The organism is Pseudoalteromonas sp. PA2MD11 (genome assembly GCF_017808125.1).
In the GTDB taxonomy this organism is placed as follows: domain Bacteria; phylum Pseudomonadota; class Gammaproteobacteria; order Enterobacterales; family Alteromonadaceae; genus Pseudoalteromonas; species Pseudoalteromonas simplex.
This window is the reverse complement of sequence record NZ_JADKNF010000003.1, coordinates 184,833-242,503: the sequence shown is the minus strand read 5'-3', so window position 1 is coordinate 242,503 and position 57,671 is coordinate 184,833. Positions and strand designations below refer to the sequence as shown.

General features: G+C 42.1%; 49 protein-coding genes (1 of these 49 only partly in view). 16 read left to right on the top strand and 33 right to left on the bottom strand.

Annotation, left to right across the window (positions count from 1 at the left end):
* The 5 genes in view from ISP07_RS05855 to cydC are tightly spaced (at most 12 nt apart) and all read left to right on the top strand, a layout consistent with a single transcriptional unit that may run on beyond the window.
* A protein-coding gene (locus tag ISP07_RS05855) for a cytochrome ubiquinol oxidase subunit I (RefSeq protein WP_054553106.1) crosses the window boundary here: on the top strand, positions 1 to 513 show its final stretch. Its footprint begins 1,074 nt before the window's first position; only the last 513 of its 1,587 coding nucleotides appear in the window; the start codon falls outside the window, past its left edge; its stop codon occupies positions 511 to 513.
* Entirely contained in the window at positions 510 to 1,649 is a 1,140-nt protein-coding gene (gene cydB, locus ISP07_RS05850; RefSeq protein ID WP_138599323.1) for a cytochrome d ubiquinol oxidase subunit II, read from the top strand. The genes ISP07_RS05855 and cydB overlap by 4 nt, the downstream gene beginning before the upstream one ends.
* A gap of 12 nt (positions 1,650 to 1,661) precedes the next feature.
* Positions 1,662 to 1,814, top strand: a complete 153-nt coding sequence (cydX, locus tag ISP07_RS05845) for a cytochrome bd-I oxidase subunit CydX (protein WP_054553108.1) — start codon at positions 1,662 to 1,664, stop codon at positions 1,812 to 1,814.
* Positions 1,804 to 3,564, top strand: a complete 1,761-nt coding sequence (gene cydD / locus ISP07_RS05840) for a thiol reductant ABC exporter subunit CydD (RefSeq protein WP_209327076.1) — start codon at positions 1,804 to 1,806, stop codon at positions 3,562 to 3,564. The genes cydX and cydD overlap by 11 nt, the downstream gene beginning before the upstream one ends.
* Complete coding sequence (cydC, locus tag ISP07_RS05835) at positions 3,557 to 5,317, top strand: thiol reductant ABC exporter subunit CydC (RefSeq protein WP_209327075.1); 1,761 nt, start codon at positions 3,557 to 3,559, stop codon at positions 5,315 to 5,317. The genes cydD and cydC overlap by 8 nt, the downstream gene beginning before the upstream one ends.
* On the opposite strand, the gene ISP07_RS05830 is transcribed toward cydC, so the two are convergent.
* The 14 genes from ISP07_RS05830 to rpsB all read right to left on the bottom strand — a co-directional run bounded on the left by ISP07_RS05830 (position 5,314) and on the right by rpsB (position 18,665).
* A complete protein-coding gene (locus ISP07_RS05830) occupies positions 5,314 to 5,682 on the bottom strand; it encodes a septal ring lytic transglycosylase RlpA family protein (protein ID WP_054553111.1) in 369 nt (122 codons plus the stop codon). The two genes, cydC and ISP07_RS05830, sit on opposite strands and share 4 nt — an antisense overlap.
* A 109-nt stretch (positions 5,683 to 5,791) precedes the next feature.
* Entirely contained in the window at positions 5,792 to 6,562 is a 771-nt protein-coding gene (lpxA, locus tag ISP07_RS05825) for an acyl-ACP--UDP-N-acetylglucosamine O-acyltransferase (RefSeq protein WP_054553112.1), read from the bottom strand.
* Between the two features lie 2 nt (positions 6,563 to 6,564).
* Positions 6,565 to 7,017: a 3-hydroxyacyl-ACP dehydratase FabZ gene (gene fabZ / locus ISP07_RS05820; protein ID WP_209327074.1), complete on the bottom strand. Its 453-nt coding sequence runs from the start codon at positions 7,015 to 7,017 to the stop codon at positions 6,565 to 6,567.
* Positions 7,018 to 7,027: 10 nt separating this feature from the next.
* Entirely contained in the window at positions 7,028 to 8,068 is a 1,041-nt protein-coding gene (gene lpxD, locus ISP07_RS05815) for a UDP-3-O-(3-hydroxymyristoyl)glucosamine N-acyltransferase (protein ID WP_209327073.1), read from the bottom strand.
* A gap of 9 nt (positions 8,069 to 8,077) precedes the next feature.
* On the bottom strand, positions 8,078 to 8,596 hold the full coding sequence (locus ISP07_RS05810; RefSeq protein ID WP_054553115.1) for an OmpH family outer membrane protein: 519 nt from the start codon (positions 8,594 to 8,596) through the stop codon (positions 8,078 to 8,080).
* Between the two features lie 12 nt (positions 8,597 to 8,608).
* The gene (gene bamA / locus ISP07_RS05805) at positions 8,609 to 11,080 is read right to left on the bottom strand and encodes an outer membrane protein assembly factor BamA (RefSeq protein ID WP_209327072.1); all 2,472 of its coding nucleotides are present in this window, start codon (positions 11,078 to 11,080) and stop codon (positions 8,609 to 8,611) included.
* Between the two features lie 105 nt (positions 11,081 to 11,185).
* Positions 11,186 to 12,538 carry a sigma E protease regulator RseP gene (gene rseP, locus ISP07_RS05800; RefSeq protein WP_054553117.1) on the bottom strand — a complete coding sequence of 451 codons (1,353 nt, stop codon included), beginning with the start codon at positions 12,536 to 12,538 and terminating at the stop codon, positions 11,186 to 11,188.
* Between the two features lies 1 nt (position 12,539).
* Positions 12,540 to 13,739, bottom strand: a complete 1,200-nt coding sequence (gene ispC / locus ISP07_RS05795; RefSeq protein WP_209327071.1) for a 1-deoxy-D-xylulose-5-phosphate reductoisomerase — start codon at positions 13,737 to 13,739, stop codon at positions 12,540 to 12,542.
* Positions 13,736 to 14,602, bottom strand: a complete 867-nt coding sequence (locus tag ISP07_RS05790) for a phosphatidate cytidylyltransferase (protein WP_054553119.1) — start codon at positions 14,600 to 14,602, stop codon at positions 13,736 to 13,738. Before ISP07_RS05790 ends, ispC begins: the two co-directional genes overlap by 4 nt.
* 22 nt (positions 14,603 to 14,624) lie before the next feature.
* Positions 14,625 to 15,404 (bottom strand): isoprenyl transferase, encoded by a 780-nt coding sequence (locus ISP07_RS05785; protein WP_054553120.1) that lies wholly within the window; start codon positions 15,402 to 15,404, stop codon positions 14,625 to 14,627.
* Between the two features lie 104 nt (positions 15,405 to 15,508).
* Positions 15,509 to 16,066: a ribosome recycling factor gene (frr, locus tag ISP07_RS05780; protein ID WP_054553121.1), complete on the bottom strand. Its 558-nt coding sequence runs from the start codon at positions 16,064 to 16,066 to the stop codon at positions 15,509 to 15,511.
* A 14-nt stretch (positions 16,067 to 16,080) separates the two neighbouring features.
* Positions 16,081 to 16,830 (bottom strand): UMP kinase, encoded by a 750-nt coding sequence (gene pyrH / locus ISP07_RS05775; protein ID WP_138599317.1) that lies wholly within the window; start codon positions 16,828 to 16,830, stop codon positions 16,081 to 16,083.
* 151 nt (positions 16,831 to 16,981) lie between these two features.
* The gene (gene tsf, locus ISP07_RS05770; RefSeq protein ID WP_138599316.1) at positions 16,982 to 17,833 is read right to left on the bottom strand and encodes a translation elongation factor Ts; all 852 of its coding nucleotides are present in this window, start codon (positions 17,831 to 17,833) and stop codon (positions 16,982 to 16,984) included.
* Positions 17,834 to 17,936: 103 nt separating this feature from the next.
* Positions 17,937 to 18,665 (bottom strand): 30S ribosomal protein S2, encoded by a 729-nt coding sequence (rpsB, locus tag ISP07_RS05765; protein ID WP_054553123.1) that lies wholly within the window; start codon positions 18,663 to 18,665, stop codon positions 17,937 to 17,939.
* 245 nt (positions 18,666 to 18,910) lie between these two features.
* Here rpsB and map point away from each other — a divergent pair, with 245 nt between their 5' ends.
* From map to ISP07_RS05740, 5 genes are all read left to right on the top strand, one after another.
* The gene (gene map / locus ISP07_RS05760; RefSeq protein ID WP_228290538.1) at positions 18,911 to 19,720 is read left to right on the top strand and encodes a type I methionyl aminopeptidase; all 810 of its coding nucleotides are present in this window, start codon (positions 18,911 to 18,913) and stop codon (positions 19,718 to 19,720) included.
* Between the two features lie 12 nt (positions 19,721 to 19,732).
* Complete coding sequence (glnD, locus tag ISP07_RS05755) at positions 19,733 to 22,351, top strand: [protein-PII] uridylyltransferase (RefSeq protein WP_054553125.1); 2,619 nt, start codon at positions 19,733 to 19,735, stop codon at positions 22,349 to 22,351.
* Between the two features lie 9 nt (positions 22,352 to 22,360).
* Positions 22,361 to 23,188 (top strand): 2,3,4,5-tetrahydropyridine-2,6-dicarboxylate N-succinyltransferase, encoded by an 828-nt coding sequence (gene dapD, locus ISP07_RS05750; RefSeq protein WP_054553126.1) that lies wholly within the window; start codon positions 22,361 to 22,363, stop codon positions 23,186 to 23,188.
* 298 nt (positions 23,189 to 23,486) lie between these two features.
* Positions 23,487 to 26,597 (top strand): efflux RND transporter permease subunit, encoded by a 3,111-nt coding sequence (locus tag ISP07_RS05745; protein WP_209327070.1) that lies wholly within the window; start codon positions 23,487 to 23,489, stop codon positions 26,595 to 26,597.
* A complete protein-coding gene (locus tag ISP07_RS05740; protein ID WP_420706826.1) occupies positions 26,594 to 27,685 on the top strand; it encodes an efflux RND transporter periplasmic adaptor subunit in 1,092 nt (363 codons plus the stop codon). The genes ISP07_RS05745 and ISP07_RS05740 overlap by 4 nt, the downstream gene beginning before the upstream one ends.
* 543 nt (positions 27,686 to 28,228) lie before the next feature.
* On the opposite strand, the gene ISP07_RS05735 is transcribed toward ISP07_RS05740, so the two are convergent.
* From ISP07_RS05735 to pspA, 12 genes are all read right to left on the bottom strand, one after another.
* A complete protein-coding gene (locus tag ISP07_RS05735; protein ID WP_063706835.1) occupies positions 28,229 to 28,837 on the bottom strand; it encodes a hypothetical protein in 609 nt (202 codons plus the stop codon).
* A gap of 11 nt (positions 28,838 to 28,848) precedes the next feature.
* Positions 28,849 to 33,312 carry a polymorphic toxin-type HINT domain-containing protein gene (locus tag ISP07_RS05730; protein WP_209327069.1) on the bottom strand — a complete coding sequence of 1,488 codons (4,464 nt, stop codon included), beginning with the start codon at positions 33,310 to 33,312 and terminating at the stop codon, positions 28,849 to 28,851.
* 16 nt (positions 33,313 to 33,328) lie between these two features.
* Positions 33,329 to 33,823, bottom strand: a complete 495-nt coding sequence (locus tag ISP07_RS05725; protein WP_209327068.1) for an RHS repeat domain-containing protein — start codon at positions 33,821 to 33,823, stop codon at positions 33,329 to 33,331.
* A 372-nt stretch (positions 33,824 to 34,195) separates the two neighbouring features.
* A complete protein-coding gene (locus ISP07_RS05720; protein ID WP_209327067.1) occupies positions 34,196 to 34,765 on the bottom strand; it encodes a hypothetical protein in 570 nt (189 codons plus the stop codon).
* A 120-nt stretch (positions 34,766 to 34,885) separates the two neighbouring features.
* The gene (locus ISP07_RS05715) at positions 34,886 to 35,230 is read right to left on the bottom strand and encodes a 4a-hydroxytetrahydrobiopterin dehydratase (RefSeq protein ID WP_036969771.1); all 345 of its coding nucleotides are present in this window, start codon (positions 35,228 to 35,230) and stop codon (positions 34,886 to 34,888) included.
* 9 nt (positions 35,231 to 35,239) lie between these two features.
* Complete coding sequence (gene phhA, locus ISP07_RS05710) at positions 35,240 to 36,037, bottom strand: phenylalanine 4-monooxygenase (protein WP_054553132.1); 798 nt, start codon at positions 36,035 to 36,037, stop codon at positions 35,240 to 35,242.
* A gap of 226 nt (positions 36,038 to 36,263) precedes the next feature.
* Positions 36,264 to 37,445 carry a methionine gamma-lyase gene (megL, locus tag ISP07_RS05705; RefSeq protein WP_063529998.1) on the bottom strand — a complete coding sequence of 394 codons (1,182 nt, stop codon included), beginning with the start codon at positions 37,443 to 37,445 and terminating at the stop codon, positions 36,264 to 36,266.
* Between the two features lie 134 nt (positions 37,446 to 37,579).
* Entirely contained in the window at positions 37,580 to 38,614 is a 1,035-nt protein-coding gene (locus ISP07_RS05700) for a TIGR01620 family protein (protein ID WP_209327066.1), read from the bottom strand.
* The gene (locus ISP07_RS05695; protein ID WP_209327065.1) at positions 38,611 to 40,023 is read right to left on the bottom strand and encodes a YcjX family protein; all 1,413 of its coding nucleotides are present in this window, start codon (positions 40,021 to 40,023) and stop codon (positions 38,611 to 38,613) included. Before ISP07_RS05695 ends, ISP07_RS05700 begins: the two co-directional genes overlap by 4 nt.
* Positions 40,024 to 40,085: 62 nt before the next feature.
* The gene (gene pspC, locus ISP07_RS05690) at positions 40,086 to 40,487 is read right to left on the bottom strand and encodes an envelope stress response membrane protein PspC (RefSeq protein WP_138599304.1); all 402 of its coding nucleotides are present in this window, start codon (positions 40,485 to 40,487) and stop codon (positions 40,086 to 40,088) included.
* Positions 40,484 to 40,717 carry an envelope stress response membrane protein PspB gene (gene pspB / locus ISP07_RS05685; RefSeq protein WP_036969793.1) on the bottom strand — a complete coding sequence of 78 codons (234 nt, stop codon included), beginning with the start codon at positions 40,715 to 40,717 and terminating at the stop codon, positions 40,484 to 40,486. The genes pspC and pspB overlap by 4 nt, the downstream gene beginning before the upstream one ends.
* A gap of 57 nt (positions 40,718 to 40,774) precedes the next feature.
* A complete protein-coding gene (gene pspA / locus ISP07_RS05680) occupies positions 40,775 to 41,437 on the bottom strand; it encodes a phage shock protein PspA (protein ID WP_054553137.1) in 663 nt (220 codons plus the stop codon).
* A gap of 188 nt (positions 41,438 to 41,625) precedes the next feature.
* Between pspA and pspF the strand changes: the two genes are divergently transcribed.
* Genes pspF through ISP07_RS05650 form a run of 6 tightly spaced genes read left to right on the top strand, consistent with a single transcriptional unit; the run spans position 41,626 to position 47,992 of the window.
* Positions 41,626 to 42,699 carry a phage shock protein operon transcriptional activator gene (pspF, locus tag ISP07_RS05675; RefSeq protein ID WP_054562065.1) on the top strand — a complete coding sequence of 358 codons (1,074 nt, stop codon included), beginning with the start codon at positions 41,626 to 41,628 and terminating at the stop codon, positions 42,697 to 42,699.
* A gap of 15 nt (positions 42,700 to 42,714) precedes the next feature.
* Positions 42,715 to 44,322 carry an ABC transporter substrate-binding protein gene (locus ISP07_RS05670; RefSeq protein ID WP_209327064.1) on the top strand — a complete coding sequence of 536 codons (1,608 nt, stop codon included), beginning with the start codon at positions 42,715 to 42,717 and terminating at the stop codon, positions 44,320 to 44,322.
* A complete protein-coding gene (locus ISP07_RS05665) occupies positions 44,322 to 45,356 on the top strand; it encodes an ABC transporter permease (protein ID WP_209327063.1) in 1,035 nt (344 codons plus the stop codon). The genes ISP07_RS05670 and ISP07_RS05665 overlap by 1 nt, the downstream gene beginning before the upstream one ends.
* On the top strand, positions 45,343 to 46,236 hold the full coding sequence (locus ISP07_RS05660; RefSeq protein WP_054553141.1) for an ABC transporter permease subunit: 894 nt from the start codon (positions 45,343 to 45,345) through the stop codon (positions 46,234 to 46,236). Before ISP07_RS05665 ends, ISP07_RS05660 begins: the two co-directional genes overlap by 14 nt.
* Before the next feature lie 2 nt (positions 46,237 to 46,238).
* A complete protein-coding gene (locus tag ISP07_RS05655) occupies positions 46,239 to 47,231 on the top strand; it encodes an oligopeptide/dipeptide ABC transporter ATP-binding protein (protein WP_209327062.1) in 993 nt (330 codons plus the stop codon).
* A complete protein-coding gene (locus ISP07_RS05650; RefSeq protein ID WP_054553143.1) occupies positions 47,231 to 47,992 on the top strand; it encodes an ATP-binding cassette domain-containing protein in 762 nt (253 codons plus the stop codon). The genes ISP07_RS05655 and ISP07_RS05650 overlap by 1 nt, the downstream gene beginning before the upstream one ends.
* A gap of 101 nt (positions 47,993 to 48,093) precedes the next feature.
* Here the strand turns inward: ISP07_RS05650 and ISP07_RS05645 are convergent, their stop codons facing one another.
* The 7 genes from ISP07_RS05645 to tig all read right to left on the bottom strand — a co-directional run bounded on the left by ISP07_RS05645 (position 48,094) and on the right by tig (position 57,242).
* Positions 48,094 to 48,492 (bottom strand): GNAT family N-acetyltransferase, encoded by a 399-nt coding sequence (locus ISP07_RS05645; protein ID WP_209327061.1) that lies wholly within the window; start codon positions 48,490 to 48,492, stop codon positions 48,094 to 48,096.
* Positions 48,493 to 48,575: 83 nt separating this feature from the next.
* On the bottom strand, positions 48,576 to 50,477 hold the full coding sequence (ppiD, locus tag ISP07_RS05640) for a peptidylprolyl isomerase (RefSeq protein WP_209327060.1): 1,902 nt from the start codon (positions 50,475 to 50,477) through the stop codon (positions 48,576 to 48,578).
* Positions 50,478 to 50,635: 158 nt separating this feature from the next.
* Positions 50,636 to 50,926 (bottom strand): HU family DNA-binding protein, encoded by a 291-nt coding sequence (locus tag ISP07_RS05635; RefSeq protein ID WP_175580427.1) that lies wholly within the window; start codon positions 50,924 to 50,926, stop codon positions 50,636 to 50,638.
* A gap of 197 nt (positions 50,927 to 51,123) precedes the next feature.
* Positions 51,124 to 53,484, bottom strand: coding sequence for an endopeptidase La (lon, locus tag ISP07_RS05630; protein ID WP_209327059.1), 2,361 nt, complete (start codon positions 53,482 to 53,484; stop codon positions 51,124 to 51,126).
* A gap of 143 nt (positions 53,485 to 53,627) precedes the next feature.
* Positions 53,628 to 54,911, bottom strand: a complete 1,284-nt coding sequence (clpX, locus tag ISP07_RS05625; RefSeq protein WP_054553147.1) for an ATP-dependent protease ATP-binding subunit ClpX — start codon at positions 54,909 to 54,911, stop codon at positions 53,628 to 53,630.
* Positions 54,912 to 55,046: 135 nt separating this feature from the next.
* Entirely contained in the window at positions 55,047 to 55,664 is a 618-nt protein-coding gene (clpP, locus tag ISP07_RS05620) for an ATP-dependent Clp endopeptidase proteolytic subunit ClpP (RefSeq protein WP_054553148.1), read from the bottom strand.
* Between the two features lie 273 nt (positions 55,665 to 55,937).
* Entirely contained in the window at positions 55,938 to 57,242 is a 1,305-nt protein-coding gene (tig, locus tag ISP07_RS05615; RefSeq protein ID WP_054553149.1) for a trigger factor, read from the bottom strand.
* Positions 57,243 to 57,671: the final 429 nt, after the last annotated feature.

Sequence of the window (57,671 nt, the reverse complement as noted above, 5' to 3'; positions counted from 1 at the left end):
CTAAAACGCTATACGCCTAACGTGGTAGATGCCACAGAAGAGCACATTCAAAAAGCAGTGAAAGATTCGTTCCCTAAAGTTGGTCCTATGTTTTGGTCCTTCAGAATTATGGTCGGTTGCGGTGTGATCATGCTTGGCGTATTCGTGCTTGCATTTTATTACAACGCGCACCGCATTATTGAGCAAAAACGCTGGTTATTATGGGCTGCGGTATGGAGTATTCCACTGCCGTGGATTGCCATTGAATTTGGTTGGATTGTTGCTGAATATGGCCGCCAACCATGGGCTATTTCAGAGATTCTACCAACCTTCTTGGCAACCTCATCTCTGACGGTAAACGATTTACTTATCAGCATTACTGGCTTCATTATCTTTTACACAGGACTTGCTGCTGTAGAAGGCTGGTTAATGCTGCGCTTTATTAAACAAGGTCCAAGCTCGCTTCATACTGGTAAATATCACCATGAACTTGCTAAAGCAGATTCACTTGCAAGCCAAGGAGCTCAGTCATGATTTTTGATTACGAAACATTAAAACTAATCTGGTGGCTGTTAATTGGTGTATTACTGATTGGCTTTGCAGTGACCGATGGCATGGACATGGGTGTGGCAATTTTGCTTCGCCTAGTTGGTAAAACCGATGTGGAGCGCCGTACTGTAATTAACACCATAGGTGCTCACTGGGATGGTAACCAAGTTTGGTTCATCACCGCTGGGGGTGCACTATTTGCTGCTTGGCCTATGGTATACGCGGCCGCGTTCTCTGGCTTTTACTTTGCTATGATGCTGGTGTTATTTGCGTTATTTTTCAGACCGCTTGGTTTTGATTACCGCTCAAAAATAGACTCACCACGTTGGCGAAACAACTGGGATTGGGGCTTATTTGCAGGCAGTTTTATTCCTGCTTTAGTATTTGGTGTGGCATTTGGTAACTTATTACTGGGCGTGCCTTATCATATCGACGACCTACTGCGTGTCAGTTATCAAGGTTCATTCTTTGCGTTATTAAACCCATTTGCCATTGTTGTTGGCTTAGTAAGCGTACTGATGTTGGTTGGTCATGCAGGCATGTGGCTACAACTTCGTACGGATGCAGAGGTTGCAAAACGCTCAGCACAATACGGTCAATATGCGCTGATGGCGTTTATTGTGTTGTTTGCCTTGGCAGGTGTGTGGGTATCGCAAATTGACGGTTATAAAATCGTTAGCATGGGTGATACTCAAGGTTTTGCAAACCCGCTTGGTAAAACAGTCACGCAGGCACCGGGTGCATGGCTTGATAACTATACAAAAATGCCATTAACCATGCTGTTCCCTGCCCTTGCATTCGTGATGGCGGCACTGGCGATTGTGTTATCTAAATTACAAAAACCTGCAATGGCCCTGATTGCATCAAGCTTAATGCTTGCAGGCGTAATTTTAACTGCGGGTATGTCAATGTTCCCGTTCGTCATGCCTTCGAGTAACAACCCAAATATTAGTTTAACTATGTGGGATGCGGTTTCGAGCCATATGACTCTCAACGTGATGTTTATTGCAGCGGTTATTTTTGTACCACTTATTCTTATTTACACAACGTGGTGCTATGTGAAAATGTGGCGCAAAGTAACCATCAGTGAAATCGAAAACAACACGCACGGTAGCTACTAAGGAGATTTAATTATGTGGTATTTTGCCTGGATTTTAGGTGTTCTATTAGCCTGTACCCTTGGGGTGATCAACGTAATGTGGTACGAATTTCACCAACATAAAGATTCGATTGCTGATGATGAGCTAGAGCTTTACGCGAGACTCAAAAACACCGATGACAACTAAACCCCGACCAAATCGCGCGCAGCAACAAACGCTGCGCGCTTTTTTAAAGCAATATAGTCAGTCCGCTTCAGGGCTTCTTAAATTAAGCATTAGTTTGGGCACACTCAACGCCCTATTAATGATTGCCTCTTGTTATCTTCTTGCAAACGCGGCTCATCAAGTCATGTTTGAACAAGCAAACTTGCAAGCCGTAAGCCCATTATTATGGCCGCTGGCTGGGCTAATTTTAGTTCGTGCTTTGTTGGTTGCCCTAAGTGAACGCGTAAGTAACCGCGCCGCGTTAAAAATAAAAAACGTGATGCGAAATACATTGCTAGAAAAGCTCAGCAAACTTGGGCCAGCCTACAGTGAACAAAAAGGTCATGGCGCAACACTTAACACCTTACATAATGGGGTTGAAGCACTGCATCAATATTACGCTAATTACATTCCAAGTGTGGCTTACAGTGCGCTTATTCCACTAGCGATATTAGTGATGATTTTTCCAACCGATTACAAAGCAGGCCTCATATTCCTTTTAACAGCCCCGCTTATCCCCTTTTTTATGATTTTAGTGGGCCATAAAGCGGAGCAGTTAAACCAAGAGCGCTGGCAACAACTTGCGGTACTTGGTAATTACTTTTTTGACCGATTACAAGGCCTGACTCAACTCAAGCTCTTTAATGCAACCAAACGTGAGCTAAATAGCATCAGTCAGATTTCTGATGATTACCGTGGAGCAACCATGGGTGTATTGAAAGTCGCCTTTTTATCGTCTTTCGCTCTTGAGTTTTTAGCCACCATTAGTGTGGCACTTGTTGCCGTGATCATTGGCTTTAGATTATTTTTTGGTACCCTCGATTTTGCCACTGGATTTGTGGTGTTACTACTGGCCCCTGAGTTTTACTTACCACTTCGACAAATGGGCACTCATTATCACGCAAAACTTGAAGGGATCAGTGCCGCTGCTGATATGGTCGACATAATCAATCAAAGCGACGCCGATGAACATTTGGGTACATCTAAACTTGAGTTACCGCTAAAAGATATACAGCTGAATGCGCTTACCTTTCACTACCCAGAAACAAACGAAGGGGTGACTGATATCAACTTAACCCTGCCAAGCACAGGCTTAATTGCCTTTGTGGGTGAAAGTGGCTCGGGTAAAAGTACCTTGTTTGATTGCCTATTGGGTTTTCATCATCAAGCCAACAATGCCATTAGCATTAATGGACAACCTCTAAGTGATACTGCATTAGCTGATTGGCAAGCACAGCTGGCGTGGATCCCACAACACGCCACGTTATTTTATCGGAGCGTTGCAGAGAACCTGCGCTTAGCTAAACCCGATGCAAGCCAAGCAGAGCTCGATGAAGCAGCAAATAAAGCTGGCGCACTTGAGTTTATTACTGCACTACCTGATGGCTTTGATACCTTGCTCGGTGAACAAGGAGAAGGCCTCTCTGGTGGGCAAAAACAGCGCATAGCCCTTGCTCGTGCATTTTTGAAGAATGCCCCTGTGCTAATGCTAGATGAACCTACCGCTCACTTAGACAGCCAAACCGAGCATTTAATCAATCAAGCGATCCGCGATTATGCAAAAGATCACTTAGTGCTAGTTATTGCTCACCGACTGAATACGGTTAAACACGCCGATAAGATTTACGTTATGCAACAAGGTCACATTGTTGAATCTGGTCAGTACCAGCAACTGACTGAGCAAGCTGGCCTATTTGCTAAACTGGTAAGCCAAGGTGACGCCCATGCATAACTTTATACGTCTATTAAAACTGTGCAAACCTCATACTGGCATGCTGCTTTTAGGGGCTTTTTTAGCAAGCTTAACGGTACTTGCTAATGTAGGCTTGCTCGCTATATCGGGGTGGTTTTTAGCAGCCATGGCAGCGGCGGGCATTGCTGGTGTGCAGATGAATTACTTTACCCCAGCTGGAGTGATCCGCTTTTTAGCTATCGTGCGCACAGCGTCTCGTTACGGTGAGCGGATGATAACTCATAATGCTACCTTTTTATTACTGAGCGAAATTCGCGTAAACATGTTCAAGACTTTGAGCCAACTGAACAACGTTGACTTAGCAATGAGTCGTAGTAGCGATTTATTTAACCGGCTACAGAATGATGTCGATGCGCTGGATAAGTTTTACCTAAATGTACTGCTGCCTATTATTGTCGCCCTTTTCAGCATTCCTATAGTAATGGCCTTCATGGCCATGTATAACGCTGACGTTGCATTAGTGTGCTTTACTTCACTGATGATTATTGGCGTACTGCTTCCCACATTGTTAAGCCATAAGCTTCACCAACAAGCGGATAACGAAACCCAGCTCTCAGCCGAGTTAAGATCTGAACTTGCCGATACGTTATCAGGTGCTAGAGAGCTTGCTGTCTATCAAGCACACGCGGCGCAATTAGCGCATTGTGATTCACTCAGTAAACAATACAACAGCCAGCTCTACAATCGTCACAAGGCCATAGCAAATAGTAATGGCTTAAACACTTTGGTGATACAACTCACCATGCTAGCCAGTGTATTTATGATAATTCCACTGGTTGCAATAGGGAGTATGAAAAACGTTGAACTGGCGATGCTCGCGTTATTTGTATTAGCAAGCTTTGAAACCGTGCTCACTCTTCCTACGGCATTTATTGAATTGCCGCTTACTTTAAGTGCCGCAAAGCGACTGTTTGATCTTGAAGATAAACACAACAGCTTAGCCGAAAAGCCAAACAACTTAGATGATCAGCTAGCAAACCAATTAGCTGACAAATCAGGGCTTGGTCTTGAGCTAAGCGAGGTCAATTACCAATACTTGGGGGCAAAAAGTAAAGCCCTTAGCAATATCAATTTTGCGATTACACCCGGCAGTAAAGTTGCCCTAGTCGGTGCCAGTGGCAGTGGCAAAACCACTCTAGTTAACTTACTCACGGGCCTTTGGCCGCTGCAATCAGGCTCATTAAAGCTCACCACCAAGCAAGATAACTTTGAACTTGAAAGCTTGAGCACTGCAACACGCTTTAAGCAGCTAACGATAGTTGCCCAGCAGCATCATATTTTTGATGGCACGCTACGTGAAAATCTACGCTATGCAGCTTTTGATGCGACAGATGAGATGCTTATTGAAGCCTGTGAAAACGCTGAACTTGGCTATTGGCTTAAGAACTTAAAAGCCGGCCTTAATACCCGCTTAGGAACCGCTGGCAGAAAGCTTTCTCATGGTCAGTCACGTCGTATTGCCATTGCTCAAGCCCTATTAAGGCAAGGTAATTTAATCATTCTTGATGAGCCAACAGAGAGTCTAGATAACCACACTAAGCAAAACTTGCTGACTACGCTTGAGAAAATATGGGCAGATAAAACCATGCTGACCATTACTCACGACCCAGCAATGCTAAGTCGTGTTGATAAGGTTATTTGGTTAGAACAAGGACAAGTAAGAGCCTTTGCAAGTCATGCTGAATTGATGGCTAATGAAGCCGACTACGTAGAGCTTATTACCCGTTTTTAATCGAGCTGCTCAACAGTAACGTCAATCACACCTTGCTTGACTGAGGCAATTTGTGAAAACGCCTTTTTTGATAAATCGATAATACGACCGCGGATAAATGGGCCGCGGTCATTAATGGTAACAATCACACTTTTATTGTTACTAATATTGGTGACCCTCACTCTGCTGCCAAAGCCAAGCGTTTGATGAGCCGCGCTCCATGCCTGTTGATTAAACACCTCACCACTTGCTGTCATTCGGCCATGATATTTATCAGCGTAATAACTGGCTTTGCCTTTTTCTATTGCTCCCTTAGATACCGAAGGCGCACTACTACAACCACTTATTATTAAGCTTAACAATGCAAAGATGATGAGTTTATTCATATTACTAGATCCTTTTTTGTCGTGAAGATAACAAGCACTGACTTAGCAAAACCTGAACTATAAAAACAAAAAAGCCACCTTACGGTGGCTTTTAGTAATTAGCTTTTGATTAGCGAATAATTCCGCGCTCAGAGCTTTTCACGAAGTCTATCATCAACTGAACAGCTGGATACTTCGCAGCATCTTCACTTAGCTCAGCGATTGCTTCTTCAACACCTAAACTCTTACGGTAAAGCGTTTTATATGCACGGCGTGTTGCCATGATTTCATCGCTTTCAAAACCACGGCGTTTCATGCCTTCAGTATTGATTGCTACAGGGCCTGCCGGCGTGCCAATGGTCGTTACAAATGGTGGCACATCTTTATTAACACCTGAGTACATACCAACAAAGGCATGTGAACCAATTTTACAGAACTGGTGAACACCTGAATTACCAGCAAGGATCACCCAGTCACCTACGTGTACGTGGCCAGCAACAGAGGCATTATTAGCAAAAATAACGTTATCACCCACTACTGCATCATGCGCAACGTGTGTGTAAGCCATAAATAAGTTGTTGCTACCAATTTTTGTTACACCTTGGTCTTGAATCGTACCACGGTGAATGGTCGCACACTCACGGATCACATTGTTGTCACCAATGATCAAGGTTGTAGGCTCATTCGCGTACTTTTTGTCTTGGCACGCTTCACCGACCGAAGCAAATTGGAAAATATGGTTACCAGAACCAATCGTCGATGGGCCTTTTACAACCACATGAGATTCGATGATACAGTTATCACCAATAGTAACATCGTTACCGATGTAGCTATAAGGGCCAACTGATACGTTATTTCCAAGTTTTGCACCTGGTTCGATTATCGCCGTAGGATGGATCACTATTAAAACTCTCTTCTCGCACACATGATTTCGGCAGTACACACTACTTTGCCGTCAACTTTTGCTTCTGCTGCAAACTTCCATATATTGCGGCGCTCTTTTAAAAACTCTACATGTAAATGCATAGTATCGCCAGGTAATACTGGCTGTTTAAATCGCGCATTATCAATCGCAGCGAATAAATATAGTTCGTTATCGCTACGATTTTCAACTGTCTTAAAGCCAAGTAAGCCAGTTGCTTGGGCCATTGCTTCTAAAATCAACACACCTGGAAAGATAGGTTGATTAGGAAAATGACCCGTAAAAATAGGTTCGTTCACTGTTACATTTTTAATCGCATGTAACGACTCGCTTGGCGTGTAATCTAGAACACGGTCAACAAGTAGCATCGGGTAACGATGCGGAAGTAAACTTAAAATATCTTGGATATCAAGACTATTTAATTCATTTGCCAAAATAGCATCCTTATTTGTCTTCAATATTGAGTGACTTAGACAGTGACTCAAGAGCTTTAATGCGGTCTTTCATATCGCCAAGATTGCGGATGTGGGCAATACTTCGGCGCCATTCTTTGTTAGTTTGATGAGGTAATCCTGATGAATAGATTCCAGGCTCTGTGATTGCCTTCGTCACCATACTCATTCCGGTGATTATAGCACCATCGCATACGCTAAGGTGACCATTAATTGCAACCATACCACCAATCTGACAATTCCTACCGATCTCGACGCTTCCGGCAAAAACCGTGCAACCGGCAACCGCTGTGCCTGAGCCGATCTCGACATTATGCGCTATTTGACATTGATTATCGATAATTACATTACTATGGATGATCGTATCGTCTAATGCACCACGGTCAATCGTAGTAGACGCGCCTACCTCAACCTTATCACCGATGATTACTCGGCCAAGTTGCGGTATTTTCACCCATTCCCCACGCTCATTAGCGTAACCAAAACCATCGCTGCCCACGACTGTATTCGCTTGGAATAAACAGTCGCTGCCAATCTCAACTTCATGGTAAATGCTTACATTTGCCCAAAGCTTAGTGCTTTGACCAATTTTTGCATGCTCACCAATGAAACAGCCTGAGCCAATCTGTACATTGTCAGCAATAACAGCACCCGCTTCAATCACCACATTGGCGGCGATCGCGACATTATTACCAATCGAAGCTGAATCATGAATGACTGCACTAGGGTGAATACCCGTCACTGCTGAGCGCGGTGTGGTGTCCATTAGCTGAGCAAGCTTGGCGTAACAAACATAAGGGTTAGCAACAATGAGCTTATTACCCGAAAAGTACTCAGCGTCTGCTGATGATAAAATCACCGCACTTGCTTGAGTATCATCTAATTGCGAGCGATATTTCTTGTTCGCTAAAAATGCAATATGCCCATGTTGGGCATTTGCAAGTGTAGATATTTTTTTAATCTCTGTAGCGCCGTCACCTTGAAGGTCAGCGCCCAGAAGATCCGCTATCTGCGAAAGCGTGTAGTTTTGCATATATGATTTCTATTGCTTACTTACTTTTTCAACAACTTTGCTTGATAAGTCATCGACAGTTTTAGGGTTAACATAAATCGTTGTTTCTTTAACTTTAACTTCATCGAATTTGCCAGCTTTCGCTACTTCTTCGATTGCATCTAAGATTAGCTTTTGAACTTTAGCTAGCTCTTGGTTTTGACGCATTTTGATTTCTTGCTCTAAAGGACGACCTTTTTCAGCAAGTTGCTGCTGCATACCTTGAATCTTAGTACGTAATTCTTCTTTTTGCTTGTCGCTCATCGTTGTCGCTTCACGCTTGAACTTTTCAGCTTCAAAACGAATATCACCTTGAAGTTTTTCTAGCTCTTGACGACGCTCAGAGAATTCAGCTTCTAAAGTTTGCTCTACTTTCGCCATTTGTGGGATTTGTTTGTAGATTTCTTGCATATCAACAATACCTACTTTGTGGGCAAATGCGTTAGTAGATAGGCCCATAGATAAAGTAGCAAGTAGTGCAAAAGCTGTTGATTTAATTGATTTATTCACGAAAAAACTCCTTTAGAATGTATTACTAATGTTAAAGCTGATGGTCTTCGTATCGTCATCTTCTTCTTTTTGCAATGGATACGCAAAACTGATCAGCATTGGACCCATCGGAGAGATCCATTGTAGAGAAAGACCGGTTGAAACCCTAAAGCGCATCGGATCTGAGTAATCATCCAATTTAGCACGCTCATCTGTTGACAGGTTTTGATAACGGTCAATATTAAACTCTGTATCCCATACGTTTGCTGCATCTACGAAGAAGCTGGTACGTACAGAGCTAGTGTTTTCTTCATCTAAGAAAGGTGTTGGAACAATAAGCTCCATCCCTGCGACCGCTTTGGCGTTACCACCAATTCGGCCTGCTGTGTAAAGCTGGTCAAACTCTGATGCACCACCAATGCTACCTGTTGTCGTACCATCAGGTAAAGGTGTACCAGGAATGCTTTGCGGAACACGTGATACAGCACGTGGTAAAATCGTATTACGGTCAAAGCCACGTAGTTCCATTTCAGTAATTCTGAAGAACTCTTGGAATGGCAGTGTTTGGTCATAACCATTGGTTGTACCATAGCCATTACCATAACCAAGTGCCGCACGCGTTGAGAATACCCAGCGGTGGTCATTACTGATTGGCCAGTAGAAACGCGAATCATAATTTAGCTTAAAGTACTGTAAATCAGAGTTTGGCGTTGTCGCAGTTAAGTTAAGAGATTGACGCGAACCTGCTGTTGGAAATAAACCACGGTTTACAGTAACGCGTGACCAACCTGCACTTAGCTCGTACTTAGTAAAGTCAAAACCTGCATCTGGGTTATCTGGATCTAAGAAGGTTTCACGAATAACACGTGTTTGCTCGTACTCAGCAATATCTGACAGTTCTTCTTGTACCCAACGAACACCAAAGTTAATACGGTTTACTGCATCGATTGGGAAACCAATGTTAGTACCAATACCATAGCTCTTCGATTTATAGTCGATTAGGCTAAACTTACTCGCATCGTAGTTACTGTAGAAAATGCTACTACCTTGCGATACACCATCAGGCGTAAAGTAAGGGTCAGTATAAGACACACTAATACGCTCAGAACCACGCGAGGTATTGATGTTGAAACCAATTTGGTTACCGGTCCCTAAGAAGTTTGATTCACTGACACCAATGTTAAATTGCAGACCTAAGTAAGAACCATAGGCAAGGCCTGCGTTAAAGCTACCTGCAGATTGTTCTTTCACAGTAAAATCTACATCAACTTGGTCATCTACACCTGGTACTGGCACCACATTAAAATCAACGCTTTCCATGTAGGGTAAACGCTGAATTTGCAGTTTAGAGCGCTCAAGGCTTTGATTGGACAACCACGCACCTTCAAGCTGTGTCATTTCACGGCGCACTACTTCATCAGAGGTATTTTGGTTACCACCCACAATGATACGACGAACATAAACACGCTTACCCGGATTAACCGATAGCGTTAATTGAACTTCTTTATTTTCATCATCAATTTCTGGGATGGTACGCACTTCAGCATTAGCATAACCAAAACGCGCTAAGTAGCTTTTGATAAACTCTTCTGAAGAGGTCACAACGGAGCCATTATAAAGCTCACCTGTTTTCAGCGGGATAACACTTCTGATGAGTTCTTCACGGCCTAACAAGTCACCAATAAAGTCAAAGCCTTTCACTTTGTATTTAACGCCTTCGGTGATATTTGCTGTTACATAAACAGAGTCACGCTCAGGGCTTACAGATACTTGTGTTGAATCGATATTAAAGCGCAAGTAGCCACGGTCTAGGTAGTAACTGCGAATTTTCTCTAAATCGCCTTCAATGGTTTGCTTTTGATAACGGTCGCTCGACATGAACTTCCACCACGGCAAATCTTGCTGTGACTCAGCTAATTTAAGTAGCTCTTCATCAGAGAAAAGTTCGTTACCAACGAGGTTGATTTGACGAATTGATGCAGCATCACCTTCATCAAATTCAAATAATAGTTTTACACGGTTTCGAGGTAACTTTGTGATACTAACTTCCACCTTTGCATTGTACTTACCAATACTGTGGAAGAATTCAACTAGACCTTTTTCAATGTTATCAAGAACTGTTTTATCAAGCGGCTCACCAGTACGGATATCCTGCTGGTCTAGCGACTCATTTAGCTGCTCATCTTTGATATCTTTATTGCCATCAAATTCGATCATACTGATCGTTGGGCGCTCAGTCACTCGGAAGATAACACTGTTGCCATCACGTAATGCTTTAATATTGTCAAAGTGACCAGAACGATAGAGAGCCTTTATGGTTCTTGAAATTGTGTACTCATCAATATTATCGCCCACATTGATCGGAATATGCGTTAACGCAGCACCCAGTGCAACACGCTGTAAACCTTCAACTTTTAAATCTTCTACAATAAAGGAGTTTTGGCCTAGGGCTGCAAAGCTAGCGCCTAATAAACTTGAAACTGCCAAATGTTTTTTTATAGCCATTTTGTTATCTTTATCCTTTACAACTGTATTACCGCTCAACACCTTTTTAAATAAACTTTTTGGTGTTTTACAATCGTGTTCAAATTGGAATTTTTCGCTTACTTGTTATAAACGCGATACATCATTGAACAAAGCGAAACATGTTAAAAATAGAAGCAGCAAGGCCCCCACTTTAAAACCAAATTCTTGCGTCTTCTCAGAGACCGGCTTTTTGCGAAAAAGTTCAATTATGTAATACATTAAGTGCCCACCATCTAGCACTGGCAGCGGCAATAAGTTAAATACACCAAGGTTTACACTAATTAATGCTAAAAAGCTTAAAAAGGCAACCAAGCCATAGCTTACGCTAGTTCCCGCGCCAACTGCAATGCCCACCGGACCACTTAAATTTTTAACCGACACCTGACCAGTAATTAAATTACCAATCATGTCAAAACTAAGGGTAATTAAACGCCATGTTTCTTGTATGCCCAGCACAATACTATCGACGGGGCCATAATGTCTAGTTTCAATATAGTTTTCTGGCCATGGCTCGACCACCGGAGACACACCTAAAAAGCCCTGAGCAACGCCTGTATCATTGGTTCTGCTTTGTGGCGTTACTGTCAGTTCTTTTATACTATCTTGCCTTTGTACACTAAATTGTAAGGATTTGTTAGGTGATTGCTGAATTAATGAAACTAACTTGCTCCAACTGCTGATATTTTCACCATTTACAGCAAGTATTTTGTCGTTAACCTGTAAACCTGCAGCTTCTGCCGCCGAGCCTTTACTGATCATGGCTACTTCTAAAAGTGCTTTAGGGCGAAACGGTACAATACCTATCGAGGTTAATGGCGGAACATCTTGTTGATCTAATTTCCAACCATCTAAATTAAGAGTACGCACATGTTTTTGATAATTTTGATCACGAAGCGTTACCACAACACTTTGCTCACCTAAGCGACTCATAAGTGAGAATGTGGCATCTTGCCAAGTGTTAATGTCGTCTTCACCAATTTTAATAATTTGCTGGTTTGGCTCAATCTTAGCAGCAGCGGCACGGCTGCCTTGAGTCACCTCACCCACCACAGGTTTTAATGACTGCACCCCCACCATATACATCACAGCAAGTGCAAAAATAGCGAATAAAAAGTTTGCCATCGGGCCTGCAGCCACAATCGCAATACGTGCTTTTACTGATTTAGCATTAAATGATAAATGACGCTGCTCTGGCGGCACTTCGTCAACACGCTCATCAAGCATTTTGACATAACCACCTAGTGGGATTGCAGCAACCACATATTCGGTTTGCTGTTTGTCGTACCACTTGATCAACGGCTTACCAAAGCCAATTGAAAAACGTAGCACTTTCACGCCCGCTTTTCGCGCAACCCAGAAATGACCATATTCATGCACAGTCACTAAAATACCTAAGGCGAGAATAAATGAGCCAAGATTCCAGAAAAAATCAAACATGCTAGTTGATGCCTCTTTTTACAAACTCAGTCGCTTTTACACGTGCAGCTTGGTCGCAAGCTAAAATCTCATCGAGAGTTTGCACGTTGATGTTTTGTGTTGCGTTGAGCGTTTCAGCGTTAATTCGATAAATATCTGTAAAGCCGATTTGACCATTTAAAAAGGCAGCAACGGCAATTTCATTCGCCGCATTTACTGTGGTGGTTGCACCTTGCCCCATTTCACACGCATCAATGGCAAGTTTTAAATTAGGGTAACGGGCATAATCTGGTTTAGTGAAAGTAAAATCTGCCATTTGTGAAAAATCGAGCGGTTTTACACCCGCATCGACACGCTCAGGAAAAGCTAAAGCATGTGCTATTGGTGTGCGCATATCTGGATTGCCCATTTGCGCAAGCACTGAGCCATCTTGATATTGCACCATAGAGTGAATAATACTTTGTGGGTGGATCACCACTTCAATATCACTGGCACAGCAGTTAAACAACCACTTGGCTTCTATAAACTCTAGGCCTTTATTCATCATAGTGGCTGAATCAACAGAAATCTTTTGTCCCATCGACCAATTAGGGTGTGCCACCGCTTCTGCAACAGTCACTGATGATAATGTCGCTAAATCACGCTTTAAGAAGGGACCGCCAGAACCAGTCAGCAAGATTTTGCTCACGCCATTGTCAGCAAGTAAGCCAGATGTATTTTGTAGCGATGCTGGCATACATTGGAAAATCGCATTATGTTCGCTGTCGATAGGCAGTAAAGTGGCGCCATGTTGTTTTACTTTATCAATAAACAACTGACCTGACATAACGAGCGACTCTTTATTAGCGAGCAAGACCTTTTTGCCAGCTTCAACTGCACTTAAAGTCGGTAACAGACCTGCTGCACCTACTATCGCCGACATCACTGCATCAACATCTGTATGTGCAGCAAGCTCACACATCGCATCAACACCTGCTAATACCTGAGTGTTACATTCGCTATTAGTGAGTAAGTTTGAAAGCGCGCTAGCGGCTTGTTGATCAGCCATTACAGCAAATTTAGGCTGATGTGCGATACACAACTCAGCCATTTGCTCGGCATTTTTCCCCGCCGCTAGAGCAAAAACCGCGAAACGCTCTGGGTTTCTAGAAACAACGTCTAAGGTGCTTAAACCGATTGAACCAGTTGCGCCCAGTACGACAAGTTGCTCAACTTTGCTCATAAACTCAGTGTCCACGCGTAACAAAGTACAAAGATTGGCGCAGCTGCGGTTAAGCTATCGATACGGTCTAAAATACCGCCGTGACCAGGTAAACATGAACCGCTGTCTTTCAAGCCAACTTCTCGTTTAAACATACTTTCGAGTAAATCGCCTACGGCTGAGAATAACGCGATAAATGCAGTCATCACGGCATAGATTGGCCAAACACTCATATCAACATTAGTGAAGTGACAAAATGCTAAAACAAAAACAACCGAAGCTACTACACCACCTAATAAACCTTCAATCGTTTTATTAGGACTTACCTTTGGCATTAGTTTACGTTTACCTAAGTTTTTACCAGTAAAGTAAGCACCAATATCAGCGCTCCATACAATACCAAGTACAACTAAAATTAACATTGAACCAAAGTGAGTAGATTCACCATACCCTGCGCTACGTAGTGTATTTAGTGCAAGCCAAAGTGGCACTAGCGTTAAAAAGCCTGCAATGGCACGCATTACAATGCCTTCATTCCAAGCCTTTGCCATAGCTGGGTAGCGCCAAACTAAATAAGTTGCCACAATCCACCATGCAAATGACAAGGTAAATAGGTAGTTTGCATCACCCACTAATTGACCATTTTGCCAAAGTGATTCAATGGGCCAATGCCAGTTAAGTAATGCCAAAAATGCAGCCGTTGCTGCAACAAATCCAAAACGTTTAACTTTATCGCATAGGCCCATAAATGCAGACCATTCCCACGCACCGAGCAAAACAATACCAGCGGCGATATAACTAAATAGTGTTAATGGGGTATAAAAAACCAAAATAAGTGCAAGTGGTGCCAACACGAGCGAGGTTAAAATTCGTTGTTTTAGCAATGTGTGTACCTTCAACTAGTAATTAGGTCTCGGCGAGTAATTGTTTTATTTGTTCGCCTGTACAACCAAATCGTCGCTCTCTGGCAACGTAACATGCGATAGCGTCAGCAAATGCAGCTTCATTGAAGTCTGGCCAAAGCGTATCGGTAAAGTAAAGCTCAGCATAAGCCGCTTGCCATAAAAGGAAATTACTGATGCGTAAATCTCCACCGGTGCGGATCATTAAATCAAGCTCACCTTGGTCGGCCATACTCATTTGTTCAGCCATTAGCTCTTCAGTAATATCTTCTGCGGCCATTTCACCGGCTGCGACTTTTTTCGCAAGCGTTGTTGCGGCGTTAGTAATATCCCAACGTCCACCATAATTAGCTGCCACGTTTAACTGTAGACCCGTATTATTACGAGTTAATTCATGGGCTGCATCAACTTTATTGCGCAAACCTTCTGAAAAGCGTGATAAATCACCAATTATGTTTAGCTTTACATTATTTTTATGAAGTTTTTTAACTTCTTTGCCCAGTACAAATAAAAATAGCTCCATGAGCGTATTTACTTCGTCTTCTGGACGTCGCCAATTTTCGCTACTAAATGCGAATAGTGTTAACGACTGTATACCTAAGCGAGTACAAAATTGCACTGATTGACGAACCGCATCAACGCCCTTTTTGTGCCCATAAACACGTGGGCGATTTTTCGCTTGTGCCCAACGTCCGTTGCCATCCATGATTATAGCGACATGCTTAGGCAAACTTTGCTGGGAAATTTTATCAGCGTTAAGAACCATAAATATCGAGTATTCCATAAAAAAACGCCGTCTAGTATACCCTAGACGGCGTTTCAAAACTAATAAATTTAGTTACGCCTGTTTACTTACAGAATCAGTGTCTGAAAGATAAACAGCAGCGATTAGATTTCCATTAACTCAGCTTCTTTTGCAGCTAGTTGTGCGTCCATCTCTTTGATGAACTTATCAGTAAGCTTTTGGATCTCGTCTTCTGCTTGACGTGCTTCATCTTCAGAAATATCTTTTTCTTTCAATAAGCTCTTAATGTCGCCATTTGCATCACGACGGATGTTACGTACAGCAACACGACCGCTTTCAACTTCGCCACGTACGATTTTGATAAGGTCTTTACGACGCTCTTCTGTAAGTGGAGGAAGTGGAACACGAATAACAGTACCTGCAGACATTGGGTTTAAACCTAAATCTGAAGCCATGATCGCTTTTTCTACTGCTTGCGCTAATGACTTATCGAACACGCTAATTGCAAGTGTACGAGAGTCTTCAATTGTTACGTTAGCAACTTGGTTTAATGGCGTGTCAGCACCGTAGTAAGACACTTGAATACCGTCAAGTAATGCTGGGTGCGCACGGCCTGTGCGAATTTTAGATAATTGACTGCCTAGTGCCGCAACACTTTTTTGCATACGTTCTGACGCATCTTTTTTGATATCGTTAATCACGGTTCAATCCTAATCTATTTGCTAGTTTCGTCTGAGGCTTGTGAAGAGATAAGCGTTCCTTCATCTTCGCCCATAATAACACGCTTAAGCGCGCCTGATTTATTCATGTTAAATACGCTTAATGGCATGTTGTGGTCACGCGCCAGCGTAAATGCAGCTAAATCCATAACCTTAAGCTCTTTTTCAATGATTTCATTGTAGCTTAAGTGGCGATATAGTGTAGCGTCTGGGTTTTTCACTGGATCATCAGAGTAAACACCATCCACTTTAGTCGCTTTGATTACAGTATCTGCTTCAATTTCAATACCACGTAAACACGCTGCTGAGTCAGTCGTGAAGAATGGGTTACCTGTACCCGCTGAGAAAATTACAACGCGGCCAGATTTTAATAGGCTGATAGCTTCTGCCCAGTTGTAAGCATCACACACACCGTTCAGTGGGATAGCAGACATTAAACGACAATTTACAAATGCACGGTGCAGTGCATCGCGCATTGCCAAACCATTCATTACAGTGGCAAGCATACCCATGTGGTCGCCAACTACGCGGTTCATACCCGCTTCTGCCAATGAACCACCACGCAAGAAGTTACCGCCACCGATAACTAAACCTACTTCTACGTCGAGCTCTACAAGTTCTTTAATTTCTTGAGCCATACGGTCAAGTACTTTTGGGTCGATGCCGAAGCCTTCGTCTCCCATTAATGCTTCACCGCTAAGTTTAAGAAGAACACGTCTAAAAATAGGTTTACGATTGATAGTCATAATATTTGGGCCAGCCTTAGTAATGAGATAAAAAATAACCGCGCTATGGTTACACATAAAACGCGGTTATTTTAAAGAATTTTCATCAGTGACGCAAAAGCTAATAGCAGATTAATTTCATCTTATTGCCCTACGTCACTAAGTTAGAAAATTACTCGCCTTTTGCAGCAGCGATTTGAGCAGCTACTTCAGCAGCGAAGTCTTCTTCTTTACGCTCGATACCTTCACCAACTTCTAAACGGATGAAGTTAGTAACAGTTGCGCCTTTCTCTTTAAGAATTTCGCCAACTGATTTTTTAGGTTCCATGATGAAAGCTTGACCAGTAAGAGAGATCTCACCAGTGAATTTCTTCATACGACCGATAACCATTTTCTCAGCGATTTCAGCAGGCTTGCCTTCGTTCATCGCGATATCGATTTGAACTGCTTTTTCTTTTTCAACAACGTCAGCTGGTACGTCTTCTGGGTTTACGAACTCAGGCTTAGACGCAGCTACGTGCATAGCAACTTGCTTAAGTGTTTCTTCGTCAGCTTCACCAACTACAACAACACCGATACGGTCGCCGTGGCGGTAAGAAGAAAGCTTGTCACCGTCGATGTACTCAACGCGACGAACATTGATGTTTTCACCGATTTTAGCAACTAGCGCAACACGAGTTTCTTCGAATTGTGCTTTAAGTGCTTCGATGTCTGCTTTAGATTCTGCAGCAGCGTCAAGAACTTGGTTAGCGAAACCAAGGAAGTTAGCGTCTTTAGCAACGAAGTCAGTTTGACAGTTAACTTCAAGAAGTGCAGCGAAACCGTTACCTTCTTTGATTAAGATTGTACCTTCAGCAGCGATGTTACCTGCTTTTTTAGCAGCCTTTGCAGCACCGCTCTTACGCATGTTTTCGATCGCTAACTCGATGTCACCATTAGTTTCAGTTAACGCTTTTTTACAATCCATCATGCCAGCGCCAGTACGCTCGCGTAATTCTTTAACTAGGGCAGCAGTTACAGCCATTAGAATATCCTCAATTGAATTCTGTTATAGGGAAGCGGTATAGGCCGCTTAACAAGAATAACAAGTCTTCATCTTAATTAGATGAAGACTTGATGACAGCTAATTACTCAGCTTCTACGAAGTCGTCTTTCTCAGCTTGAGCAACGATGTTGTTCTCACGACCTTCAGTGATCGCAGCTGATACAGCGCCAGTGTAAAGTTGGATAGCACGGATCGCATCGTCGTTACCAGGTACGATGTAATCAACACCGTCTGGGTTAGAGTTAGTATCAACGATAGCAACAACTGGGATACCTAGGTTGTTAGCTTCACGGATAGCGATGTGCTCGTGGTCTGCATCGATAACGAAAAGCGCGTCTGGAAGACCGCCCATGTCTTTGATACCACCAAGGCTCTTTTCAAGCTTTTCCATTTCACGAGTAAGCATTAACGCTTCTTTCTTAGTTAATTTCTCGAAAGTACCGTCTTGGCTTTGCGCTTCAAGGTCTTTAAGACGCTTGATTGATTGACGAACTGTTTTCCAGTTAGTCAACATACCACCTAACCAACGGTGGTTTACGTAGAACTGCTCGCTTTGAAGAGCGGCTTCTTTAACTGCTTCGCTTGCTGCGCGCTTAGTACCAACGAAAAGTACTTTACCTTTGTTAGAAGCTGCGTTCGATAAGAACTTAAGTGCTTCGTTGAACATTGGTACAGTTTGCTCTAGGTTGATGATATGAACACGGTTACGAGCGCCGAAGATGAAAGGCTTCATCTTAGGGTTCCAGTAACGTGCTTGGTGACCAAAGTGAACACCAGCTTGAAGCATATCGCGCATTGAAACGTTTGCCATTTGTATAATCCTCTATAATTTAGGGTTAGGCCTCCACATATCCCATAGCACCAACACCGTAGTTAATCTGTAACTTAAGTGCACCCAAGTGTATGTGACGATACGTGTGTGTTAAAATAAAATTGTGTTTGCCTTAAATACAAAAAATCAGTTAAGAATTTATTTGTAAAAAGACGGCGCGCTTTATACCATATTAAAATTGAAAACTCAACGTCTAGTGCAAAATTTGTGCACTAAAAACTGACCTGAAAAACAACTTTGGAGCCTCAATGAGTGCTGTGATCAAGACCCCTGAAGAAATCGAAAAAATGCGTGTTGCCGGGCGCTTAGCCGCCGAGGTACTAGAAATGATAGAACCGCATGTGGTGCCAGGTGTAACCACAGATGAACTAAATACAATTTGTCATGATTATATTGTTAATGTTCAAGATGCTATTCCAGCACCGCTTAATTATCACGGTTTCCCAAAATCAATTTGCACCTCAGTGAACCATGTAATTTGTCACGGTATTCCAAATGACAAACCACTTAAAGAAGGCGATAGCGTAAATATCGACGTGACTGTGATCAAAGATGGCTATCACGGTGATACATCGAAGATGTTCCACGTTGGTACACCTAACATTCAAGGCAAGCGCCTTGCAGATATCACTCAAGAAAGCCTATACCTTGCAATTAAAATGGTTAAACCAGGCGTACGCTTAGGTGATATTGGTGCTGCAATTCAAAAATACGCAGAAAGCTTTAGCTATTCTATCGTTCGTGAATATTGTGGTCACGGCATTGGTGCTGAGTTCCACGAAGAACCTCAAGTAATGCACTACGGTAAACCAGGTACTGGTGAAGTATTAAAAGCAGGTATGTGCTTAACAATCGAACCTATGGTTAATGCTGGTAAACGCCAATGTAAGCTACTTAAAGACAACTGGACAGTTGTAACAAAAGACCGTTCATTGTCTGCACAGTGGGAACATACACTGTTAGTGACTGAAAATGGTGTTGAAATTTTAACGCTCCGATCAGATGATACTATTGACAGGATCATCGAACACTAGGAGCCAGCCCCAGTGGCATTACCCAATAAAGTAAAAAAGTTGCTCAGCCAAGCTGAGCAACTTAGCGATTATCGCGACTGTTCTAGTTATTTTTATAAATGGCTACAGAACGAATTCTCAAAACAACCCGTTAGCAACTTAATTAATGCCCGCGCTGAGTTTATCGACCGCTTATTAATTAAACTGTTTCACGATTACGACCTTGCTCATGAAAGTGACTTAGCCCTGATTGCTGTGGGTGGTTATGGTCGTGGCGAACTGCACCCCTATTCCGATATCGACTTTATGTTGCTGGTAAGCGAGCAGCCAAGTGAAGCCGTGTGCGAGAAAATTGGCCAGTTCGTTACCATGCTTTGGGATCTAAATTTAGAAATTGGTCACAGCGTTCGCACTATAGAACAAGCATTAGAACAAAAACGTGAAGATGTGACATTTGCCACCAGCTTACTCGAAAGCCGATTAATTTTCGGTAACCATATCGAATTCGAAAAATTAAAAAATCATTTAATTGATACGCCGATTTGGCGCTCAGACGAATTCTTTTTGGCAAAAGTACAAGAACAAAGTTTACGCCATAAAAAATGCCATGGTACAGCTTATAACCTTGAGCCTAACATCAAAGAAAACCCAGGTGGCCTGCGCGACTTACAGACCATTATTTGGGTTGCTAAAAAGCACTTTAGAGCCGAAACATTACAAGAACTTATAAATCACGGCTATCTTACTCACGAAGAATATCAAGAGCTGTCTGAGTGTTTAGAAAACCTATGGAACATTCGTTTTGCGCTACACATCGCTGCGGGTCGCTCTGAAAACCGCTTATTGTTCGATCATCAGCCTAACGCCGCTGAAATTCTTGGCTTTGGTAGTGATGGTAAAGCCTCGGTCGAGCGCATGATGAAACGCTTATTTAGGATTATGAGCCGCGTACGTGAGCTTAACCAAATGCTGCTTTCATACTTTGAACAAAGCATTTTACCGGGTGCTGGTGAGTTACCTGTGATTGAGCTTGACCGTAACTTTGAGCGTATTGGTCATCAAATTCGTGTTAAGAATCCATCGGTGTTCTTCCGCCGTGATCAGCTATTTGTATTGTTCGAGCATATTGCTGATAACCCAGAAATCACCCATATTTACCCAAGTACCATACGTACAATGCGCCAAGTTCGCCGTCGTTTATTGGGTGATTTACAAGATTACGCCGCCTGTCGCGAAGCATTTTTGCGTTTAATCAAACACCCTAACGGTATGGGGCGCGCATTTACGCTGATGCACAAGCACGGTATTATCGCTGCCTACTTACCACAGTGGCGTAATATCTTTGGGCAAATGCAGTTCGATTTATTCCATGCCTACACCGTGGATGAACATACCCATAAACTCATCAACAATATTTATAAGTACTTTGATAAATCAAAAGTCAGCGAATTTCCGTTATGTAGTGAAATTGTCACTCGCATGGACAAGCCTGAGTTACTTTATTTAGCCGGTATTTTCCATGATATTGCTAAAGGTCGTGGTGGCGATCACTCTGAGCTTGGCTCAGTTGATGCAATCGCGTTTGCTAAGCTACACCGCTTCCCAGCCTCTGATGGCAAGCTTATTTCGTGGTTAGTGGCTAATCACTTACTTATGTCGGTTACAGCGCAGCGCAAAGATATTAATGACCCAGATGTGATTAAAGACTTTGCAAGTAAAGTGAAAAATGAGCGTCAGCTTGATTACTTGTACTGCTTAACGTTAGCCGATATTCGCGCAACTAACGATAACCTATGGAACGATTGGAAAAATACCCTACTACGTGAGCTGTATTTACACACCCAGCGAGCGCTTCGTTTAGGGCTTGAAAACCCAATGGACCAACGTGACCAAATACGTGATAAAAAACAGCAAGCCAAACAGCGCTTACTGAACCACGGTTGTAACGAAGATCAAATCGACTTAATTTGGAGTCGCTTTAAAGCCAATTACTTTACCGCTTTTAGTGAGCAACAGATTTCGTGGCACACAGAGCACCTACTAAGCTGTGACGATTTAAGCCAGCCTAGCGTTGCCGTGTCTAACACCGCAATGCATGGTGGTACACAAGTATTTGCTTATAGCCCTTACTCGGGCAGTTTATTCTCACGTTTAGTTAGTGTGATTGGTTCGAAAAAAGCGCAAATTCAACATGCGCAAGTACTGACCACAAAAGATGGCTACGTGCTATTTAGCTTTGTTATTTTAGAGGTCAATGGTGACCCGATTGCGAGTAACCGTTCGCAAGGCATTAAACGTGCTTTAGATCTTGCAATTAGCGACCCGAAAAAGAAAATTCGCCTTAAAAAGAATCGCTCTCAGCGCTTCAAAGACTTTAATATCAAACCAAAAATTGTGCTTAGACCGCATGCCCGTAAAGACCGCAGCTTAATTGAAATTCAAGCGGTGGATATTCCGGGTCTATTAACAAAAATAGCGGAAGTATTTCAAGCGCACTTATTACATATTCATGCCGCACGGATCACCACAGTTGGTGAGCGTGCAGAAGATTTCTTCGTGGTATCAAATAACGAATACCAAGCATTAACAGACGAAGAACAGGCTAAAATTCATCAAGCATTGCGTAAAAAACTCAACGCAGAAACCGAATAAGAGGATCTTATGTCAGATTTAAAAACCATGATCGAAAACGCCTGGGACAACCGCGATAGCATCAGCCCAAGCACGGTATCAAGTGAAGTAAAACAAGCTATTATCGACGCGCTTGAATTACTTGATAGCGGCGCTGCACGTGTTGCTGAAAAAATCAGTGGTGAGTGGGTTGTACATCAATGGTTAAAAAAAGCGGTGCTACTGTCTTTCCGTATTCGTGATAACCAACCAATGAGCGATGGTGTTAATCAGTTTTACGACAAAGTACCACTTAAATTTAGCGACTATACACCAGAGCAATTCCAACAAGGCGGCATGCGTGTTGTGCCTAATGCTGTGGCACGTAAAGGCAGCTTCGTAGGTAAAAACGTGGTGCTTATGCCATCTTATGTCAACATTGGCGCCTACGTTGATGAAGGTACCATGGTTGATACATGGGCAACGGTTGGCTCATGTGCACAAATTGGTAAAAACGTTCACTTATCTGGCGGTGTAGGCATTGGTGGTGTGCTTGAGCCACTACAAGCTAACCCAACTATTATTGAAGACAACTGCTTCATTGGCGCACGTTCTGAAATTGTTGAAGGTGTTGTAGTTGAAGAAGGCGCCGTTATCTCAATGGGCGTTTATATCAGCCAAAGCACACGTATCTATGACCGTGAAACTGGCGAAATCCATTACGGCCGAGTACCAGCCGGTGCAGTTGTTGTTCCAGGTTCACTTCCGTCAAAAGATGGTTCGCACAGCCTATACGCTGCCATCATCGTGAAAAAAGTTGATCAGCAAACTCGCGAAAAAGTAGGTATTAACGCCCTACTTCGCTCGATTGATGAGTAATAACACTGAGCTGTAAGCCGTCAGCTGTCAGCTGTCAGCTGTCAGCTTTAAATTTTAGATATAAGAAGCGCGATGCTAACTAGTTTCGCGCTTTTTTGTACTTAGAGCTTAAAACTTAGGACTCAAGGCTTTTAACTTAAAGCGCCTCAGCTAAATTGTTACATCTTATTTCAAATACACACTTTATCGCTTAATTACGGCTATTCAGCGTTACTTCTGACATACATTTCATTTACCTCACTGGCACTTTTTTTACATCGCACTACAATGCACACAAACTGATTTTGGAACACACACAATGAATCTGACACGTAGTTCGCTGAAAAACCCTGCGAGTGTTATTGTCATCTTGGTGTTGATTATGTTGTTTGGCATGTTGAGTATTTTTAAGCTGCCAATTCAGCTCACACCAGATATTGAGCAACCGCAGATCACTATTTTTTCTGGCTGGCGCCAAGCTGCACCTGAAGAGATTGAATCGGTGATCATTGAGCCGCTTGAGAACGCAGTAAAAAACACCCCGGGTGCGCTAGAGGTTAATACTTACATTAACCGTGGCAATGGCTCTATCACGTTGACCTTTGCTGTTGGGCAAAACATGCAACAGGCCATGCTTGATGTGTTAACTAGCCTTAACCAAGCGCCACCTCTGCCGTTAGATGCATTTGATCCTGTGGTTTTTGCTGGCGGCAATAATGGTGAAGCCGCAGCAACGTTACTGGTCACCCCGAAAGATTTTAATAGCGACAGCCTTGATTTAGACATGGCGCAGTTCCAAAAACAAATTGATGAATTTGTTGAGCCCCGTTTGGCACGTATTCCTGGTGTTGCCCGCGTTGATTTAGCCAGTGAGCGACCAAAAGAGTTACGTATCACCTTTGACCCTCACAAAGCCGCCGCACTTGGCGTCAGCCTTGACCAAATCAGTAACGTATTAGCCAGCTCACGCGATACCTCTGGTGGCCTTGCCAATGTTGGCCGTCGTCAATATACCGTACGTTTTACTGGGCAATATGATTTATCGAGCATGGCACAAATGCGCGTTGGTTATTCTGGCGATAGACCCATTTACCTTGGCGATATTGCAAGTGTAGAGCGCACTTTTTCTGACCGTTTAGGGATGAGTGGTCGAAATGGTAAACCCGCGTATTACATTCGTATTTCGCGCGCTAACGAAGCCAACACCGTTGCCCTACTCGACGACATTAATCTTGCTATTAAAGAGCTAAACGAAGGGCCGCTGGCTGAGAATGGCTTATCGATTGAATTAAGTTTTGATGCCTCAGTGCATATTCGTAATGCCTTGTCGTTAGTTAAAAGTAACTTAGGCCTAGGTGTTTTGCTGTCGTGTTTAATCTTGTGGCTGTTCTTTAGGGGCTTAAAGGCCACGTTTGTCATTGCAGCGACAATTCCTGTCTCTTTGTTAGTCGCGTTTTTAACATTGAATATTTTTGACCGTAGCTTAAATGTTATTTCATTGGCGGGCCTTGCCTTTGCTGTTGGCTTAGTACTTGATGCCGCCATCATAGTGCAAGAAAACATCGCAAGGCTCAGAAGCGAAGGCTTTGATACTAAAAAAGCCGCGCTAAAAGGCGCTGCTCAAGTAACGGGTGCCTTATTTGCCTCAACCACCACCAGCGTTGCTATCTTCTTGCCAATTTTATTTATGGCAGGTATTGAGGGGCAGTTATTCTCTGACTTGGCGCTTACATTATCCATTGCAGTGATTGCCTCTATGATTTGCGCAATTACACTTATTCCGTTGGCTAACCATTTTTGGCCAGACAAAGAACTCAAAGCGGATCCTTATAGTAAATATTGGCATAAGCTAACTAACTTCATCATGGCGCTTACCAATACCCGCGTTAAACAAATAGTGTGGATAGTGTCGTTATTGGGTGGCTCACTCGTCGCGACCATGACCATGCTCCCGAAAACTGATTTTATGCCGCGCGCACCAACCGATGGCTTTTTCTTTAACTTGAACACCCCGCCTGGCGGCAATGTGCAGTTTATGGAAGAAGAGCTGCTGATGCGCATCAAAAAGCGCTTAATGCCTTATTACACAGGTGAAAAAGAGCCAGGGATAAAAGATTTTAACTTTTATGCTTTTGGTTCGAATGCTGGCGGTTTTATTTATTCTGCCGATCCGCAACGTGTTGAAGAACTAATGAAGGTTGCCCGAGAAGAAATCTTCATTGATTTACCCGACACCCAAGTATTCTTCTTTCGAGGGTCGATGATCCAAGTTGCTAATGGCGGTGATGGTCGCAATATTAATATCGATTTAACTGGCCCGAATATGGACGAGCTAATAGCCGGTGCTAATGTGGCGCTGCAAGCTGTCACCGACGCAATGCCGAATGCCACTGCAAGGCCACAACCACGACTCGATATGGCAGAGCCAGAGCTTAGGCTCACACCCAATGACCGTCGTATAACCCAAGCAGGGCTAACTCGTCGTGATGTATCTCAAGCAGTGCAAGCCTATACAGGTGGGTTATTTGTTAATGAATACTTTGATGGCAACGAACGCATGAACGTGATTTTGCGCGGCATACCGTGGCAAACTCCAGAGGAGCTTAAAGCACTGCCTATTGTAACCCCGCAATCAGGTATTCAAACCTTAGGCGAACTTGCCAATATTGAGCGCACCGTGGGGCCAACACAGCTTAGACGTGTTAATGGCCGCCGTACCGTGAGTATTGTTGTCACGCCACCAGCAGACATGAGCTTGCAACAAGCGCAAACTATTCTCTCTGAGCAAGTTATGCCAAAAGTTCGTGCAAGCTTGCCTGACAGCTCTGGTGCGATTTTGGCAGGGAACGCACAAAAGATGAATTCGGCCATGCAAGAAATGACAATCAACTTTATCTTGGCTCTGTTTATTTTATTCTTGCTAATGACCGCATTGTTTAAGTCAGCCAAAGACAGCGCGTTAGTTTTACTGGTCATGCCACTGGCAATTGCAGGCGGTGTACTGGCCCTATTCGTACTTAACTTATTTACCTTTCAATCGCTCGACTTACTGACCATGATTGGCTTTATTATCTTGCTGGGTCTGGTGGTAAATAATGCCATTTTATTGGTTGACCAAACCCGCGTTGCGATGGCCGCAGGACTCAGTCGAGAAGACGCAGTTCGTCAAGCTGTACTACTGCGCGCAAGACCCGTTTACTTAAGTACTTTAACCAGCTTATTTGGCATGCTGCCACTGATGCTAATGCCGGGGGTAGGATCAGAAATTTACCGTGGTCTTGCCACTGTGATTGTCGGCGGCATGGCTATTAGCGCCCTATTCACCCTGATATTAATGCCAAGTTTATTGCAACTTGGCAGACAACTGCCGCCCGTTAATAACAAACAGCAACCAGAAAAAACGCCTTTAAGCTTGGTATCGAATCAATGAGTATTAAAACAATGAACACACCTTTTCGTAAATTAACCGCTCGCTTTTGTGCGCTATTCAGTCTTATCGCATTTAACGCCTTTGCAGTCGTGCCGGTTACTGTAGAAACCGTCACACAAGCTCCGCTGACAAGCGAAATTGAAGTTAGTGGCACTTTGTATGGCAAAGATGATGTAACCTTAACAGCAGGCGTTAGCGGGCGTTTATTATATGTTGTTGAGCCAGGTACTCTGGTTAAAAGTGGAGATACCTTAGTACGTATGGATACTTTGCCGCTTGAACTTGAAAAAGCACGCCAGCAAGAAATGCTCAATCGCGCCAAAATAAACTTACGTTTATATCAACAAGAACTCGCTCGTTTACAAAAACTCGCCAAAGCCAGTAGTGCTGCAGCAAGCCAAGTCGATGATATGCAAAATAAGCATGAGCTTGCGTTATCTGATATCGCACTGGCTAAGGTTGAATTAAAAGTAATAGACGATCAGCTTTCGCGTGCAACGGTTCGCGCCCCATTTGACGGCGTGATCAGCGAGCGTTTTAAACGCGCTGGTCGCGAAATAAATCGTGCTGATGAACTGGTCACCCTGCTCGATATTAATAACCTAGAAGTGCGTTTGTATGTACCTGTTAAATACTTAAAGTTTTTACACAAAGGCATAGAGTTACCGATTAAAGCCGGCGACTTATCAGCCCCTGATATGACAACAGCCACCGTAACAGCGGTGATCCCATCAACCGATCCGCGTTCACAAACCGTAGAAGTACGTGCCCTACTACCAAATGATGCCGAGCAAACATGGGCAATTGGCCAACTGGTAGATGTAGCCGTGCCACTAAAAAGTAAAGGTGATGTACTACTGGTGAATCGCGATGCGCTGATCTTACGCAAAAAAGGCACCCATATCGTCAAAATCGACAACGACAACAAAGCCCTGCAAATTCCCGTAAAAGTCGGTAATGGTAAAGATAAACTTGTTGAAGTAACCCCGACTTCTAACATCACTTTAAATGCGGGCGATAAAGTGGCAGTACGCGGCGCCGAGCAACTACAAACCGGGCAAGAAGTCGAAGTTCAGGTAAAGCAATAACTGCAAGGCTTGAGATGACTGCCAGCTATTAAATATTTTAAGAGCTGGCAGTTCTGATAAAAAGTAGTAACGATTATTAAAAGTTGCGCTTGTTTTTGACTTTCTAGGAAGCAAAAAGCAAGACTTCATTGCTAACAAAGCAAAAATTTCGTTATTCTATATCAGTAATTTTTAACGAAGATACCGATAAGGTTAATCCTTCAAAAGCTTAAGTATTATTGCGGATTGGTGTAGGGAAATAGGCAGCTAAACAAAGCCCCGCACTCCTGCAGGACTTTGGGGGAGCTGTATTTGTTTTTTAATAAAACTAACAGGTGGTTTTCTTCACTATTCCTTCGGCACGGATTTTCGCCTGAGCAGATCACCCAATTGAATTTGGCACCAAACGACTATTTTTATTGACCCAAAAAAACAAAACCAGCTTACGCTGGCTTTGGGTTGAGAGCAAAGTTTATTTGATCTCGATTGTTGAATCCTAGCCCCGACTAGCGAGGCTTTGGATTCAAGAAAGTTGAATCAATTAATATGGAACGTAATCTCAATTTACGAAACCAAAAAAGTTCTGTAAAAACAACTATCAAAATGACTGGAAAAGTCTTTTCGCAAGCTCTTTATCGATTTAAATCTTTCATCTATGTGACCGTCAAAAAATTTAAAACTTCGAACAAATGATCGCAAGTTCAATTCGCCAATCTCACCGACCAGCACGACCCTCAAAGCGTCATCTATAATGCCTTTGTCGATTAAATCTTGTCTTGGGCCTGACATTTCAATATCGACACAATTATCTGTCCATGTCGCAGAATACAACCAATTATTTGCATCAACTTCAATCTCTTCATTAGATTCAGATGAAATAAAGAAAAACATTTCCCAGTTCCGAGGAGGCACCCCTAAAACGATCTGCCACCCGCTGCCATCTATTGGAAAAATGTCCATATCACGAATTTCATAAAATTCATCATCATCACCAGTCGATATCGACAGTACATCGATCTCACCTTTCTCCGGGGAAGGACCAAGTTCCCACCCCAATGATGGGTTGTTTCCAAGTATCTTGCCCATTAACTCGATGAAACCTTCCTCGGGAACTTTGTCTTTATGGTTCATCAAGTGAGTCAGATTGACTACTAACTCATCTACGTTTTTCAAACTTTAAATCCTCATTTTTTCTTCAGCGGTGGGATACCATATTTTTCCCAATCTGCTTCTTTTACAGAGTTTATCTTATTGTCGAGATTATCAACTCCGCCAGCAGCATTAATTTCTTTCTGTTCTTGGATTCTAAGTTCTTTTGATGAAGCCCCACCCATATCAGTGGTGGTGTCACCCGCTTCTCTCATTCGTCCGTCTTTTCCATTACCCGAGCGTAAATCTGGGGAATCGGCTTTAGTTTGCCCAATATAATCTTTTCCAGATGAAGTTCTACTTCCGGGTACACGATAAGTGCATGCATTATGAACCCACATCTTTGTCTTACCAACAAAATATGTGTGATCAATGTCTACAGTAAAATTATAAGCATATTGTGGTTCTTTATTAACTTGTATAGCCGCAATAGTAATATCGTTTTCAAGCTTTGGTCCAGAAACAATAGTGCCAAGTTCAATATTACCAGCCGCTAACCAACCTAGGTTATCTACATAAAATGGGTGTTCTTCTGTTGTAGTAATAGACTCTTCTACGCCATTCTCATCTAAAACTGTAAATGTAATAGTTTCTTCATGCCAGTCCTTAAAAGTATCAGTGACTTCTCTCCATGAAATTTCACCAGTTTCATCATTTTTGGACAGGACAATATCACCTTTTTTGACTTCAATAATTGCCTTGAAACCATCAATAGTTGAAATCAAAGTATCAGGCGTGAAGCTACAACCTTCAGGTTTAATATCAGCTTTCGAATCACCTTTTGAGTTTGCCTTAATAACTTTAGCTAAACGCTTTGCTTTTTGTAATGTTTTAGCCGGGTTTACAATCCCTACAGCTGCATCAGTAACTGCGCTTCCTAAATTCAACTCCCCTGTTTCTGCATAGTTTAATGCGGCTCCAAGTGCGACATCTGCTATAAACTTAATAGCAAAGTTAGCAAATTTACCCGTCGGGTCATTTTTATTTAATGGATCATTACCTACATACGCATACATATTCATCCCATCTTTATATCCAATGGGATCAGTCTGCATAAAACGCCCTAACTCAGGGTGGTAAACCCGTGCTTTGTAGTGATAAAGCTTAGTACCTGGGATTAAGATTTGCCCAGTGTAACGGAAACGTGATGAGCTGGTATTAATCGGCTCTCCAAATGGGCCATACTTATGCGTAGCGACAATTGAACCTGAGCCATTCGTTTCACTAATAATTGAGCCGCGCTCATCTGCGTGTAAATAGCGCTTGTTGCCTGTGCCACTGCCTTCATACCACACCAGCGGGTCATCTTCGCCTATACCATGAACATAACGGCGTAATAGACTACCGCTGCTGTTGTATTCCGCAACCAGTTCATTTGCATCATATAAGAAGGTAGTTTTAGTGCCATTGAGTGTTGAGTAATTTAATCGCCCCGTTGCATCATAGCCAAGTGCTAAGCTGGTACCTGATTTAGACGCAGACGTTAATCGGTTATGCGCATTATAGTTATAGCTCCAACCATCATAACTTTTTAAGTTGCCGTTATTATCATAGATTAAACTTTTACCACCAACACTCGTGTATTGGTTTAAATCATTCGTGGCGTAATTTTGCTCACCAATAGTTGGAATTTGAATCTGGTAATTATTATTACTAACGGTTTTCGATTTCAGTTGATTTGCGTAGTTATAAGCGAAATTAGCGTTATTGATACCTGTATGATTAAATTGGCTTACGCGTCCTTTTGTGTCGTAAACTACAGAGCTAGATTTGCCATTTCCTCTAGAAATACTCGTCAACTGCCCTTTTGAGTTATAAGTGTAATTTGCAAGCAGGTTACTACCATTTTCTTTTATTGAAGTCAGGGCACCTGTAGCATCAAATGCATAAGTGACATAAAAACCACCGGGGTGAGTTAACCGAGTTCGTCTATCTCCTAAGTCATAAAGGTAACTTAAAGTACGATTATCCGTGGTTGTACTTTTCAGGCGACTTAATTCATCATAGGCATAACTGACAACACTAGAACCTCGAGTTACGCTTTTATCACGCCCTATGCCATCATGATTAAATTCCAATGTAGATTCACCTGGCACGGTTGTTTTCGTTTTCTTATTTATCGCATCGTAATAATGTGTAAGTATTTTACCGTCCCGTTTGCGCCATGTTTTTAAATTACTATTTGCATCATAGCTATTTTGCTCATAAGTATTATCTTCAAATGTCGTACGCTCTAACCGGTCAAAACCATCATACGTATAATAAGTAACATTTCCTTCACCATCTTTACGTGTGTAGATTTCACCATTTGCTGTATACGCAATCTCAATATCGATACCCGCATCTGGTGTGTTATACCCTGAGATGACTTTTGTTGAACGAGAGAGTCTGTCGTAATAGTTACGTGTAATACGGTCTGGACCATCGACACCTTCTGATGCAAGTGAACAAGCAGAGCTCGGTAGGCTATTGAATGTAGAGGCGTTCATGCGAATAGCAGTACACATTAATCTATTTCGAGTGTCGTAAGTAAACTGTGTAACAGCTTCTTTTTTTGATGGCGAGCTAATTTCTTTTTTAGTCGCTAAATTTCTCGTGTTATAAGCAGTTGTTTCTGTATTATAAACACTCAACGAAGTGCTTGTAGGTGATGTCAGTGTACCTGTTTCAACAATGCGAACTTGGTCATCTTGGTTACGATACGTGAAACGCTGCGCGACACGATACCCTCGCTGATTTTTTGCACCAATTTCCCATGTTTTTCTACCTGCATTGTCATAACGGTAATAAATTGCATCATCAGTACCTGCCAGTGGTCCATCTTCAACCGTTACTCTACCAGCATTGTCATAGGTATAGGTTGTTACTTGTTTTAGTACTCCTACACCATTGGTTTTAGTCACTGTTTTAGGTAGGTTTGTATTCGCCCAGTATGTGTAGCTTGTAACTTGTTTATCTGCTGAAGAACAATTACTTTGAGTACAAACGCTGGTACTCTTTAATCGTGTAAAACCGTTAATCTCTTGCCATGTATTAGTAGTCAAACGGCGGTTATTGTTTTTATCTGCTGGCTCAAGTTTAGTGAGCATTCCACCATGGTTTGCGAATGTATAATTAGTGGTATTGCCATTCGGATCTGTAATAGAGGTTGGCCTGAAACAAGCCACTTGTGTACAGCTATTAATATTATACTCAGCTGTAGTAACAATATCTGCAAGGCCTGAAGATGGCTTGGCTATGAGTCTTTTTTCAATCACATTACCAAATGCATCACGTTCATAAATTTCTTTATTGCCTTCTGGAAAAGTTATCTTATTTAATCTACCCGCTAAATAATCATAACTTGTACTTCTACCGTAAGCATCTGTATCTTTGGTAATAAACGATCGTTTATTTGGCCCGCCTATTACTTTTAGATCTACGATTCTTTGATAACTTTCAGGACCTGTTATTGTAACTCTTGAGAATTGTTTTTGGGGATCTTTCCCTGAACCAGATGCTGCAACATACGTATAATTAAAAGCCTTACCTTCATTTGTTACATTAGTAACGAACCTATCATGAGTAACTCCTCCATGGCTTTTATTTAATGATGAAACTGAAACAGAGTTTGAACTATTAGAGGGTAGTCTAAATGTAAAGTTACGGCTTGTATCACTTGAACCTAATGCATTATTGAAACCTGAATAGCTCCAAGTGCGGCCTAATAGATCTGTGATTGAATTATTATTATAAGTAAACTTAGCTAATGCAATCGATGGTGCCGAAGTTTTAACTATTGTTGCTGTAGCAACTTGGCTCCATCCAGACGTACCTGTAGTTAAATCACTAGAGCTATACGTCAACTTTAACTCGTACCCTAAGTTACTCTGAATACTTACCGGTCTATGGAATGTAATAAATGGACTGATATCGGGATCAAAAACCTTGTCATACTCAAAAGTAATTTTTTCTCCATCAGGATAAAAAATATTTGTTACATACCATGTACCTTCTTTGGCTTTATTGTTGTACGGGTCATTCCATGTGAAAAAAGATGAGTTAGAATCGTATTCAACTCTGATCCCTGTCCCTCCTTGCCGATACTCCAAACGAGAGTCTTTTGACCCAACATGACCAAAAAGTGAAGAACCATAATTATCTGTTGATTCACAGTCAAAGGATGCACATTTGAATTGTTCAGAAGTGATACCTCCATATGTTAATGAAAAAACTTCTATACGTTCGGAACTACCAATATTATTCCAAGTTGAGCTTTTATATAACGTTCCAGTAATTTTAGAGTTATACTTTTGTAATGTTTCGAAAGTTAACCTAGGAGCAGCAGGAATACTCAATGTAGGTAATGTAGGGTAATATTTACCATCCAATAAATTTACCGAATTTATATCTTTTTCAACATCGAGTGGTTTGATTGGTGTAAAGTCATCTTCTGCCACAACAGAGCAAGATAGAAGACACGAAGACAAAGCAAATAGCTTAATATAATACTTATTCATTTTTCTCATCCTTGATCTAATTTAAGCCACCTGGTCCACCAGATGACGTAACTCTGACAATCTTAGTAAAACTAGTAGAGCTTGCTGGGCTAAAACAAGTTATGTTAATTGGTGTATTTTCATATATTCTTAAACTTACTGAACCTGAACTTGGTTGAGTTGGAAAGTAATTTGCGTCGCCAGACACTTTAACTTTACAATATGAAGTATTTCTAGAAGTCCAAGAAACACTAAATGTTACCCCGATACGCACGCTATTAGGGATTATCTTTGAAGTAATCACTGGCTCTGGAGGAGGCGGTGGAGGCGTATTTGCATTTGCGGAAGACGTTCTGTTGCCCGCATCGTCATAACTGTAGGTAACGAGTTTGGTATCGCTTTCTTTTACAACTTTTAAACGCCCCCTCGCATCGTATTCAAAACTAACTGTTGAAGCTAGTGCATCATTTATTGTAATTGTTCCGAGCGCAACAAATAGCAGCGCCGCTGAACATCCTTGTATTTTTGGCATATATTCACCTAATCATTTGAAAGTAGTGAAATAAAAAGTAACTCCATCTACTTTTATTTAAATTAACTGAATTATTGTACCGGATAAAGAAAATTTTAAAATACGAAAAAGCAATTAATTGCTCACAAGTGAGACACATAAAGAATCAACAAATTAACCAAAATATAATTACTGTTGTGAATACTCAAATTAAAAGTATCGAGTAATAACTTGATATGTATAGCAAAACCTAATGCTGATTCTATAAGCAAAACTGAAAAGTAAAGATAAGTAACCCTTAAAATAAAAAATTCCCAACTGATCAAAAAGTGATTTAGAAGAAGATGAAAAACTCAAAGCCAAAGTAACAGGCAAACCAGACACTTCTTCACTTTATTGCAAACAGCCATACCCTTTTAATGAAATTTCTTGAGTATTCGCGCCGCTTTGGTTTTTATGTTGAATGATCAAACGCGAATCTTGGCTAGTAAAGGTAAAGGTTCCAAGCCAAGGAAGCTGAGCAATTGGTTGCATGTTATAAAAACCATTGGCATCAAAGCATATAAATGAGAACTCATGATGTACCGGGGCAAATACGCCATAATCAGCGGTAAATACAGCAATGTTGTCTTGCAACATAAAGTGTTTCGCTTGCGTGCCCGCTACTAAATACCAAAAGCATATTGCTGTCATTATCACCACTTGTAAGCCGCCAAGTAAAAAGACTGAAAATTTAAGAATACGGGTCGATTTACTGGCTTCCATATAAAGGCGCTTTGCTTTGAGTAATAACCAAAGCCCAATGGCAACCATAGTGAGCTTTACAATCATCAGTGCTACGCCTATTTGATACATCAGCTTAGGGCTGTGCCATTGAATGCCAAATGTTTGCGGGATAAACAAACTATCAATTAAGGGCAGTAAAATGAGTAGGAATGGCAGAATAAGCGCTTTGTTTTTCATTATTTACTTTTCTAGTGTTCTCGCAAAGATAAGAGCCTAATGTTAATTCTTGGGCTCTAAAAAAGCAAAAAGGCGCAACCTGAGGTTACGCCTTTTATCGTTCTGGGCAGAACTTAAAATTTACAGTGCAGCGAATACATCGTCTGTTTTAGCAGCACAGATAAAATCATTTTTGTGTAACCCTTTGATTGAGTGGCTCCACCAAGTAACGGTTACTTTGCCCCACTCAGTTAACAGACCTGGGTGGTGACCTTCTTCTTCAGCCATATCGCCCACTTTATTAGTGAACTCAAGTGCTTGCTTGAAGTTTTTAAACTTGTAAACACGCTCTAATTGCATAATGCCGTCGCGCACTTCAGGAACCCAGTCTGGGATCATTTTGATCAATTCTGCTAATTCAGCATCAGATACTTTAGGCGCATCCGCACGACACGCTTCACACTTTTGTGTGCTTAATGAAGACATTATAAATCCTTAACTTGCTAATTTTTCTTTAGGAGGAAACTTTGGCTCATGTAGCCCTAATTCTTTTGCTTTACTCACCAGCGACATGATATCCATTTGTGAAATATCAAATAAGTCATTGATTGAGTTAATGGTGTAGTACACAGGCTGCATAATATCAATACGATAAGGTGTACGTAATACATCAAGAACGTTCATCGCATTGATTTCTGGCTTATCTGAATACACATACTGTGTTTCGCCTGGGCTTGATAAAATACCACCACCATAAATACGCAGACCTTGTTCGGTTTGCATTAAACCAAACTCAACGGTAAACCAGTAAAGGCGTGCTAAATAAACACGATCTTTCTTTTCAGCGGCATAACCTAACTGACCATATTTGTGTGTAAACTCAGCAAATGCTGGGTTGGTAAGCATCGCACAATGACCAAAAATCTCGTGGAAGATATCTGGCTCTTGTAAGTAGTCAAACTCTTCACGGCTGCGAATAAAGGTCGCAACTGGGAACTGCTTGTTTGCTAGTAATCGAAAGAACTCATCAAAATCGATCAGTGCCGGAACAGGCGCAACTTGCCAGCCCGTTGTTTCGAGTAACACTTCGTTGAGTTCACTAAGTTGTGGAATACGATCTGTTGGTAAATTAATTTTCTTAAGACCTGCTAAATATTCATCACAGGCTTTACCTTCTATGCAAGCGAGTTGGCGAGCAACTAGCTCAGACCATATTTTATTTTCTTCTTCGCTCCAATGGATAACCCCATTTTCATCAGGTTGCTTGGAGGTGTAATTACTTGCTTTAGCCATAATAACCTTCTTCGTTAAATCTTGATCAGCATTGATCAGAATCTCATTAACTTGTTAAGCCGATACTATGTAAAAGTAAGCGAAATTTTAATAGTTAAGGCTGTTTCTAAGGTTTGCAGAAATAGCCTTAATGTAAAGTTAAAATTACACCAACAGATCCAAAAGTTTACACACCACATTTTTAAAGGGATAAAAGCAAGCACAACCGTAAACTTAAAATTACACCCTAACCAATGAATGTAAATGCAGTTTTAAGATCGTTAATAATATCGTTAACATCCTCAAGACCAACTGATAATCGAATTAAACCATCACTGATCCCTGCAGCTGCTCTTTCTTCAGGTGTATAAGGCGAATGTGTCATCGATGCAGGATGTTGAATGAGGGTTTCAGCATCCCCCAAACTCACAGCAAGAGTGCAAAGCTGGGTGTTATTTATAAATGTTTCGCCATCTTCAAGGCTGCCTTTTATTTCAAAGGCAATAACACCACCAGCGGCTTTCATCTGCGAGCCAATAAATTGATGACCCGGATGTGATTTAAGCCCAGGGTAATAAACTTGGCTTACCAACGGGTGCTGCTCTAAATATTCAGCAACCACTTGGGCACTCGCACAGTGGCGCTCCATGCGTACAGCAAGGGTTTTTAAACCGCGATTAATTAACCATGCATCATGAGGACTAATCGTTGCACCAATATCTTTTAGCACCGTCATTTTTATCAGGTTGATATGCTCCTCTGTACCGCACACGAGTCCTGCTACCACATCACCATGGCCATTTAGGTATTTAGTTGCGCTGTGTACCACAATATCAATACCAAACGAGGTAGGTTGCTGGAGCAGAGGCGTTAAGAAGGTATTGTCGATAACGCTTATCAGTTGATGCTGCTTGGCAACATCGGCAATTAAACTTAGATCAAGCACCGCCATGGTCGGATTAATAGGCGTTTCTGCAAAAATCATTTTTGAATTGGCTTTAACCGCGCCGCGAAGTTCAGCCTCGTTGGTCATATCAACAAAAGTAACTTCGATACCAAAGCGCGGCAACATGTGAGCAAAAAATGCAAAGGTACAACCGTATAACGCGCTTGATGCGACTAGGTGGTCACCTTGTTGTAAAAAGCTAAGCACAGACGCAGACACCGCCCCCATACCCGTTGCTGTGGCAGCCGCTGCTTCACAGTTTTCTAACTGAGCCACTTTTTGTTCTAGCTCTTGGGTTGTCGGATTACCCAAACGGGTATAGATAAAGCCCTGCTCTTCACCAGCAAATCGGGCTGCACCTTGGGCTGCATTAGCAAAAGAGAAGGTAGAGGTTTGGTAAAGTGGCGCACTTAGTGCGCCATGTGGATCATTTGGTTTTTCTGGACCGTGAATACATTGTGTATGTAAGTGATGCTTAGTCATTGTGTGTTCTCGTTTTTATTATCAGTACTTCATACTCATAAATAAAACGTAGATACCTACAATGCACAAGCATGCCGGATGCTCAGATGGCTAAATATCACTCAGCCATTTTTATTAACTGTACACAAAAGTTGTCATTTTGGATTTTCGCTCTCTTTGTCGCTGGTACGTGAGGCAATTTTACGGGCAATACTATTGGCGGTTTCTTTTAGCAAGCTGCGCTTATGCTCTAAGCGAGGTAACGGGCGACTAAGCTCCATCGCTTTATACCCTATACGCGCGGTAAAAATACCAGCACTTAGCCCTTGCGCTGCTCGGCCCGACAATTTCCCCAGTAATTCAGCGCTTAGTGCCGTTGCTGCTAAATCTGAAACTAACTCTGCACTACCAACAAACAAAACTTGTTTCACTAATAAGCGGTACAATTTAATACGGCTTGCATAACCAAAACCAATACCGTAAATACGGCCAATTTGCTCAATAAGCTTAGTGCCACGCCATAGCACCGCCATCATATCGACTAAAGCCAACGGGCTTAGCGCAACCAATAAGCCAGACTCAGTGGCAAAACGGTTAATCAGTTTTTTCGCTTGCTGATCTTGGCTTACCAATAAGCTATCGGCGTATAAGGTCATGATTTCTTTATCGGTATGGTGACTTGCTATTTGTTGCTTAAACTCTTCAAACCCAGTAAGCGTTTGATGTTTATTAAGCTTTTCTAGCCATGGTAATGCTTCACCTACTTGCTCGCTATTAAGTAAGCGGTCGGCCTCGGTACGATGCAATTGATTACGCTTCAAACTTCTTAGCATACGGTACTCGCGCCAAATAACACGGGCAATCAGTAGTACACCACTGAGAACAGCCGTTAAATACACCGAACCTAAAATAATTGATTGCTGAAACGTCACAAACAATGACATCGCAAACTCAAGTAACACTAACGCTAAAAAGCTAACAACAAACACCCCTTTTAGGGTTTGCCATTTCGACTTTTTATACACAGGCTCAAGCTCAATGCTATCTTGCTGATCTTCTTCAGTGTCGATAAATTCGGCGTTTTCTATCACTTTAGCAACAGTTAACTCCTTCGCTGGCGCTTCATTACTTGCAGAGCTTGAAATACGGCGACCTGCCTGAAAGTTCATCTCCTTTGGTTGCTCACTCATGTTAGTTTATCTCCTATCAGGTACTGCATGACATGATCTAAACGAATATGTTTTAACCGTTTATCAGGGCATGGCAGTGGCGAAAACGATAAGAACTCAAAGCCCTGTTTTGGCCACTCTTGTTTGTTGAGCAGGCGTGACGGTGGTTGCGGTGGTAAATACGTTAGCCATTCTTGTTCGCCTAAAGGCTTGCCATAAATACAAGCTAACTGTTGGCCTTTTTCAGCCACTTGGCGCGGCTCTGTAGCGCAGATAGATGACATTGCCATGGTTTCGATTTGCACGCCTTCGAACTTTAAATGATTCGATTGGTCATGCACGATTGAATCAAGCAATAGCGCTAAGTCTTTATGATATTGCGCACTAATATGATCTGACTTATTGGCCGCAAACAGTAGCTTGTCGATGTTTGGTTTAAACAAACGTTTAAAGAAGCTTGCTTCACCATAATTAAAATGGGCCAACAATTGGTTAATAACACGGCTTTGCTCATGCAGGGTTTCGCTGCCTTCATTCAAAGCACTGAGCACATCCACTAGCACAATTTGTCGGTCAAAATGACGAAAATGCTGCTCGTAAAAAGGTTTTACAACCTCTTTTACATAGGCTTTATAGCGCTTTTTAAGATGCGCTAGATTCGACCCTTCGATTATTTCGTCAGGCACATTCGTAACCGGAAAAAACTGCAGTAGCGGCGCTCCTTTAAGCTCGCCTGGCATCAGCATGCGACCAGGTTGCAGCATGGCAAGTTTGGTGTCTTTTTTAAGGCCCACTAATAACTGCTGATAAAGCGCAGCGACATCAGCAAGTTTGCTCTCATCAACACTGGCTGATAGATCAAGTTCAGCAAGGGCTGTTAAAAATGGCTTCGCTTTTTCATTGCGTGCGGTTTGCTGCAAGAGTGAGTATTGTGACTCACACCAATCAGCAAATGATTGCTCTAGCATTGGCAAATCAAGTAGCCATTCACCTGGGTAATCAATAATGTCTAAATAGAGTGTTGATTGCGGTGCAAAGTGACCGCGTAGCCCCGAGTTACTTTGGTACTTAATTGCCAAACGTAGCGTATTTATACGCTCGGTAGAGGCAGGCCAAGCTGGCTCACCTTCAACAGGTAATAACGCTGATAATGCATTTGTGTATTCAAATGTCGGTATTGTCAGTGCTTGCTGCGGCACTATTTTTGTGGCGATATGACGCTTTTCACGCATCACATCAAAAAAAGGTAAGTTTTTATCGTCAGCTTGGCTGGTTAAATGTTTAACCAAGGCGGTAATAAAAGCGGTTTTGCCGCTGCCACTTAAGCCTGTAACGGCTAACTTCACGTGTTGATCTAAACTACGGTGAAGGGCTTTTTCCGCTTTATTTTTTAACGAATTAAAGGTGTTCTTTGCAAATGATTGGCTCATAAAGTGTCTAGCACCTTATTTGCGCTGGGTATCACGATGCAAACAAGGTGCGTATATATCCTTTAAAGTTTGTTGATTTCACGGCTAACCGTAAATTCTGTTGATGTGACATAGCGTTCCATCTCTTGTAAACGACCATCAACTCGAGCAAGACGATCTTTTAAGTCTTGCAATGCACGGCGAGGTGGTTCCCCTTTTTGCCATACTTTAAATTTTACTTCAAGCGGGTCTTGGTGAATGCTGTCTGTGCTTTTATCTGTTTTTTCTGCTGGTTTTTTATCTAAAATAAACCAAGCAGCAATGTAAGCAACAACAATAAATGGACCACCTGATAATAGCACTGCTGTCACGACTAAAATACGTACTAGCCAAAGCTCCATGTTAAAGTAATCGCTGATACCTGCGCACACACCTGCTATTTTGCCACGCTCTGCGTCTCTAAATAATTCGCGTTTGGTACTCATACTTTACGTCTCCACTGCGGAGCCTCTTGGTCAAGTAAGGCTTCTAATGTTTCAACACGCTCTGCCATTTTATCTGCTTTTTGTGCAAGCTCTAATAATTGGCGGTGCTCGTGTTCACTTAAACCTTGGCTCACTTGTTTTTTACTACGGTAATGTAAAATCAGCCAAAGTGGGGCAACAACCACCATAAAAACAATAATCGGTGCCATCAAAACTTCTGCGTCGAACATGGTACTCTCCTGTCAATCCGTTATGTGTTTAAGCATTGGGGGACATGCCCCCATTTATTATTTTTTATCTGCTAGTTTTTTCTTAAGCTCAGCTAGCTCATCATCAATCTTTTCGTCTTGCTGAAGACCAGCAATTTCGTCAGCTAATGATTTTTTACCAAGATCATAAGACTCTATTTGTGATTCTAGACCATCGATCTTAGTTTCGTAACGTTCGAAGCGGTTTAAAGCGTCTTCAACTTTAGAGCTGTCGAGTGCTTTTTTAACTTCAAGACGTGACTCAGCAGAGCGTTGACGTAAGATGATTGCTTTTTGACGCGCTTTTGCATCAGCAAGCTTCTCTTGTAAGGTGCTTACTTCTTGCTGTAGTTTCTCGATGTGAGACTCTACATGCTCAAGCTCAGTTTCAACCGCTGCGACTGCATCTGCTGACTTTTGCTTTTCAATCAGTGCTGCACGTGCTAAATCATCACGGTCTTTGCTTAGTGCTAATTCAGCTTTTTCTTGCCAGTCTGCAACTTGAACTTTTAAAGTTTCAACGCGACGTACTAGCTCTTTTTTCTCAGCAAGTGTTTTTGCTGATGTAGAGCGAACTTCTACTAATGTATCTTCCATCTCTTGGATGATCAGGCGAACCATTTTTTCTGGGTCTTCTGCTTTATCTAAGATGGCATTGATATTAGAATTAACGATGTCTGCAAAACGTGAAAAAATTCCCATAACATTTACCTCTTTGGTGTTTTAACTTAATCAGTTGGTATATCTAGTATCAATATGCTTGCCAACTTTTATAAACTTAGAATAACTTAATATATTCAAACAGTTAAACTAAATTTATAAATTTCTTTAGTTCTCATAGATAATGAAATACACTAGATCTTAGTAAAAATGACTAAGAGTTAGGGAATATGAGCCAATTTCGCCAGCAGGATAATTTACTCGGCCAATCTGACAGTTTTTTAAGTGTGCTTGATCAAGTTTCTCAACTAGCCAGTTTAGAAAAGCCAGTCCTTATTATTGGTGAGCGCGGTACTGGTAAAGAACTTATTGCTGCGCGTTTGCACTTTTTATCTAAGCGTTGGGACCAAAACTATATAAAGCTCAACTGTGCAGCGCTTAACGAAAACCTGCTCGAAAGTGAATTATTTGGTCATGAAAGTGGTGCATTTACCGGTGCCAGTAAACGCCACGAAGGCCGCTTTGAACGTGCTAATGGCGGTACGCTATTCCTTGATGAATTAGCCAATACCTCGGCGATGGTACAAGAAAAACTACTACGCGTTATTGAATACGGCGAATTTGAACGCGTTGGTGGTAAGCAAACCGTTAAAGTCGATACCCGTTTAGTCTGTGCGACCAATGAAGACTTACCAACCCTAGCTGAGCAAGGCGAATTTAGAAGCGACTTACTCGACCGCCTCGCCTTTGATGTGATTACCCTGCCCCCGCTGCGTGAACGCCAAGAAGATATCATGTTACTAGCAGAACAATTTGCAATTAACATGGCCCGCGACCTTGAGTGGGAACTATTTAGTGGCTTTACGCGTAGCGCCATCGAAACGCTGCAATCTTACGAGTGGCCGGGTAATATCCGTGAATTAAAGAATGTGGTTGAACGTAGCCTCTATCGTCATGGTAACGAACATATTCCCGTTCACCAGATTATTTTAGACCCATTTGCGAGTAAATTTAGACCTAAACAGCGCGTAAAAGCTGCCGTTAGCAGTGCCCCAGTTGCAAATGTCGAAGCTGCGCCTATCGCCACAACACAAAATCAAGACGTCGTGACACTCAATAAGCCCGACATTCAATTTCCTTGTAATTTAAAGCAGCTGTCTAACGACTTTGAAATTGATGTCATTAAAAAAGCGCTTGAACATAGCCAATTTAACCAAAAGAAAACTGCAGAACACTTAGAATTAACGTATCATCAATTACGTGGCTATTTGAAAAAATACAATTTATTAGATCAGCAGCAATAGTTAGAGGCTAATCAGGTGTTTAAACCGTTACTTGCTTTGTCTTTGGTGTGCTTAGTAGGCTGCCTAGATAACGAAGAAAAAACCACAGAACAAAAAAACCAGGGCTTAGTCTATTGCGCTGAAGCAAACCCTGTGTCGTTTAATCCGCAAGTGACAACGACAGGTTCGACTATCGATATTATCGCCAACCAGTTATATGATCGCCTGTTAAGTATTGATCCGGTGTCTGCCGAGTTTAAAGCAGAGCTGGCAACTGATTGGAAAATTAGCCCAGACGGCAAAGCAATTACCTTTACCCTACGTAAAGGGGTTAAATTTCATACCACAAAATACTTTACCCCAAGCCGTGATTTTAACGCTGATGATGTAATTTTTACTTTCAGCCGCTTATTCGACGTTTATAACCCTTATCACTTTGTTGGTGATGCCAGTTACCCTTATTTTCAAAGTGTGGGTATTGATCAGCTTATTCGTCGCATTGTGCGTGTTTCTGATTACCAAGTACGATTTGAGCTTTATAATGCTGAAAGCAGCTTTTTAGCAAACCTTGCAACCGACTTTGCCGTGGTGTTATCGGAAGAATACGCCATGCAGCTTAAAGAGCGAAAACAAGAAAACTTATTTGACCAATACCCAGTGGGTACTGGCCCTTATGTATATAAAGAATATCGTCGCGACCGTTTAATTCGCTATTACCGCAACCCAGACTACTGGAAACATCCTGTAGCACTTGAACAACTGGTGTATGACATTACGCCAAACGGCACCACTCGCGTTGCGAAAATGCTCACTAAAGAGTGTGATGTGACTGCGCACCCAAGCAGCGCGCAGCTAAGTATTTTATCGCAACGTGAAGACATTAAAGTTCAAAAAGAGCAAAACTTAAATATTGGTTACTGGGCCTTTAATACTGAGCGCCCGCCTTTTGATGATGTACGTGTACGCCAAGCACTCGCCAGCGCCATTGATGTCGATAAAATCATGCAAGCGGTGTATTACGGTAACGGCATTAAGGCACAGTCATTACTGCCTCCAGCTTCATGGGCATTTGAAGCGCAAAAAGCCATGCCTGAATTTAACCCAGCTCTTGCCAAAACCTTGCTCGCAGAAGCTGGCTACAAAAATGGCTTTGATATGAATATTTGGGCTATGCCGGTAAGCCGTATTTATAATCCAAACGCCCGTAAAATGGCTGAGCTGATGCAAAGTGATTTACGCAAGATTGGTGTAAACGTTAATATCGTCGAGTATGAGTGGAACACCTTTTTACAACGCGTTGGTGAGCATAGACACGATAGTGTGTTACTTGGTTGGGCTGCTGATACGCCAGATCCTGATAATTTTATGAGCCCATTGTTAAGTTGCACCGCAACATTTAGTGGTAAAAACCCTGCCAATTGGTGTCATCCTGAATTTGATTTATTACTTACTCAAGCCCTCGACACCACAGATCTTGAAAAACGAAAACAATACTACAATCAGGCACAGCGGATCATAGTGCAAGAGCTGCCTATTTTGCCGATAGCCCATGGTATGCGCTTTCAAGCAGCAAGTAGTGACGTAAAAGGTATAAATTTAAGCCCATTCGGCGGCATTTCACTAGCTAACGCGAGGAAAGAATAATGATCTTTGATTATATTCTTCGTCGTCTAGCGTTGTTAATGTTTATGATGCTGACGCTGAGTATTTTTACCTTTTCATTGAGCTTTATGTTCCCGGGTGATGCGCTAACTAACTTAAGCGGTATTACTAATAGTACGTTCTCGCAAACCAGTGTGTTAGAGGAAAAGTTTCACTTTACCGACAACTACGTGGTGCAATACTTTGCCTTTTTAGAACGCATTATTCAGGGGGATTGGGGAATTTCTTTTGCATCTGGTGAGAGTGTATTTCAACATATAAAAGACTTATTTCCAGCAACACTCGAGTTGAGTCTTTATGCGCTCATTGTATCCGTCATAGTTGGCGTACCAAGTGGTATTTTAGCCGCTGCCTACTACAAACGTTGGCCTGATAAACTGATAAATTCCGGCACACTTTTTGGCTATTCAATGCCCGTTTTTTGGTTAGCATTGTTACTAATTATGGTGTTTTCACTGCAACTAGGCTGGTTTCCTATGTCGGGCCGCATGGGCCTTCTTTACGAAATAGAACCGGTTACCGGCTTTATACTTATTGATATCTTTTTAGCTGATTTCCCCTATGATGGCATGGCATTTTTAGATGCAATCCATCATTTAACACTACCTACCATAGTACTTGCTATGTACCCGACCACAGTACTAGTTCGCTTTACCCGTGATTCAATGCTGAAAGTACTCGATCAAAGTTATATTAAAACAGCGCGCGCAAAGGGCTTAAACCGTGGGCAGCTGATTATTCACCACGCTCTGCGTAATGCGCTGCTACCGGTGATTAAACAAATAGGTCTACAGTTTAGTACCTTGATCACCCTTGCGATGATCACCGAGGTTATTTTCTCATGGCCGGGCATTGGTCGTTGGCTTATCGATAGTATTTATCAGCGTGACTACCCTGCAATTCAAGGTGGCTTACTCGCTGTTTCTATGTTCGTTATTTTAGCTACCATTATTGCTGAGCTCACTTATACCTTATTCGACCCATTATCGCGGAACCAAGCTCATGGCAAAGTTTAATTTATTCTCTGAAGAGTCGAATAAATCGCCGTTAGCGCGATTTTGGAAGAAATTTAAAACCAATCACCCTGCCCTTGTGGGCTTATGGTTGTTTATTGCTTTAGTATTACTAGCAGTGTCTGCACCACTCCTGGCGCCTTACGGTGTGAACCAGCAACACAGCGATGCACTGCTATTACCGCCATCGTGGCATGATGCAGGTGACGTACGCTTTTTATTAGGCACCGACGATTTAGGCCGAGATGTATTGTCACGTTTAATGAATGGTGCAACTTACACCTTTGGATTATCGGTTGTCGCAGCTTTGATCACCACAGTGATAGGTGTGTTAGTGGGCACCTTTGCAGGCATTAGCAAAGGTATTCGCTCAAGCTTTTTAAATCACTTGCTTGATATTACCTTATCAATTCCATCATTATTACTGGCCATAATTATTATTGCGATTCTTGGCCCTGGCTTAATGAATACAGTTTGGGCGATTATATTAGCTTTATTGCCTCAGTTTATTCACTCGGTGCGTAACTTAATTGTCGAAGAGCTGAACAAAGATTACATTACAGCATTCAAGCTTGATGGCGCATCCAATTGGCATATTCTTGCTCGTGGTATTTTTCCGAACATTTACGAGCATATTGTGGTTATTTTTACCATGGCGCTTTCTACTGCGATTTTGGATATCTCGGCACTTGGCTTTTTAAAATTGGGCGCCCAGCCCCCCACCACAGAATGGGGCGCTATTTTGGCTGAAAATCTAGGTTTAATTTACCTTGCCCCTTGGACTGTTGGCTTACCAGGCGTATTATTATTTTTAGCAGTGCTGTCTACCAATTTAGTAGGTGACGGTTTACGCCAAGTGCTTAAAGAACGTAAGGCCGACTAATTATGCAATTACTCGATATTCGTAACCTCACTATAGAGTTACGCACTTCAGATACCGTGATTCGTGCGGTGGATAGAGTCAGCATGACCTTAAAAGAAGGCGAAGTACATGCTTTGGTTGGTGAGTCTGGCTCAGGTAAAAGCTTAATTGCAAAAGCCATTGTTGGGGTTTTAAACAAACGTTGGCATATCACTGCAGACCGCATGCATTGGCGTGGCGTGGATTTAATGCGCTTATCTAACGAGCAACGCCGTAAACTCGTAGGTCAAGACATTGCTATGATCTACCAAGATCCAAGCCGCTGCCTAGATCCAACTGCCAAGATATTCGACCAAATTGCCGAGACCTTACCTGAACAAGCAACCAGTGGTTTTTTCTTAAAACGAAACAGACAACGAAAAGACAGAGTAAAAGCGTTAATCCACAAGGTTGGTATTAAAGACCATAAGAAGGTGCTCGACAGCTACCCTCATGAGCTCTCTGAAGGTATTTGTCAAAAAGTGATGATTGCCATGGCCATTGCGCGTACCCCTAAACTATTGATTGCCGATGAGCCAACTACCGCCCTTGAGAGCACCACGCGTGCGCAAGTATTTAGACTGTTAAAAAGTTTGAACCAGCTAAAGAACATGTCGATTTTGATGATTTCTCACGAGCTTGAGGAAATTGTAGATTGGTCTCATGGTATGCATGTTTTATACTGCGGTCAGATGGTTGAAGCTGGGCCGACTAACAAAATTTTTAGCCAGCCGCGACATCCTTATACCCAAGCACTGTTAAAAAGTTTGCCTGATTATGAGCAAGGGCTTGCTCACAAAGAGCCGTTTTATGCTTTAAAAGGCACCATTCCAACTTTACAACATTTACCTATTGGCTGCCGCTTAGGCCCACGTTGCCCACAAGCACAAAAAGAGTGTGTCGTTACCCCGAAATTGACCAAGCATCATAGCCAGAGTTACGCCTGTCATTTCCCATTAATTAAGGCGATGAAATAATGCAGCCCCTACTCAAAGTTCAAGCATTATCAAAGAGTTTTAATTTGCGTGCCGGTTTATTTTCACGTAGAAGCTTTACTGTATTAAAAGATATTTCGTTTTGCTTAGGGCAAGGCGAGACGATCGCCATTATTGGCGAAACTGGCTCAGGTAAAAGTACTCTCGCCAAATTGCTTGCAGGGGCTGATAACGCAGATAAAGGGCAAATTTTACTTGATGGCAATATCATCGAAAATGATGGCTTGCGTGATAACGACTGTCGCCATATTAGGTTGATTTTCCAAGACTCTGAAGCGTCTTTGAATCCAGGTTTAACCATTGGCGATATGCTCAATGACTGTTTACAGTACAACACTGATTTAAACAAAGAAGAGCGTGAAGATAAAATAAAGCAAACTCTCGCAAAAGTAGGTTTGCTATTAGACCACCAACACTATTACCCCCATATGTTTAGTAGTGGTCAATTACAACGTATAGCGCTCGCACGGGCTTTAATTTTAGACCCTAAGGTTGTCGTGCTCGATGAAGCGTTATCGTCCCTTGACCCGTCTGTACGCGCACAAACGGTAAACTTATTGCTACGTCTACAAAAAGACACTGGCCTTAGCTATGTACTTATTACGCATCACCTAAGTTTGGTGCGTCATATTAGCGACCAACTTGTGGTACTTGATCACGGTGAGATTGTTGAATACGGCCAAACCGAAGCGATTTTCCAAGATCCCCAATCGGTGGTGACGCAGAAGTTGTTGAACTGTTGATAGTGAGCTGTCAGCTATCAGCCGTAAGCTGTCAGTTTGATTCGGCGTTAAAACGCCTCCTACTGAGTGATTCGATCACTCCCCTTGCAGCTTTACTCATATCAAAACTTTTTATACATCCCTTGGCTTTGTGGTGCGACAAACTTGTAGCCAAGCTTTTCGTAAAAGCCAGGTTTGTCAGCGACCATAGTGACATAACTACCTTCATAAGCGGCAGATTCAATGTAGCGGTCAACATGTTCCATAATGACACGCCCTAGACCTTTACCTTGAAATTCAGGTGATACGGCAATATCAACTACCTCAAAATTACAACCGCCATCACCAATAACGCGGCCCATGCCAATCAACTCATCGTTTTTACGAATACAAATAGCATAAAGAGAGTTTGGTAACCCCGCCTTCGCAGCCGCTAATGAACGTGCTGATAAGCCAGCTTTAAGGCGCATATCACAGTATTCTTCTGCGCTTGGTAGCTGCTCTATTAGACTGTACTCCATAAAAGCTCCTTATAACTTGCATTACCTTTAACGTTAACAAAAAAGGCGCCAGTAGGCGCCTTTTATTTAACTCAGTTTGCTAATTATTCAGCAGCTTGAGTCGCTTTTGGTACTTGCACTTCAGCTTGTGCTTTTAGTGCTGCAATAAATACCATGTAGTTTTTATTCACTTGAGCCATCGTGATGTTTTGCTTTTGTTGCTCATTAATCTCAACATCAGCTGCTGGATTAACTGCTTTTAGCGCAACAATTGCCGCATCGCCATTGTTTAGGTCAACAACTTCAACCTCTGGTGCACCTTGTGGGTGAGCCATTTTGAAAGCTTGTTGAACAATAGCTGGTGACACTGTGTAAGCTTGACGAGCAAGTGCAGCTTCTTGGCGTACTGTTAGGCCTTCAGCTTGTGCAACTTCGTTTAGGCTCTTACCAGCTTCGATCTCAGCGTATAGAGTGCGTGCTTTTTCTTTAGCAAGCTCCGATGCTTTTTGTGAAACTAACGTCGCCTTAATTTGCTCAGACACATCTGCTAGTGCTTTCGTAGTCGCAGCTTTGTGATCGCTTACACGAACAACAACAGCATGTTCATCGCCTACTTCAATTACTTCTGAGTTCATGCGATCTTCTAACACTTCAGGTGAGAAAATAGCAGTAACAACTTGTGGGTTGTTTAGCGGCTCAGGTAATGCATTGCGAGTCAAAAGTTCTGTTTTCTGCACTTCAACGCCTGCTGCTTCTGCGGCATCAATTAAAGTATCTGAAATTTCGAACGCAAGTTCACCCATTTGAGTTTGCTTTTCATAGAACGCATTAATTTTCTTAGTACGTTCAAGTTCAGCGCGAAGCTCATCTTTTACGTCAGCATATGGTTTAACTTGCTGTGTTTGAATATCAGTAAGTTTGATGATGTGATAACCAAACTCTGATTCTACAACGTCAGAAATGTCACCTTTGTTTTCAAGAGCATACGTTGCATCTTCAAACGCAGGGTCCATCATATCACGCTCAATCCAGTCTAGGTCGCCGCCCATTTCTGCACTCACTACGTCATCAGAAGATGACTCAGCTAGCTCAGCAAAATCAGCACCGTTTTGTAACTGCGTTAGTAGCTCTTCAGCTTTCGCTTTTGCTGCATCATCGTCTTCGCTGTTATCAATTAAGATGTGCGATACACGACGTTTTTCAGGCTCAACATATTGGGCACTGTTTTGATCATAGTAAGCTTTGATATCTTCTTCTGAAACACTTGAATCAAGCGTTAAGCTCGCTGCATTTAAGTCAATGTAGCTTACAGACACTTGCTCTGGTGCTAAGAATTGCGGTTGATTCAACTCATAGTAATCAGCAATTTCTTGCTCTGTTACTTCGATACCTGCTTGTAATGATTCTTTAGCAACAACTAAGTAATCAATACTGCGCGTTTGCTGTTGTAGAGCAACGCTGTTGTTTAATTCATTTTCTAAGATGAAATCTGTACCAGCAACAGCACCTACTAATTGGCTGCGTGTCATGTCTTCACGTAAATATTCACGGAAAGCATCTGGTTGGAAATTCATTTGACGAATAACTTGTAAGTAGCGGTCGTTGCTAAACTGGCCGCCTACTTGGAAGTAAGGCATTTCTAAAATTGCTTTACGAACACTTTCGTCGCTTACACGAAGACCTAATTCTGCCGCTAGTTGAGTTTGCAATTCTTGTTGTACTAAACGGTCGATTACGCCTTGGCGAATTTGTGCCATGTAATTTGGATCAGCAGCGATTTGTGCGAAGTATTCACCAAATTGTTGTTCTAAACGGTTACGTTCGTTTTGGTATGCACGGCTGAATTCGGTTTGGCTAATTTTAACTCCATTTACTTCTGCAACGGGTTGCTCTGTGGTTTGTCCTAAATAACCACCGATCCCAGCTAAAGCAAAAGATAAAATCACCGCGCCTAAAATAATTTTGGCTGCAGGTCCCTGCGAACCTTCTCTGATTTTCTCAAGCATTTATCTATCTCTATTCTGATCAGGTACAAATTAACCCTGCTCATGTAAAAAAAGCGTATCTTACCAGATACGCTTTTTCACTTGAAGTAACTGGTGATAAGTTACCTAAATTCAATTTAAGTGTGATTAGGTATCTCTCACCAACTAATCTTTAATGATTAGTTTACTGCGTCTTTCAGCGCTTTACCTGCTTTGAAAGAAGGAATGTTTGCTGCAGCAATCTGGATAGTCTCACCAGTTTGCGGGTTACGACCTGAACGCGCTGCACGCTCACGTACAGAGAAAGTACCAAAGCCAACTAGCGCTACTGAATCGCCATCTTTAAGAGCGCCTGAAACAGCCTCGATGAATGAATCTAGTGCACGACCTGCAGCCGCTTTAGAAATGTCAGCGTCAGCTGCGATTTGATCGATTAATTGAGATTTATTCACAATATCATCCTCTTTCATTGTTATTATCAAGAGCGATTGTTTTTATAAAAAATAACATCACTGTTTTGAAAATTTATGAGCAAATTAAGTTTATGCTCAGTTTATTATATTTTTCTCAACCCTAGGCCACATAAGGCCTAGGCTTGAAAACTAGTGCTTAACTTATCATACCCTTTGTATTTGAAAAGCCCCTAAATGCACTTTTTTGCGGTTTTTTACTGGTTTTTTTCAGTTTCGACAGAAAAACTCTCAACAGGATGCTTCAAAGCCAGTTTTAAAACGTCATCAATCCATGTAACTGGGTGAATTTCAAGGCCCTCTAATACGTTGTCTGGGATCTCTTTTAAGTCACGTTCGTTAATTTTTGGAATAATAACGGTTTTAATTCCACCACGATGCGCTGCCAGTAGCTTTTCTTTTAAGCCACCAATTGGTAATACTTCACCACGTAATGTGATTTCACCTGTCATTGCTACATCTGAGCGCACTGGATTACCCGTTAAGCTCGATACCAAACCAGTTACCATGGCAATACCAGCACTTGGGCCATCTTTTGGTGTTGCACCTTCAGGCACGTGAACATGAATGTCACGTTTCTCATAGAAGTCGCTATTAATACGAAGTTTTTCAGCACGATTACGAACAACTGTCATCGCAGCCTGAATTGACTCTTGCATTACATCACCAAGCGAACCTGTGAAGGTTAGCTTGCCTTTACCTGGTACAGCTGCAGATTCAATAGTCAGTAGATCACCACCTACTTCAGTCCACGCAAGACCCGTTACTTGGCCAATACGGTCACCGTCTTCTGCTTTACCATAATCAAAGCGTTGTACGCCTAGGAACTCTTCAAGGTTGTTATCGTCGATAAGGACCTTTTTAGTGTCTTTATCAAGCAAGATGTTTTTAACTGCTTTACGGCATAGTTTTGACACTTCACGTTCTAAGTTACGAACGCCCGCTTCACGTGTGTAGTAGCGGATAATGCCAATGATTGCACTATCAGCAATTTCAACTTCATGCTCTTTTAAACCATTGCGCTTAACTTGTTTTGGAATCAAGTGTTGTTTAGCAATGTTTAACTTCTCGTCTTCGGTGTAACCCGAAAGGCGAATAACTTCCATACGGTCTAATAACGGACCCGGGATATTAAAGCTATTTGATGTTGCCACAAACATCACGTCAGATAAGTCGTAATCAACTTCTAAGTAGTGATCGGCAAAATGGCTGTTTTGCTCAGGATCAAGTACTTCAAGTAATGCTGATGCAGGGTCGCCACGCATATCTGATGACATCTTATCGATTTCATCTAATAAGAATAACGGGTTCTTTACACCAACTTTAGTCATGTTCTGGATTAATTTACCAGGCATAGAACCAATGTAAGTACGGCGGTGACCACGGATTTCCGCTTCATCACGAACGCCACCTAATGCCATACGCACATATTTACGACCAGTAGAGCGTGCGATTGACTGACCTAGTGAAGTTTTACCTACACCAGGAGGACCGACTAAACATAAAATTGGGCCTTTAAGCTTATTAGTGCGCTGTTGCACCGCTAGATACTCAATAATACGTTCTTTAACTTTATCTAAGCCGTAATGGTCACTATCTAAAATCTTTTGTGCGCCAGCTAAGTCTTTTTTCACCTTAGAGCGTTTTTTCCAAGGTACATTGATTAGCGTATCAATATACGAGCGCACGACGGTTGCTTCCGCTGACATCGGCGACATCATTTTTAATTTAGATAACTCAGCGTTTGCTTTCTCTTGCGCTTCTTTAGGCATACCAGACTCTTCGATGCGTTTTTTAATTGCTTCGAATTCATCGGGTACATCATCAAGTTCGCCAAGCTCTTTTTGAATCGCTTTCATTTGCTCGTTGAGGTAATACTCACGCTGCGACTTTTCCATCTGCTTTTTCACGCGAGTACGGATTTTTTTCTCAACTTGCAGTAAGTCAATCTCGCCTTCCATCAGCGCCATTAAGTATTCAAGACGCTCAGTCACATCGGCAATCTCAAGCACTTTTTGCTTTTCAGGTACCTTAAGCGGCATGTGTGCTGCCATGGTATCAGCAAGACGCGCAGCTTCATCAATGCCAGACACAGAAGTAAGTACTTCAGGTGGGATCTTCTTATTAAGCTTTACATAGCCTTCAAATTGGCTAATTGCGCTGCGAATAAAGATATCTTGTTCTTGCTCGTCGATATGACTTGATTCGATGAACTGTGCTTCAGCCACAAAGAAATCATCGTTATCTAAAAACGTTTCAACGCTTGCACGTTGTGTGCCTTCAACAAGCACTTTAACGGTGCCATCAGGTAACTTTAATAACTGAAGTACTGTGGCAATGGTGCCAACACGGTAGATATCATCTTGCTGCGGATCATCAACAGAGGCGTCTTTTTGCGCCACTAGGAAAATTTGTTTGTCCTTGTCCATCGCCGCTTCTAGGCATTTTATTGATTTTTCACGACCAACAAATAGCGGGATCACCATGTGTGGATAAACCACTACATCGCGCAGTGCCAACACGGGGATTTCGACTCGATCTGTTCTCTCAAGCGTCATTATATTCTCTTCGCACTTCATTTATTTTAAAGATTACTCAAGTATATGGGGATATGTAAGGGAAAGTTCAACATATTTATAAAAAAAGGAGCCTTTGGCTCCTTTTTCGTGTTCAACTGCTTAACTTTTAAACTATTACAGCTTTATTCTGATGCAGCTTTGTCTTGGTTACCGCTTTGGTAAATCAAAATTGGGTCTGACTCACCTTTAATAACGGTTTCATCAATAACCACTTTGCTAACATCATCCATCGAAGGTAATTCATACATAGTATCAAGTAATACGCCTTCAACGATTGAACGTAAGCCACGAGCACCAGTCTTACGCTCCATTGCTTTATGAGCAATTGCGCTAAGTGCATCTTCGCGGAACTCAAGCTCAACATCTTCCATCGCAAACAATGCAGAGAACTGTTTAGTTAATGCATTTTTTGGTTCGCTAAGAATTTGAATAAGCGCTGCTTCATCTAGTTCTGTTAGTGTCGCAACAACTGGAAGACGACCAATGAACTCAGGGATTAAACCGTATTTCACTAAATCTTCTGGTTCAACATCTTTAAATGTTTCACTTAAGCTACGGCTACCTGATGATTGCTTAACTTCAGCACCAAAACCAATACCGGTATTTTTATGGCTGCGTTGTTCAATCACTTTATCTAGGCCTGCAAACGCACCGCCACAGATAAATAGGATCTTAGATGTATCAACTTGCAAGAATTCTTGCTGAGGATGCTTACGGCCGCCTTGTGGTGGCACAGATGCAACCGTCCCTTCAATTAGCTTAAGTAAGGCTTGTTGTACACCTTCGCCCGATACGTCACGGGTGATCGATGGATTGTCAGACTTACGAGAAATCTTGTCGATTTCATCGATGTAAACAATACCACGTTGTGCTTTTTCTACGTCGTAATCACATTTTTGCAGTAGCTTTTGAATGATGTTTTCAACGTCTTCACCTACATAACCTGCTTCAGTTAGTGTCGTTGCATCCGCCATCGTGAATGGTACATCAAGTAAACGAGCCATGGTTTCAGCAAGTAATGTTTTACCACTACCTGTAGGACCGATTAGTAGAATATTACTCTTACCAAGCTCAATATCTGCATTGATTGTTTGATTGCGTAAACGTTTATAGTGATTGTATACCGCAACCGACAGCACTTTTTTCGCGTGGTCTTGGCCAATCACGTAATCATCTAAGTGATTACGAATTTCTTTCGGCACAGGCAGTTTATCAGACGCATTATGCTTCGGCGCAATGTCTTTGATTTCTTCCCTGATAATATCGTTACACAGCTCAACACATTCATCGCAAATATATACTGAAGGACCAGCAATTAGTTTGCGAACTTCGTGCTGGCTTTTGCCGCAGAAAGAGCAGTATAACAATTTATTACTTTTGTCGCCGTCTGTAGGAGTGTCAGACATTCAGCTACCTCATTTATTACGTTGGCAGTAGCACTAGGCCACTGCTAATTCACTATGTTTAACTATATCAAAGAATATTAGTTTTCGCATAGTAAAGGGTGATAGCTAACAATACGTTATTATTAGCTATTCAGATTACTTCGATTCGCGGCTTGAAAATACTGAATCAACTAGGCCGTATTCAACCGCTTCGCTTGCGCTCATGAAGTTGTCGCGATCAGTATCACGAGAAACCACATCGAGTGGCTGGCCAGTATGTTCAGCCATTAAACGGTTTAGCTTATCTTTAATTGATAAGATTTCACGGGCATGAATTTCAAAGTCAGATGCCTGACCTTGGAAACCACCTAATGGTTGGTGGATCATTACACGTGAGTTAGGTAAACAAAAACGCTTACCTTTAGCACCACCTGATAGCAAAAATGCACCCATGCTTGCCGCTTGGCCAACACAAATTGTGCTTACATCAGGTTTGATAAAATTCATTGTATCGTAAATTGCCATACCCGCAGTCACAGAACCGCCTGGCGAATTGATATAAAGATAAATATCTTTTTCTGGGTTTTCTGATTCTAAAAACAGCATTTGCGCAAGAATCAAATTAGCCATGTTATCTTCTACTTGGCCAGTTAAGAAAATAATGCGCTCTTTTAAAAGACGTGAGTAAATATCATATGAGCGCTCACCTTTAGCTGTTTGTTCAACAACCATAGGGACTAGTGCGTTTAGAGGGTCTATCATACCGCTATTCATTCTTATTTAATTCCTTATCCGCTGCGACTCATCCTTACTATAAGGAAAGCACATTTATACTAATGTAAATTAAGCTGTCTATTCAATCTTTATAACTATATAGGAACTTATCAGAACAAATTCAATCCTCGTCGAAAAAAGTTCTGAAATAACATCAGTATTGTTGGTTTTTTTGAAACTGATACCACAAACTAAAATGGCCCGAGTACGCTGTATAAATACAGGGTAACACGAGCCATTTAATCGCTAGCGAGAGCTTAAGTCAATGACTTATTAAGCACCTTGCTGTGGATTCATGATATCGTCGAATGCTTTTTCAACGTCAGTCACGTTTGCTTTAGCTAGGATAGCTTCAACTGCTTGCTCTTCCATCGCTACGTTGCGCATTTGCTGCATAAGCTGATCGTTTGCTTTGTAGTACTCTACTACTTCAGTTGGATCTTCGTATGCAGAAGCTACAGTTGCGATTAACTCTTCAACTTTAGCGTCGTCAACTTTAAGCTCGTTCGCTTTAATTACTTCACCTAGTAATAGGCCAGTCTTAACGCGAGTTACAGCTTGCTCGTGGAATAATTCAGCAGGAAGCTCAGGCATGTTTTTAGCGTCGCCACCGAAACGTTGTGCAGCTTGCTGACGTAGTGCATCAATTTCTTGATCTACTAGCGCTTTTGGCACTTCGATTTCGTTGTTAGCTAAAAGACCTTTGATAGCTTGATCTTTAACGTTAGCTTTAACTGCTTGGTCAAGCTCACGTGTCATGTTCTTTTTAACTTCTTCTTTAAGAGCGTCAACACCGCCTTCAGCTACACCGAATTTAGTTGCGAACTCGTCGTTAAGCTCAGGAAGCTCTTGAGTTTCAACTTTCTTAACAGTGATAGCGAAAGTAGCTGCTTTACCTTTAAGGTTTTCAGCGTGGTACTCTTCAGGGAAAGTTACTTCAGCAACAACTTCTTCGCCCGCTTTTTTGCCAACGATGTTGTCTTCGAAACCTGGGATCATACGACCTTGACCAAGTTCTAGTGGGAAGTCTTCAGCTTTACCGCCTTCGAACTCTTCGCCTTCGATAGAACCAACGAAGTCGATAGTTACACGGTCGTTCTCGCCAGCAGCTGCGTCAACTTCAGCCCAAGAAGCGTGTTGCTTACGTAAAGTTTCTAGCATGTTAGCTAGGTCTTCGTCAGTTACAGATACAGCTGGTTTTTCAACAGCGATTTTATCTAAACCTTGGATTTCAACTTCTGGGTAAACTTCGAAAGTTGCATCGAATTCTAAATCTTTACCAGCTTCTAACGCTTTAGGAGCGAAAGTAGGTGAACCAGCTGGGTTAATTTTTTCAGAAACGATTGCTTCGATGTAGTTGCGTTGCATTAATTCGCCAGCAACTTCTTGACGTACTGCAGCACCGTAACGCTTGTTGATGATAGACGCTGGTACTTTACCAGGACGGAAACCATCGATACGCTGGGTTTTAGACAGTTGTTGTAAGCGTTTTTTTACTTCAGTCTCAACGTTCTCTGCAGGAACGGTGATGGTCAGACGGCGCTCAAGGCCTTGAGTCGTCTCAACAGAAACTTGCATGATTTACCTCAATCTTCAATTTTGGCGACTGTTCGCCTTCCTTACAAACAAGGTGATCTCCATGAGTGATAGCAAGTTTTAACGCTGAATATTTCAACTTAAAACGGCGCATTGTAACCATGAGATACCATTGCTGCTTTGCCCCTATGGGCACTATGTTAAACAATAGACGCGGCATTATAACCTAATATTTATGATAGTCGAGTCTGGGGGGCAATTATTTGGCTTATATAGCAGCAATCAGCGTTTAAGTGCGTAAAAAACGAACGCAACGGAATAATAAAGGACAACTAAGCTGATTTAAAGAATGTGTTCTGAATTTAAGAAGCTTTGAATGAGGAATTAAAGCTTAAAAGTGGTCGGCGATGCAGGATTTGAACCTGCGACCCCTTGGACCCAAACCAAGTGCGCTACCAAACTGCGCTAATC

Coding starts and splice junctions, on each gene's coding strand:
- cydB (WP_138599323.1), top strand. CDS start 510: ATGATTTTTGATTACGAAACATTAAAACTAATCTGGTGGCTGTTAATT.
- cydX (WP_054553108.1), top strand. CDS start 1,662: ATGTGGTATTTTGCCTGGATTTTAGGTGTTCTATTAGCCTGTACCCTT.
- cydD (WP_209327076.1), top strand. CDS start 1,804: ATGACAACTAAACCCCGACCAAATCGCGCGCAGCAACAAACGCTGCGC.
- cydC (WP_209327075.1), top strand. CDS start 3,557: ATGCATAACTTTATACGTCTATTAAAACTGTGCAAACCTCATACTGGC.
- ISP07_RS05830 (WP_054553111.1), bottom strand. CDS start 5,682: ATGAATAAACTCATCATCTTTGCATTGTTAAGCTTAATAATAAGTGGT.
- lpxD (WP_209327073.1), bottom strand. CDS start 8,068: ATGCAAAACTACACGCTTTCGCAGATAGCGGATCTTCTGGGCGCTGAC.
- bamA (WP_209327072.1), bottom strand. CDS start 11,080: ATGGCTATAAAAAAACATTTGGCAGTTTCAAGTTTATTAGGCGCTAGC.
- rseP (WP_054553117.1), bottom strand. CDS start 12,538: ATGTTTGATTTTTTCTGGAATCTTGGCTCATTTATTCTCGCCTTAGGT.
- ispC (WP_209327071.1), bottom strand. CDS start 13,739: ATGAGCAAAGTTGAGCAACTTGTCGTACTGGGCGCAACTGGTTCAATC.
- ISP07_RS05785 (WP_054553120.1), bottom strand. CDS start 15,404: ATGGAATACTCGATATTTATGGTTCTTAACGCTGATAAAATTTCCCAG.
- pyrH (WP_138599317.1), bottom strand. CDS start 16,830: ATGACTATCAATCGTAAACCTATTTTTAGACGTGTTCTTCTTAAACTT.
- tsf (WP_138599316.1), bottom strand. CDS start 17,833: ATGGCTGTAACTGCTGCCCTAGTTAAAGAATTACGCGAGCGTACTGGC.
- rpsB (WP_054553123.1), bottom strand. CDS start 18,665: ATGGCAAACGTTTCAATGCGCGATATGCTTCAAGCTGGTGTTCACTTT.
- dapD (WP_054553126.1), top strand. CDS start 22,361: ATGTCAGATTTAAAAACCATGATCGAAAACGCCTGGGACAACCGCGAT.
- ISP07_RS05745 (WP_209327070.1), top strand. CDS start 23,487: ATGAATCTGACACGTAGTTCGCTGAAAAACCCTGCGAGTGTTATTGTC.
- ISP07_RS05740 (WP_420706826.1), top strand. CDS start 26,594: ATGAGTATTAAAACAATGAACACACCTTTTCGTAAATTAACCGCTCGC.
- ISP07_RS05730 (WP_209327069.1), bottom strand. CDS start 33,312: ATGAATAAGTATTATATTAAGCTATTTGCTTTGTCTTCGTGTCTTCTA.
- ISP07_RS05725 (WP_209327068.1), bottom strand. CDS start 33,823: ATGCCAAAAATACAAGGATGTTCAGCGGCGCTGCTATTTGTTGCGCTC.
- ISP07_RS05720 (WP_209327067.1), bottom strand. CDS start 34,765: ATGAAAAACAAAGCGCTTATTCTGCCATTCCTACTCATTTTACTGCCC.
- ISP07_RS05715 (WP_036969771.1), bottom strand. CDS start 35,230: ATGTCTTCATTAAGCACACAAAAGTGTGAAGCGTGTCGTGCGGATGCG.
- phhA (WP_054553132.1), bottom strand. CDS start 36,037: ATGGCTAAAGCAAGTAATTACACCTCCAAGCAACCTGATGAAAATGGG.
- megL (WP_063529998.1), bottom strand. CDS start 37,445: ATGACTAAGCATCACTTACATACACAATGTATTCACGGTCCAGAAAAA.
- ISP07_RS05700 (WP_209327066.1), bottom strand. CDS start 38,614: ATGAGTGAGCAACCAAAGGAGATGAACTTTCAGGCAGGTCGCCGTATT.
- ISP07_RS05695 (WP_209327065.1), bottom strand. CDS start 40,023: ATGAGCCAATCATTTGCAAAGAACACCTTTAATTCGTTAAAAAATAAA.
- pspC (WP_138599304.1), bottom strand. CDS start 40,487: ATGAGTACCAAACGCGAATTATTTAGAGACGCAGAGCGTGGCAAAATA.
- pspB (WP_036969793.1), bottom strand. CDS start 40,717: ATGTTCGACGCAGAAGTTTTGATGGCACCGATTATTGTTTTTATGGTG.
- pspA (WP_054553137.1), bottom strand. CDS start 41,437: ATGGGAATTTTTTCACGTTTTGCAGACATCGTTAATTCTAATATCAAT.
- pspF (WP_054562065.1), top strand. CDS start 41,626: ATGAGCCAATTTCGCCAGCAGGATAATTTACTCGGCCAATCTGACAGT.
- ISP07_RS05665 (WP_209327063.1), top strand. CDS start 44,322: ATGATCTTTGATTATATTCTTCGTCGTCTAGCGTTGTTAATGTTTATG.
- ISP07_RS05660 (WP_054553141.1), top strand. CDS start 45,343: ATGGCAAAGTTTAATTTATTCTCTGAAGAGTCGAATAAATCGCCGTTA.
- ISP07_RS05655 (WP_209327062.1), top strand. CDS start 46,239: ATGCAATTACTCGATATTCGTAACCTCACTATAGAGTTACGCACTTCA.
- ISP07_RS05650 (WP_054553143.1), top strand. CDS start 47,231: ATGCAGCCCCTACTCAAAGTTCAAGCATTATCAAAGAGTTTTAATTTG.
- ISP07_RS05645 (WP_209327061.1), bottom strand. CDS start 48,492: ATGGAGTACAGTCTAATAGAGCAGCTACCAAGCGCAGAAGAATACTGT.
- ppiD (WP_209327060.1), bottom strand. CDS start 50,477: ATGCTTGAGAAAATCAGAGAAGGTTCGCAGGGACCTGCAGCCAAAATT.
- ISP07_RS05635 (WP_175580427.1), bottom strand. CDS start 50,926: ATGAAAGAGGATGATATTGTGAATAAATCTCAATTAATCGATCAAATC.
- lon (WP_209327059.1), bottom strand. CDS start 53,484: ATGACGCTTGAGAGAACAGATCGAGTCGAAATCCCCGTGTTGGCACTG.
- clpX (WP_054553147.1), bottom strand. CDS start 54,911: ATGTCTGACACTCCTACAGACGGCGACAAAAGTAATAAATTGTTATAC.
- clpP (WP_054553148.1), bottom strand. CDS start 55,664: ATGAATAGCGGTATGATAGACCCTCTAAACGCACTAGTCCCTATGGTT.
- tig (WP_054553149.1), bottom strand. CDS start 57,242: ATGCAAGTTTCTGTTGAGACGACTCAAGGCCTTGAGCGCCGTCTGACC.